The 56,277-nt window shown below is 68.1% G+C and carries 49 protein-coding genes and 1 pseudogene (2 of these 50 only partly in view); 24 read left to right on the top strand and 26 right to left on the bottom strand.

The features are described 5' to 3' along the window. A protein-coding gene (locus AC5P7I_RS15420) for a CDP-diacylglycerol diphosphatase (RefSeq protein ID WP_262088224.1) crosses the window boundary here: on the top strand, positions 1–258 show its final stretch. 522 nt of this gene lie to the left of the window's left edge; 258 of the gene's 780 nt are visible here — the last part of the coding sequence; the start codon falls outside the window, past its left edge; it ends in the stop codon at positions 256–258. On the opposite strand, the gene AC5P7I_RS15415 is transcribed toward AC5P7I_RS15420, so the two are convergent. After that, positions 255–890, bottom strand: a complete 636-nt coding sequence (locus AC5P7I_RS15415; RefSeq protein WP_241887003.1) for a GNAT family N-acetyltransferase — start codon at positions 888–890, stop codon at positions 255–257. The two genes, AC5P7I_RS15420 and AC5P7I_RS15415, sit on opposite strands and share 4 nt — an antisense overlap. Positions 891–1,069: 179 nt before the next feature. Between AC5P7I_RS15415 and AC5P7I_RS15410 the strand changes: the two genes are divergently transcribed. Continuing rightward, entirely contained in the window at positions 1,070–3,796 is a 2,727-nt protein-coding gene (locus tag AC5P7I_RS15410; protein ID WP_262088223.1) for a TonB-dependent receptor plug domain-containing protein, read from the top strand. Between the two features lie 80 nt (positions 3,797–3,876). On the opposite strand, the gene AC5P7I_RS15405 is transcribed toward AC5P7I_RS15410, so the two are convergent. After that, on the bottom strand, positions 3,877–4,518 hold the full coding sequence (locus tag AC5P7I_RS15405; RefSeq protein WP_049440926.1) for a hypothetical protein: 642 nt from the start codon (positions 4,516–4,518) through the stop codon (positions 3,877–3,879). A 184-nt stretch (positions 4,519–4,702) separates the two neighbouring features. Between AC5P7I_RS15405 and AC5P7I_RS15400 the strand changes: the two genes are divergently transcribed. Beyond that, on the top strand, positions 4,703–5,863 hold the full coding sequence (locus tag AC5P7I_RS15400; RefSeq protein WP_262088222.1) for an amidohydrolase family protein: 1,161 nt from the start codon (positions 4,703–4,705) through the stop codon (positions 5,861–5,863). A 77-nt stretch (positions 5,864–5,940) separates the two neighbouring features. On the opposite strand, the gene AC5P7I_RS15395 is transcribed toward AC5P7I_RS15400, so the two are convergent. Together AC5P7I_RS15395 and AC5P7I_RS15390 are read right to left on the bottom strand one after the other, a co-directional pair. Beyond that, entirely contained in the window at positions 5,941–6,378 is a 438-nt protein-coding gene (locus AC5P7I_RS15395) for a DUF3806 domain-containing protein (RefSeq protein WP_197606803.1), read from the bottom strand. Between the two features lie 193 nt (positions 6,379–6,571). Beyond that, positions 6,572–7,453, bottom strand: coding sequence for a LysR substrate-binding domain-containing protein (locus tag AC5P7I_RS15390; RefSeq protein WP_014647481.1), 882 nt, complete (start codon positions 7,451–7,453; stop codon positions 6,572–6,574). A 122-nt stretch (positions 7,454–7,575) separates the two neighbouring features. Here AC5P7I_RS15390 and AC5P7I_RS15385 point away from each other — a divergent pair, with 122 nt between their 5' ends. Further along, positions 7,576–8,277, top strand: a complete 702-nt coding sequence (locus tag AC5P7I_RS15385; protein ID WP_262088221.1) for an ankyrin repeat domain-containing protein — start codon at positions 7,576–7,578, stop codon at positions 8,275–8,277. A gap of 51 nt (positions 8,278–8,328) precedes the next feature. Continuing rightward, entirely contained in the window at positions 8,329–9,786 is a 1,458-nt protein-coding gene (locus AC5P7I_RS15380) for an amidohydrolase family protein (RefSeq protein WP_262088220.1), read from the top strand. Positions 9,787–9,853: 67 nt separating this feature from the next. On the opposite strand, the gene AC5P7I_RS15375 is transcribed toward AC5P7I_RS15380, so the two are convergent. Beyond that, on the bottom strand, positions 9,854–10,783 hold the full coding sequence (locus tag AC5P7I_RS15375; RefSeq protein ID WP_014647478.1) for a LysR family transcriptional regulator: 930 nt from the start codon (positions 10,781–10,783) through the stop codon (positions 9,854–9,856). Between the two features lie 93 nt (positions 10,784–10,876). On the opposite strand from AC5P7I_RS15375, the gene AC5P7I_RS15370 reads away from it, so the two are divergent. Further along, on the top strand, positions 10,877–12,067 hold the full coding sequence (locus tag AC5P7I_RS15370) for an MFS transporter (protein ID WP_014647477.1): 1,191 nt from the start codon (positions 10,877–10,879) through the stop codon (positions 12,065–12,067). Between the two features lie 425 nt (positions 12,068–12,492). Here AC5P7I_RS15370 and AC5P7I_RS15365 read toward each other — a convergent pair whose 3' ends face one another. Together AC5P7I_RS15365 and AC5P7I_RS15360 are read right to left on the bottom strand one after the other, a co-directional pair. Continuing rightward, positions 12,493–13,146 (bottom strand): response regulator, encoded by a 654-nt coding sequence (locus AC5P7I_RS15365; RefSeq protein WP_262088219.1) that lies wholly within the window; start codon positions 13,144–13,146, stop codon positions 12,493–12,495. Beyond that, on the bottom strand, positions 13,139–16,168 hold the full coding sequence (locus tag AC5P7I_RS15360) for a sensor histidine kinase (RefSeq protein WP_262088218.1): 3,030 nt from the start codon (positions 16,166–16,168) through the stop codon (positions 13,139–13,141). The genes AC5P7I_RS15365 and AC5P7I_RS15360 overlap by 8 nt, the downstream gene beginning before the upstream one ends. A 96-nt stretch (positions 16,169–16,264) precedes the next feature. Here AC5P7I_RS15360 and AC5P7I_RS15355 point away from each other — a divergent pair, with 96 nt between their 5' ends. The 7 genes from AC5P7I_RS15355 to AC5P7I_RS15325 all read left to right on the top strand — a co-directional run bounded on the left by AC5P7I_RS15355 (position 16,265) and on the right by AC5P7I_RS15325 (position 23,041). Then, positions 16,265–16,597, top strand: a complete 333-nt coding sequence (locus AC5P7I_RS15355) for a hypothetical protein (RefSeq protein WP_046431144.1) — start codon at positions 16,265–16,267, stop codon at positions 16,595–16,597. Positions 16,598–16,674: 77 nt separating this feature from the next. Continuing rightward, complete coding sequence (locus AC5P7I_RS15350; protein WP_262088217.1) at positions 16,675–17,091, top strand: helix-turn-helix transcriptional regulator; 417 nt, start codon at positions 16,675–16,677, stop codon at positions 17,089–17,091. Further along, the gene (locus tag AC5P7I_RS15345) at positions 17,088–17,744 is read left to right on the top strand and encodes a hydrolase (protein ID WP_014647472.1); all 657 of its coding nucleotides are present in this window, start codon (positions 17,088–17,090) and stop codon (positions 17,742–17,744) included. Before AC5P7I_RS15350 ends, AC5P7I_RS15345 begins: the two co-directional genes overlap by 4 nt. A gap of 2 nt (positions 17,745–17,746) precedes the next feature. After that, positions 17,747–18,172: a DoxX family protein gene (locus AC5P7I_RS15340; protein WP_262088216.1), complete on the top strand. Its 426-nt coding sequence runs from the start codon at positions 17,747–17,749 to the stop codon at positions 18,170–18,172. 119 nt (positions 18,173–18,291) lie between these two features. Beyond that, positions 18,292–20,139: an amidohydrolase gene (locus AC5P7I_RS15335; protein ID WP_262088240.1), complete on the top strand. Its 1,848-nt coding sequence runs from the start codon at positions 18,292–18,294 to the stop codon at positions 20,137–20,139. Beyond that, entirely contained in the window at positions 20,118–21,401 is a 1,284-nt protein-coding gene (locus AC5P7I_RS15330; RefSeq protein WP_180835386.1) for an alginate export family protein, read from the top strand. The genes AC5P7I_RS15335 and AC5P7I_RS15330 overlap by 22 nt, the downstream gene beginning before the upstream one ends. Further along, a complete protein-coding gene (locus AC5P7I_RS15325; RefSeq protein ID WP_262088215.1) occupies positions 21,395–23,041 on the top strand; it encodes an MFS transporter in 1,647 nt (548 codons plus the stop codon). The genes AC5P7I_RS15330 and AC5P7I_RS15325 overlap by 7 nt, the downstream gene beginning before the upstream one ends. Positions 23,042–23,155: 114 nt before the next feature. Here AC5P7I_RS15325 and AC5P7I_RS15320 read toward each other — a convergent pair whose 3' ends face one another. Then, positions 23,156–23,980 (bottom strand): alpha/beta fold hydrolase, encoded by an 825-nt coding sequence (locus AC5P7I_RS15320; protein WP_014647467.1) that lies wholly within the window; start codon positions 23,978–23,980, stop codon positions 23,156–23,158. Positions 23,981–24,166: 186 nt separating this feature from the next. Here AC5P7I_RS15320 and AC5P7I_RS15315 point away from each other — a divergent pair, with 186 nt between their 5' ends. After that, positions 24,167–24,553, top strand: coding sequence for a hypothetical protein (locus tag AC5P7I_RS15315; protein WP_262088214.1), 387 nt, complete (start codon positions 24,167–24,169; stop codon positions 24,551–24,553). A gap of 75 nt (positions 24,554–24,628) precedes the next feature. On the opposite strand, the gene AC5P7I_RS15310 is transcribed toward AC5P7I_RS15315, so the two are convergent. The 13 genes from AC5P7I_RS15310 to AC5P7I_RS15250 form a co-directional block, all read right to left on the bottom strand. Continuing rightward, a complete protein-coding gene (locus AC5P7I_RS15310; protein ID WP_014647465.1) occupies positions 24,629–25,339 on the bottom strand; it encodes a DUF2968 domain-containing protein in 711 nt (236 codons plus the stop codon). A 105-nt stretch (positions 25,340–25,444) separates the two neighbouring features. Then, complete coding sequence (locus tag AC5P7I_RS15305) at positions 25,445–27,595, bottom strand: TadG family pilus assembly protein (protein WP_262088213.1); 2,151 nt, start codon at positions 27,593–27,595, stop codon at positions 25,445–25,447. Positions 27,596–27,603: 8 nt separating this feature from the next. Next, entirely contained in the window at positions 27,604–28,065 is a 462-nt protein-coding gene (locus tag AC5P7I_RS15300; protein ID WP_262088212.1) for a DUF3613 domain-containing protein, read from the bottom strand. Then, positions 28,062–28,952 carry a tetratricopeptide repeat protein gene (locus AC5P7I_RS15295; RefSeq protein ID WP_032962555.1) on the bottom strand — a complete coding sequence of 297 codons (891 nt, stop codon included), beginning with the start codon at positions 28,950–28,952 and terminating at the stop codon, positions 28,062–28,064. Before AC5P7I_RS15295 ends, AC5P7I_RS15300 begins: the two co-directional genes overlap by 4 nt. Further along, positions 28,952–29,887 carry a type II secretion system F family protein gene (locus AC5P7I_RS15290; RefSeq protein ID WP_014647461.1) on the bottom strand — a complete coding sequence of 312 codons (936 nt, stop codon included), beginning with the start codon at positions 29,885–29,887 and terminating at the stop codon, positions 28,952–28,954. The genes AC5P7I_RS15295 and AC5P7I_RS15290 overlap by 1 nt, the downstream gene beginning before the upstream one ends. A 28-nt stretch (positions 29,888–29,915) precedes the next feature. Continuing rightward, positions 29,916–30,872 (bottom strand): type II secretion system F family protein, encoded by a 957-nt coding sequence (locus AC5P7I_RS15285; RefSeq protein WP_262088211.1) that lies wholly within the window; start codon positions 30,870–30,872, stop codon positions 29,916–29,918. A gap of 2 nt (positions 30,873–30,874) precedes the next feature. Beyond that, the gene (locus AC5P7I_RS15280; RefSeq protein ID WP_014647459.1) at positions 30,875–32,224 is read right to left on the bottom strand and encodes a TadA family conjugal transfer-associated ATPase; all 1,350 of its coding nucleotides are present in this window, start codon (positions 32,222–32,224) and stop codon (positions 30,875–30,877) included. Then, positions 32,209–33,465 (bottom strand): CpaE/TadZ family protein, encoded by a 1,257-nt coding sequence (locus tag AC5P7I_RS15275; protein ID WP_041863560.1) that lies wholly within the window; start codon positions 33,463–33,465, stop codon positions 32,209–32,211. Before AC5P7I_RS15275 ends, AC5P7I_RS15280 begins: the two co-directional genes overlap by 16 nt. A 27-nt stretch (positions 33,466–33,492) precedes the next feature. After that, entirely contained in the window at positions 33,493–34,851 is a 1,359-nt protein-coding gene (locus tag AC5P7I_RS15270; RefSeq protein WP_032962552.1) for a type II and III secretion system protein family protein, read from the bottom strand. A gap of 18 nt (positions 34,852–34,869) precedes the next feature. Then, positions 34,870–35,904: a Flp pilus assembly protein CpaB gene (gene cpaB / locus AC5P7I_RS15265; RefSeq protein ID WP_262088210.1), complete on the bottom strand. Its 1,035-nt coding sequence runs from the start codon at positions 35,902–35,904 to the stop codon at positions 34,870–34,872. Between the two features lie 25 nt (positions 35,905–35,929). Further along, positions 35,930–36,406, bottom strand: a complete 477-nt coding sequence (locus AC5P7I_RS15260; RefSeq protein WP_164077797.1) for a TadE/TadG family type IV pilus assembly protein — start codon at positions 36,404–36,406, stop codon at positions 35,930–35,932. Further along, on the bottom strand, positions 36,403–36,948 hold the full coding sequence (locus AC5P7I_RS15255; RefSeq protein ID WP_046431106.1) for an A24 family peptidase: 546 nt from the start codon (positions 36,946–36,948) through the stop codon (positions 36,403–36,405). Before AC5P7I_RS15255 ends, AC5P7I_RS15260 begins: the two co-directional genes overlap by 4 nt. A gap of 89 nt (positions 36,949–37,037) precedes the next feature. After that, positions 37,038–37,226 (bottom strand): Flp family type IVb pilin, encoded by a 189-nt coding sequence (locus tag AC5P7I_RS15250; RefSeq protein ID WP_005416979.1) that lies wholly within the window; start codon positions 37,224–37,226, stop codon positions 37,038–37,040. A gap of 693 nt (positions 37,227–37,919) precedes the next feature. Between AC5P7I_RS15250 and AC5P7I_RS15245 the strand changes: the two genes are divergently transcribed. From AC5P7I_RS15245 to AC5P7I_RS15230, 4 genes are all read left to right on the top strand, one after another. After that, on the top strand, positions 37,920–38,900 hold the full coding sequence (locus tag AC5P7I_RS15245; RefSeq protein ID WP_032962548.1) for an AraC family transcriptional regulator: 981 nt from the start codon (positions 37,920–37,922) through the stop codon (positions 38,898–38,900). A 235-nt stretch (positions 38,901–39,135) separates the two neighbouring features. After that, entirely contained in the window at positions 39,136–44,958 is a 5,823-nt protein-coding gene (locus tag AC5P7I_RS15240) for an ESPR-type extended signal peptide-containing protein (RefSeq protein ID WP_495222167.1), read from the top strand. Between the two features lie 61 nt (positions 44,959–45,019). After that, positions 45,020–45,862, top strand: coding sequence for an OmpA family protein (locus tag AC5P7I_RS15235; RefSeq protein ID WP_032962546.1), 843 nt, complete (start codon positions 45,020–45,022; stop codon positions 45,860–45,862). A gap of 148 nt (positions 45,863–46,010) precedes the next feature. Continuing rightward, positions 46,011–46,274, top strand: coding sequence for a DUF6959 family protein (locus AC5P7I_RS15230; RefSeq protein WP_223224455.1), 264 nt, complete (start codon positions 46,011–46,013; stop codon positions 46,272–46,274). A gap of 80 nt (positions 46,275–46,354) precedes the next feature. Here AC5P7I_RS15230 and AC5P7I_RS15225 read toward each other — a convergent pair whose 3' ends face one another. After that, positions 46,355–47,182 carry a methyltransferase domain-containing protein gene (locus tag AC5P7I_RS15225; RefSeq protein WP_164077801.1) on the bottom strand — a complete coding sequence of 276 codons (828 nt, stop codon included), beginning with the start codon at positions 47,180–47,182 and terminating at the stop codon, positions 46,355–46,357. 63 nt (positions 47,183–47,245) lie between these two features. On the opposite strand from AC5P7I_RS15225, the gene AC5P7I_RS15220 reads away from it, so the two are divergent. Next, positions 47,246–47,653 (top strand): MerR family transcriptional regulator, encoded by a 408-nt coding sequence (locus AC5P7I_RS15220; RefSeq protein WP_069116465.1) that lies wholly within the window; start codon positions 47,246–47,248, stop codon positions 47,651–47,653. 73 nt (positions 47,654–47,726) lie between these two features. Here the strand turns inward: AC5P7I_RS15220 and AC5P7I_RS15215 are convergent, their stop codons facing one another. The 3 genes and pseudogenes from AC5P7I_RS15215 to AC5P7I_RS15205 form a co-directional block, all read right to left on the bottom strand. Then, positions 47,727–48,443: an MgtC/SapB family protein gene (locus AC5P7I_RS15215; protein WP_014647448.1), complete on the bottom strand. Its 717-nt coding sequence runs from the start codon at positions 48,441–48,443 to the stop codon at positions 47,727–47,729. A gap of 101 nt (positions 48,444–48,544) precedes the next feature. Beyond that, a pseudogene (locus tag AC5P7I_RS15210) lies at positions 48,545–50,316 on the bottom strand (chloride channel protein). 62 nt (positions 50,317–50,378) lie between these two features. Beyond that, a complete protein-coding gene (locus AC5P7I_RS15205) occupies positions 50,379–52,460 on the bottom strand; it encodes a TonB-dependent receptor family protein (protein ID WP_262088208.1) in 2,082 nt (693 codons plus the stop codon). A 131-nt stretch (positions 52,461–52,591) separates the two neighbouring features. Here AC5P7I_RS15205 and AC5P7I_RS15200 point away from each other — a divergent pair, with 131 nt between their 5' ends. After that, positions 52,592–53,512: a M14 family metallopeptidase gene (locus AC5P7I_RS15200; protein WP_014647445.1), complete on the top strand. Its 921-nt coding sequence runs from the start codon at positions 52,592–52,594 to the stop codon at positions 53,510–53,512. An 87-nt stretch (positions 53,513–53,599) separates the two neighbouring features. Here AC5P7I_RS15200 and AC5P7I_RS15195 read toward each other — a convergent pair whose 3' ends face one another. After that, a complete protein-coding gene (locus AC5P7I_RS15195; RefSeq protein ID WP_014647444.1) occupies positions 53,600–54,451 on the bottom strand; it encodes a LysR family transcriptional regulator in 852 nt (283 codons plus the stop codon). A 162-nt stretch (positions 54,452–54,613) separates the two neighbouring features. Between AC5P7I_RS15195 and AC5P7I_RS15190 the strand changes: the two genes are divergently transcribed. The 4 genes from AC5P7I_RS15190 to betT form a co-directional block, all read left to right on the top strand. Next, on the top strand, positions 54,614–54,967 hold the full coding sequence (locus AC5P7I_RS15190; RefSeq protein WP_010485170.1) for an SMR family transporter: 354 nt from the start codon (positions 54,614–54,616) through the stop codon (positions 54,965–54,967). Beyond that, positions 54,967–55,290 carry a DMT family transporter gene (locus tag AC5P7I_RS15185; protein ID WP_014647443.1) on the top strand — a complete coding sequence of 108 codons (324 nt, stop codon included), beginning with the start codon at positions 54,967–54,969 and terminating at the stop codon, positions 55,288–55,290. The genes AC5P7I_RS15190 and AC5P7I_RS15185 overlap by 1 nt, the downstream gene beginning before the upstream one ends. 97 nt (positions 55,291–55,387) lie before the next feature. Continuing rightward, entirely contained in the window at positions 55,388–55,768 is a 381-nt protein-coding gene (locus AC5P7I_RS15180) for a VOC family protein (RefSeq protein ID WP_046431075.1), read from the top strand. A 183-nt stretch (positions 55,769–55,951) separates the two neighbouring features. Beyond that, positions 55,952–56,277, top strand: partial view of a choline BCCT transporter BetT gene (betT, locus tag AC5P7I_RS15175; protein ID WP_014647441.1) — the 5' end (the start) only. The gene runs 1,654 nt beyond the window's last position; only the first 326 of its 1,980 coding nucleotides appear in the window; it begins with the start codon at positions 55,952–55,954; its stop codon lies off the right edge, out of view.

Here is a 56,277-nt window from a genome sequence, read left to right as displayed (position 1 = left end):
GCCTATCTGCTGCCCGGTGCAGAACTGACCGCCAATCCGCTCAATCTGCTGGCCTATGGCCTGAGCGGCGTGGGCGATGTGGGCCAGTGGAGCCTGGTGGTGGCCGGGCGCGGCGAGGTGCAGGGCGGCCCCGGCTTCATCCTGCTGGCTACCCGCGTGGATGCCGCCAGCGGCAACGATGCCAGCGGCGAGGAACTACAGGACCATGCCTGCACGGTCTTGACCGGTGCCGGTGCGGCACTGGAGCGGGTGCGCTAGCCGATCGGCTGCTGGCAGCTGCGCCAGGCCGACGCGGTCAGCGCCAGCAGCTGACGGTCATGCCATCCCTGCGCGTCCAGATGGTAGTCGCGCAGGATCCCTTCGCGGACGAACCCATGGGCCTGCAGCGCCTGGGCAAACGGGCTGGTGCAGCCTGGCGGCAGCAGCACGAAGAGGCGGTGCAGGCCGACATCGTCGAACAGGAACGGGCACAGTGCCCGCAGTGCCGCCTGCGGATGGGGGTGCCGGTGCTGCAGCGATTGCAGCTCGGCGCAGCGCGAGTGCAGCGACTGCAGGCGGATATGCAGCTGGTCGTGCAGTACGCCCTGCACGTCGTCGAACACACCCAGCACCAGCAGGTCGTTGTCTTCCTGCAGGCGTGAACGATAGACGCTGGCGAGGAACCGCGCCTCTTCATCAATGCCGTAGGACGGCCGTTGGCCGCGCTGGCGACGGTCGTCGAAGGCACGCCAGCGTGGCAGGTCGGTGCGCTGGAACGAACGCAGGGTGATGGGCGTGGCCTGGAGGTGGAGCAAGTGGCGGCGCAGGACGGGTCGTAGTGGGGCGAAGTGGGTGGAAGGGGCGCTGTTGGTCATCCCGGCACGATGCGCATCACTGACGCGCCAGGCCATGCAATTCATTGCAAAAGTGGGGTGGTGCCGTAAACGCGTCTGATTCGGTTCAGGCATAAGCCCATCAGGGCTGGTCATTTCCGTTGAAACCACCCATTCAGGACACTTTCGTTACGGGATCGTTATGTGTCGTACCGGCTGCGGCTCCCGTACCACCCGCCCACTCCCCCAGGAAGCCCATGTCCGCCTCCCACAAGGCGATGCGCCCGCGTCCGCCGGTGCTCGCGCTGTCGTCCCTGATGCTGGCCTCGCTGCCGGCCTTCGCGCAGGAAAGCGCGCCCACCACATTGCAGGAAGTGAAGGTCACCGGCTCGCGCATTCCACGTGCCAGTGTCGAGGGACCCTCGCCGGTGACGGTGATCAGCCGCGAGCAGATCGACGCACAGGGCTACCGCAATGCCTTCGACGCCCTCAGCGCGCTGACCGAGAACACCGGCAACGTGCAGGGCGAGGATTTCGGCAATACGTTCACGCCGGCCGCCAACACCATCAATCTGCGCGGGCTGGGTCCGAACCGCACGCTGGTGCTGGTCAACGGCCGTCGCCAGGCCGACTACCCGCTGGCCTACGAAGGCTCGGTGAACGTTGTCAACCTGGCCAACATTCCCAGCGCCCTGATCGAACGCATCGAAGTGCTGGCTGCCGGTGCGTCGGCGGTGTACGGATCCGACGCCATTGCCGGTGTGGTCAACATCATCCTCAAGGACCGCTTTGAAGGCGTGGACGTGAACGTGCGCGCCGGCGGCACCCAGCAGGGCGGCGGTGACAACCAGCGCGTGCAGGTGGTGGGCGGCAGTTCCGGCGAGCGCTGGGACGGCCTGTTCGGTTTCGAGTTCGACGTGCGCAAGGCGATCCACGCGCGCCAGCGCGACTTCATGGATTCGCTGGACGATGACCCGGCCGGCAAGGCGCCGCAGGCGACCGCGATCGCCTATCGGCGCAATGCTGCCACCGGCCGCAACATCGATCCGGGCGTCAACGGCTGCGACGCCGCGTCGGACGTCTATGGCGGCAGCGTGTTCCGTGCCAACAACCCGCGCCAGGGCTGGTACTGCGGCAGCAACGAGGCCGCCGCCAGCTACTGGACCGTGCAGACCCAGAAGCGCAATCTCAACGGCTACGGTCTGCTGACCTTCCACGTCAACGAGACCACCGACCTGTTTGCCGATGTCGCCGTGGGCAGCGCGCGGATCTACAACAACACGCGTGCACCGACCTGGACCTCGGCCCGCAACTACTTCTACAACCAGACCACCGGCAACCTGGAAAGCTGGTACCGCCGCTTCGCGCCGGAGGAAATCGGCGGCCTGCCGCGCAATGCCAACCGCTTCCTGGAAAACTCGTGGTCGTTCAATGTCGGCGCACGTGGCCAGATCGGCGACAGCGGTTGGGATTACGAAGCGGTCTACAGCCGCTCGCGTTACGAGAACCGTACCCGCCGACCGGTGCTGCTGGCCGGCATCAACGAATACCTGCTCGGTCCGAAGCTGGGCGTACGCAATGGCGTTGAGGTCTATGCGCCCGACCCGGCACGCCTGTTCAAACCATTGACCCCGAACGAATACGAGGGCCTGTCCGGCTACCAGGAAAGCCGCAATGCGGCGTGGCTGCAGACCTTCAGCGCCAGCGTCAACGGCCGTTTGTTCGCGCTGCCCGGTGGCGACGCTGCATTGGCGGCGGTGGTCGAGGCCGGCAGCCAGGGCTACCGCAACCGGCCGGACCCGCGACTGGGCACGGGCGAGTTCTGGAACACCAGCGCCGGTATCGGTGCCGGCGGTGATCGTGACCGCTATGCGGCCGGCGTGGAGCTGCAGTTGCCGTTGCTGAAATCGCTGACCACGACGCTGGCCGGTCGCTATGACCAGTATCGCGCCGGTGGCGAGCACATCGGCAAGGCGACCTGGAGCTTCGGCGTCGAGTTCCGCCCGATCGAGAGCCTGTTGATCCGCGGCTCTGCTGCGACCAGCTTCCGTGCGCCGGACATGAACTACGTGTTCGCGACCGAGACCCGCGGCTACAACCCGGGCATGACCGACTACTGGCGCTGCCGCACCGCAGGCCAGTCGTACGACAACTGCGACTACGACGGCCTGTCGATCGACTACAGCAACCGCGCCAACGCGCAGCTGCAGCCGGAAACCGCTAAATCCTATGGTTTCGGCGTGGTCTGGTCGCCGCTGTCCGGCCTGGATTTCAGTGCCGACTACTACGACATCCGCATCGACAACGAGGTCACCAGCCTCGATACCAGCCGCATCCTGCGCGACGAAGCCGATTGCCGCCTGGGCCGCACGCTGGGTGGCGAAGCGCGCGATATCGGTTCACCGCTGTGCCAGGACGCGCTGTCGCGGGTGATCCGCAACCCGTCCACTGCAACCGTGCAGCCGGACCAGGTGACCCGCGTGCTGATCAATCCGATCAACGCGGCCTCCGAATCGGTGCGTGGCCTGGACCTGAAGGGTAACTGGCGTTTCGATGCCGGCCGCTATGGCCGCTTCACTACGCGCCTGGCCTATACCGTGGTGCTGGAGCACACGTACCGGCAGTTCTCCGATGATCCGGAGCGTGACATCCGCAATTCGCTGGATGACTACCAGTGGCGCAGCAAGGCCAATGGCAGCATCACCTGGAACCAGGGTGACTGGACCACCACGCTGTACGGCAACCGTTTCGGTTCACTGCCGAAGACCGATGGCAGTGGCCGCATCGCGCCGTACATGACCTACAACGCCAGCGTGTTCCGCCAGTTCGGCGAGAACCTGTCGGTGGGCGTGATCGTCAACAACCTGCGTGACAGCCGCCCGCCGGCGGACAGGAACGGTGGCGGCTGGCCGTTCTATCCGGTTGGCAACTACGACCCGTATGGCCGCCAGTACTGGCTGCAGCTGGACTACCGGTTCCGCTGATCCGGCTGGCAAACAGAAGGCCCGGCAATGCCGGGCCTTCTGCTGTGTCGATGTCCGCTGTGATGGCGGGCGCCGGTGGCCTAGGGCAGTGCCTGCTGCAGGTACGACTCGATGACGTAGCTGAAGGGCTGCTGCTGGCGATCGCGCAGCAGGGCGCGCACTTCCAGGATCACGCTGCGGTCGCCTTCGCCACGCGGTGGCCAGAAGGTCTGGTCAGCCAGTGTCTGGCGCTGGAAGCCGAGCGGGCCAACCACGCGGCCAAAGGGTTCGTCGGTGCTGTCCAGCACCTGGTTCATGGCGGGACTGAGGTGGTCCGGCAGGTACCAGTTGTCGGCCTCGGAGAGTACGCGGCTGCCACAGACCAGCTGCACACGGCGGTAGCGAAGGGCGGTGCCGGGTTTCGCACCCAGTGCCTGCAGCACGTCGGCCGGTGCTGTCTTGTCCTGGCCGTGTACACGCACCGCGCGCACCCGCGCCTGTTCGGCCAGGCCGTGTTCGGCGCACCAGTGTTCCAGGGTGGCGGTGGCGCTCTGCCCGGAAAGCACACGCTGGTGCAGCCGCTCGACCAGCGCCGCCGGGGCGATGCGCTGTTGGCCAGGCGGCGCCTGCAGCGGCGCGGTGGCGGCCGCATCAGTGGCGGACAGGCTGGCCATCGGGGCAGCAGCCAGCAGGGACGCGGCCTGCCAGCGGCGGAGACGATCGTGGCGGTCGGACGGGCCCATGCGGCATCACAGCGGAAACAGGTGCCTATGGTACCCGTTCAGGCGTGTGCACGGCGTGGCTGCGAGCCGCCGTCGCGGCGGCATTCATCGTTCTGATGAATGTGTGGCATCCAGATATTTCGTTGGCCGATGGCAGTGCCAGCGCGCAGGATGGCGCCATGACTTGGCTTTCCGGGAGTTTCCGATGACGCTTCAGTTCGTCCATGGCGCGGTTGATCGCGAGGGCGCGCCGCTGCATTTCCACATCCACAACGGTCGTATCAGTGGTCTCAACGGTGATGCTGCGCCGCGCGAGGGTGCGGAACCCGTCGACTTGCAGGGCTGTGCCGTCCTGCCGGGCCTGGTCGACGGCCATATTCATCTGGACAAGAGCTTCGTCGGCGACCGCTGGCACCCGCATCAGCCGGTGAACAGCCTGCGAGAGCGGCTGGCGGTGGAGAAGGCCGCGGTGGCGGGCGCGGCGCCAATGGTGGACCGTGCCGAGGCCTTGATCCGCCAGTGCAGCCGCTTCGGCACGGTGGCGATGCGCTGTCACGTCGATGTCGACGGCAGCACCGGCCTGCGTCATCTCGAAGCAGTGCGCGAGGCCGCGCTGCGCTGCGCCGACATCATGCGGATCCAGCTAGTGGCGTTCCCGCAGGCCGGGGTGATGTCCTGTCCCGGCACCGCCGCCGTACTGGAGCAGGCCCTTGCCGCAGGGGTGGAGGTGCTGGGCGGCATAGATCCGACCACGCTCGACGGCGATGCCGAAGGCCAGCTGGCCCTGCTGTTCGGCCTGGCCGAACGCTATGGCGTGCAGCTGGACATCCACCTGCACGAGCCCGGCGAAACCGGACTGGCCCAGTTGCTGCGCATTGCCGCGCGCACCCGTGCCGCTGGCCTGCAGGGGCGGGTGGCGGTCAGCCATGCCTACTCGCTGGGCGACGTGCCGCTGGCGCGCGCGCTGCAGGTGGGTGAAACACTGGCCACGGCGGGCGTTGCGATCATGAGCAACACGCCGGGCGACCATCCGTTCCCGCCGCTGCGTGCATTGCACGACGCCGGCGTGCGCATGTTCGCCGGCAATGACAACATCCGCGACTGCTGGTGGCCGTATGGCAATGGGGACCTGCTGCAGCGCGCGATGCTGCTGGGCTACCGCTCGGGCTTCTACACCGATGGCGACCTGATGCTGGCGCTGGACATGGTCACCACCCATGCCGCGCAGGTGATCGGGCTGCCGCAGCACGGCATCGCCGAAGGCCGGCCGGCGACGTTCGTGGCCGTGCGTGCGGACCATGGCCCGGCGGCCGTGGCCGGGGTGCCGGTGGAGCGCCGGGTGGTGGTTGACGGCCGCTGGTTGTAGATCCACGCCGTGCGTGGAGGGAGCCATCGCGTGGTCTCATTCATCCACGCATGGCATGGATCCACCTCGATGTGTCGTCAGGCGTAATCGTCGGCGCGGGTAGCGACGAACGCTTCCAGCCACGCAAGCAGGTGGGCGATGTCGATGACTTCGCCCTGTTCGACGCGCTTGAGCAGCAGTGTGCTGGCGCCGATCTGCAGGCTGCTGTCGGCATAGCGCAGCACTGCATCGATGCCCCAGGCGTCGGTGACCTGCATCCAGGCCAGCCCCGGCACGCGTTGGGCCAGGGTATCGCCGAACGCCACGCCCAGCGCTTCCCAGCCATCGCAGTCGTCAGGCTCGATCAGCTCGGCATCGATCACGCGCTGCAGCGTGCTGGCCGCCAGCGGCCATTGCACCGGCAGCGTCGGGAAGCCGGCGGCGACGCGCGCGGCGATCAGCGAGCGCTGGTGCTGCAGGTGCGTCTGCAGCGCCGCAGGCAGCGGATCGAAGCGGGTGGGGATTTCGTCGGACATGACACGATGCCGTGGAGCACGGAAACAGGAGGCACTCTAGCGGCAGAGCCGTGACTTCCGCGCGACAAGCGTGATCAGCTTTCGATGGTCAATGCGCGGATTTCGCTTCGGGGTCAGATCCGTTTCGGAAAACGGATCTGACCCCACGCGGGACGATGTTGCCGTCGCGGCTGCCGGCCAGCGGCCCACGCGGTCAATCCGGTTCGCGTTGCACCTGCCGCCACAGCTCGCTGGCCAGCGCACGCACCGCATCGTCGGCGTCCGCACGATGCAGCAGGCCGATTTCGTAGTTGTCGATCACCGGCAGGTCGCGCTCACCATCGATGATGCGATGATCGCGGCTCACCGCGCGGCGCGGCAGCAGGCTGATGCCGATGCCGTCGGCGACAGCGCCCTGGATGCCATTGAGCGATGAGCTGGTGAAAGCGATGCGCCAGCGCAGGCCCAGCGCTTCCACGGCGTGAATCATCTCGTCGCGGTACAGCCCGCGCGGCGGGAAGGTGACCAGCGGCAGCGGGTCCTGCTGCAGGCAGCTGCTGCGCAGGCTGTCGATCCAGTGCATCGGCTCGCGGCGGCAGTGCACCGCCTGGCGGCTGTTGCGCCGCTGCTTGACCAGCACAAGATCCAGTTCACCGTGGTCGAAGCCGTGCGCCAGGTCGCGGCTGAGGCCGCTGCTGATTTCCAGTTTCACCTGTGGGTGACGGCGGCTGAAGGCGGCCAGCATGCGTGTGGTCTGCGCGTTGACGAAGTCCTCGGGGACACCGATGCGCACCGCGGTTTCCACGGTGGCGCCGGCCAGCGCCTGCGCCATTTCCTCGTTCAGGTCGAGCATGCGCCGCGCATAGCCGAGCAGGGTGTGGCCGGCGTCGGTGGGGTGCACGTCGCGGTGGCCGCGCTCGAGCAGGCGATGCCCCGCCAGCTCTTCCAGGCGGCGCACCTTCTGGCTGACCGTGGACTGGGTCGAATGCAGGCGGGTGGCGGCCGTGGTGAAGCTGCCGCAGTCGGCCACCATCACCAGCGCCCGCAGCAGGTCCAGTTCGAACAGGGTTCTATTCGATTTGGCACTGTCTTGCATTTGAACATTTCACTTCTGGATACCCAGACCGACTTCTACCATGCAGGGCAGGGGCCGGCAATGCCCGGCTGTTGCTACCGTCGCACGGCGTTCCGTGGCGACGGACATGAGGAGACACCGTCATGCGCGTCCATCATTCCGCTGGCTGGCCTGCGCCGTTCACGCGCGTGCTGCTGTTGTGCCTGCTGGCCATGGTCACCCCCGCCTGCACCGCCACGTCCCGGGCCGACGCAGACGCGCGCCTGCGGGATGCTGCCAGCCGCGGCGACGCCGATGCGGTGCGGCAGGCGATAGAGGATGGCGCCACGCTGGAGGCGCGCGATGGCCAGGGTCGCACGGCGTTGCTGCTGGCCACGCAGGGCAACAACGTGGATGCCGCGCGCGAGCTGATCGAAGCCGGTGCCGACGTCAATGCCAAGGATGTGTTGCAGGACAGCGCCTACCTGTATGCCGGCGCGCGCGGCCTGGATGAGATCCTGGCGATGACGCTGGCGCATGGCGCCGATCTGCGCAGTACCAATCGCTACGGCGGCACCGCACTGATTCCGGCCGCCGAGCGCGGCCATGTCGCCACCGTGCGCACGCTGCTGCGTGCCGGTGTGGCGGTCGATCATGTCAACCGCCTGCACTGGACCGCGCTGCTGGAAGCAATCCTGCTCGGCGATGGCGGTGCGCGCCACCTGCAGATCGTGCAGTTGCTGCTGGAGTCCGGCGCCGACCCGGAGCTGGCCGACGGCGACGGCGTGACGCCGCTGGCGCATGCGCGCCAGCGCGGCTATACCGGAATTGAGACCCTGCTGCGCCAGCACGGCGCGGTGCGCTGAATGCAAACCCCTTCCACCCGCACGCTGGGCGTGCCCATCAGGATGCTGTCCATGTTCCGTTCCCGTCCGTTGTCCCTTGCCATCCTCCTTGCGGTGGCACCGCTGTCGGCGTCTGCCGCCGAGCGCGCCGACCTGCTGATCCGCAATGCCACCGTGGTCGATGTCGAGCACGCCAGCACGCTGACCGGGCAGAGCGTGGTGATCCGTGGCGAGGACATCGTCGCGGTCGGTCCGGATGCGCAGCTGCGCAGCCAGTGGAGCGCGGCCCGCCAGATCGATGCCAAGGGCAAGTACCTGATCCCGGGCCTGTGGGACATGCATGTGCACTTTGGTGGTGGCCCGGCGCTGGTCGAAGAGAACAAGGCACTGCTGCCGCTGTACATCGCGCACGGCATCACCACGGTGCGTGACTGTTCCGGCGACCTGCCCGAGCAGGTGCTGCAGTGGCGCGGGGAAATTGCCAAGGGCACGCTGTTCGGTCCGCGGCTGCTCAGCTCGGGCGCGAAGATCGAAGGCCTCAAGCCGGTCTGGAAGGGCACGATCGAAGTGGGCAGCAAGGCCGACGTCGACAAGGCGATCACCCGCCTGCAGCACGACAAGGTCGATTTCGTGAAGATCACCGACAGCACGCTGAAGCCGGAACTGTTCCTGTACTCGGCCAGTGCCGCGCGCAATGCCGGATTCAAGGCGTCGGGGCACATCCCGATGGCGCTGACCGTGGAGCAGGCAATCGATGCCGGGCTGGCCTCGATCGAGCATCTGGACTACGCATTCAAGGCCGGGAGCAAGGACGAGGCGCAGATTGCCGGCGACTTCGGTGCCGGCCGCATCGACCGCGCCGAAGCCAACCGCCGCCTCGACGCCAGCTTCGACCGCGATACGGCGATGCATGCCTACCGCGATTTCGCCAGGCGCGGCGTGTTCGTGACCCCGACCCTCAACGGTGGCCGCATCCTCGATTTCCTTGACCAGGATGACCACGCGAACGATCCGTACCTGGCTTACATCGGCCCGGGCCTGCGCGCGACCTACCAGTGGCGCGTTGAACGTGCCGCCAAGGCAACGCCAGCGCAGATCGAAGCGCGCCATGCGCAGTACCACCAGGTGGCCGCCGTGCTGCCGATGCTGCAGGAAGCCGGCGTGACGATCATCGCCGGCACCGATGCGGGCTTCCTCAACTCGTTCAACTTCCCGGGCATCGCCCTGCACCAGGAGCTGCAGCTGTTCGTGAAGGAAGGCCTGAGCGCGCCGCAGGCGCTGTCGGCGGCGACCCGTTCCGGCCCGGCCTGGTTCGGCCAGATGAATCGTTACGGGGGTGTTGCTCAAGGCAAGGCCGCCGATCTGGTGCTGCTGACCGCCAACCCGCTGCAGGACATTGCCGCCACCGAAAAGATCGACAGCGTGATCCTGCGTGGCAACGTGTATGACCGCGCCGCGCTGGACAAGATGTTGGCTGATACCAGGGCCAAGGTGGCGGCGTGGAATGCCGAGGCGGCGAAGACGCAGTGATCGACAGGGTCAGAGCCCTTCCCCGTGGGAAGGGATCCGACCCTGTGGCTTCGATGCGGTCGGTGACCTAACGCGGTGCCGGCCGCATTCCGTGCAGCTGCGGCAGTGCGGCCTTCATCGCATCGATGAAGGCGCGCAGCCGTGGCGGCTGCTGGCGCGCGGCGGGAAATACCACGTGTACCGGCAGCGCCGGCGCCTGCCAGTCCGGCAGCAGCTGCACCAGCCGCCCTTGTGCGAGGTCTCCGGCCACCAGCCAGGCCGAGACCACCGCTGCACCCAGCCCAGCACATGCGGCCTGTTGCACCACGAACAGGTTGTCGCTGAGCAGGCGCGGGCTGATCGAAAGGGTATGCGCACGCCCCTGTGCGTCATGCAGCAGCAGGCGTTCGCGGTAGTAGGTGACCAGTGAAATCCACGGCAGTGCCTGCGCCTGTTCTGGTGTGCTGATCGCGGTGGCCTGCACCAGCGAGGGCGCTGCCACGACGATGCGCGGCACTTCGGCGAGCGGCAGTGCGACCATGCGCGGTTCGTCGACCGGTCCCACCCGCACCGCGCAGTCGATGCCTTCGGCGATGAAATCCGGGCGACGATCTTCCAGGATCCACTCCAGGCTCAGCTGTGGGTGCTGGGCGAGGAACGCGAGCATGGTCGGCAGCAGCTGCGCCTGGCCGAAGGCATGCGGCACCATCACCCGCAGGCGTCCGCGCAGCGTTTCCGGTTCGCCGTGCAGTTCGGCCTGCAGCGACTCCCATTCGTCGACCACGCGTTGCGCATGGCGCTGGCAGCGCAGGCCATCTTCGGTCAGCTGCAGGCCATGGGTGGAGCGCTGCAGCAGGCGCAGGCCGAGCTGCCGCTCCAGTGCCTGAAGGCGCCGGCTGACCGTCGGCTGGGTGGTGCCCAGCTGCACGGCGGCGGCAGACAGGCTGCCGGCATCGACGATGCGCAGGAAGGTGCGCAGCAGATCCAGGCGATCGGCGCCGGTGGCGAGGTCATTCATGCGTGTAACGTATGAAGTATATGTGCAGGAGCCTACTACAGACGCATGGCGAATACGGGCAGGATACGCCCACTTCCTCCACCGGACTCCCCCATGTCTACCCCTTCGCTGTCCGTCGTCGCACCCGCGAACGCGCCTTCCACCCCGCTGGTGCTGGCGATGGCGGCCGGCGCCGGCTTTTCGGTCGCCTCGCTGTACTACAGCCAGCCGATGCTGGGCCTGATCGCGCAGGACCTTGGCGCAGGTGAGCGCGCCGCCGGGCTGGTGCCGACCCTGACCCAGCTCGGCTACGCGCTGGGCATCCTGCTGCTGGCACCGTTGGGCGACCGCTTCGACCGCCGCCACCTGATCCTGTTGAAGTCCGCGCTGCTGGCGTTGGCACTGGGCGCCGCAGCGATGGCCGGGCACCTGCCGGGCCTGCTGATGGCCAGCCTGCTGGTCGGGTTGATGGCCACGCTGGCGCAGGACATCGTGCCGGCCGCTGCGGTCCTGGCGCCGGATGCACAGCGCGGCCAGATCGTCGGCCGGGTAATGACCGGCCTGCTGCTCGGCATCCTGCTGTCGCGCGTGGTCAGTGGCGTGGTGGCCGAGGCATGGGGTTGGCGCACGCAGTTCGTGCTGGCCGCGGTATCGGTGGCGGCGATGGGCGCAGTGATGGCGCGTGCGCTGCCGCGTTTCGCACCGACCAGCACGCTGCGCTATCCGGCGTTGCTGGGCTCGTTGCTGGCGTTGTGGCGCGAGCAGCCGCAGCTGCGCCGCGCGGTGGCGAGCCAGTCGTTGCTGGCGGTCGGCTTCAGCGCATTCTGGTCGACGTTGGCGCTGATGCTGCATGCCCGCCTGGGCCTGGGCAGTGCGGCGGCGGGTGCGTTCGGTATTGCGGGTGCGGCCGGTGCGCTGGCCGCACCGTTCGCAGGACGTTTCGCTGATCGCCTGGGTTGCCATGCCGTGGCGCGGTTGGCGATCGCGGTGGCGCTGCTGGGCTTCGGCCTGCTGCTGGCCGAAGCCTGGCTGCCGGCCGCCGCGCTGCTGCCGCTGCTGGTGGTGAGTGCGCTGCTGTTCGACTTCGGTTTCCAGTCGGCGCTGGTGGCGCACCAGACGCTGGTCTATGGCCTGGTGCCGCCGGCACGCAGCCGGCTCAACGCGCTGCTGTTCACCGGCATGTTCATCGGCATGGCCGCTGGCGGTGCGCTGGGCAGCCTGGCGCTGGCGCAGTGGGGGTGGCACGGCGTGGCCTGGCTGGCGGTGATGTGCGCGGGCGGCAGTCTGCTGCTGCGTTTGAAGTAGGGGTGGTGTTCGGCAGGGCTTGCAGCCCTGCACCTGCGGTAGTGCCGGCCGCTGGCCGGCAACAGCGCAAACAGCGGATTTTCAGTAGCCTTCGACAGGTTCCTGCGGTCTGTTGGAACGGCTCTTGGGGTCAGATCCGTTTTCCGAAGGAAAACGGATCTGACCCCTGATTGATTTCGATATCTGACAGAAGTGTCGACCAAGGTCGACACCTACCAAACGCCATCGGAATCCGTCAGAGGTGGGGCGGTGTCGGAGTGCGGGGTGTCAGCCGCATGGATGCGGCTGCCAAGCTTGCAGGGACGTACTTGCAGCGTCCCCGCAGTCCGACACCGCCCCGCCATCCCATGGAATCCATGCTGTTGCTGTTGCTGTTGCTCCAGCGCGTAGCGGGTGCAGGGCTGCAAGCCCTGCCGAACAACCCCCTAATCGTGACCGCTGTCGTCCAGGCTGATGATGCCGCGCCGCAGCGCCTGGGTCACCGCGTGCGTGCGATCGCCCACGCCCAGCTTGTCCATCAGGCTCTTCATGTGCGCCTTCACCGTCTGCTCGGAAATCTGCATGCGCTCGCCGATGCGCTTGTTCGACCGGCCACCGGCCACATGCCGCAGCACCTCGGTCTCGCGCGGCGACAACCGGTCCTCCACCACATGTGCGGCAATGCTCGCAGCGACTGCCGGTGGTATCGGTGCGCGCCGGCCGCCAGCGACCATGCGGATCGTATCGACCAGCTCGTGGCGCAGCATGTCCTTCAACAGGTACGCACTGGCGCCGGCCTGCAGCGCCCGTACCGCACGCACGTCACCGCGATAGGTGGTCAGCACGATGATGCGCGCACGCGGGTCCATCGCGCGGATCCGCACGATGGCTTCCACACCATCCAGGCGTGGCATCTGCAGGTCCATCAGCACCACGTCCGGCTGCAGCTGCTGATAGCGCTCGATGGCTTCCTCGCCATCGGCGGCCTCGCCGAGCAGGCGCAGGTCGGAATGGGCGCCCAGCAGCGCGGCCAGGCCGTCACGCAGCAGCGGGTGGTCGTCGACCACCAGCACGCCGATCGGGGCAGGGGACTCAGTCATGGTGGCTTCTACTCCAGGGCCAGCGCCAACGCGATGGGCGGCGGTGATACAGGCGACGGGCGGGAACCGCCAGCGCGACTTCAGTGCCCAGCCCGGGGCGGGTCCACAGCCGCAGCTCCGCGCCGAGGCGCTGCGCGCGCTCACGCATGCCCTGCAGGCCCCAATGGCCATGCCCGGCATTTTCGTCGGCGATGCCGACGCCATCGTCGCGCACGTGCAGCAGGAAGCACCGCGCGCCGTAGGACAGCTCTACCTCGATGGCGCTTGCATTGGCGTGGCGCAGTGCATTGCGGATGGCCTCGCGGCCGATCAGGAACACTTCCTCGGCGGCATCGGCCTGCAGCGGTGGTGTTGCGCCTTCCACAGTCAGGCGCAGCGGATTGGTGCCGTGCCCGGCGTATTCGGCGTGAACATCGGCCAGCGCCGAAGCGAGGTCGCGGCCCGCGAAAGGACCGTCGCGCAGTGCGTTGACCCGCTCCCGGCCCTCGGCCAGGTTGCGTTCGGCCAGCTGCATCGCCGATTCCAGCTGGCCGCGCACCCTGTCCGGGGTCTGCGGCGACTGGCTGATCGCGTGCAGCCGCAGGATCAGGCCCTGGCTGCCCTGCAGCAGCGTGTCGTGCAGGTCGCGGGCAATGCGTTCGCGTTCGCCATGGCGTTCCTGCAGGCGCGCACGGAACAGTGCAGCCAGCTGCCCGCTGCGGATGCGCACCGCCAGGACCAGCAGCGCAAGCACCGCGGCGGCGCACAGCAGCTTGAACCACAGGGTCTGCATGAAGGTAGGGGCGATGCGGAAGGTGCGGCTGGCGGGTGCAGTGCTCCAGATGCCGTCTTCGTTGGCGGCTTCCACCTCGAACCGGTAATTGCCCGGTGCGAGGTTGGTGTAATACGCGCGCGTGCTGCTGCCGGCATCCTGCCAGCCGTCGTCGACCCCGGACAGGCGATAGCGGTAGCGGTTGCGCTCCGGGCGCGCCAACGACAGCGCCACGTAATCGATCTGCAATTGGCTGGTGCCGGCCGGAAGGCGCAGGCCGTCGCGCAGTGGCTGGTGTTCACTGCCGTACAGCACGTCGCCGATGCGCACGCTGGGCGCCATGGTGTTGACGTGCGAGCGGGTGGTGTCCAGCCAGGCCAGGCCCTGGTTGGTGGCCAGCCACAACAGGCCATCGCTGGCCAGCGCGGTGGTGGCGATCGGTCCGCTCTGCAGGGCGATGCCCGGCATGCCATCCACCGCATCGAACAGGCGGGGCGTCACCGGCTGCCGGCTGCGCAGTGCGCGCCGCAGCTGATCGCTCCCGAGCCGGACCAGGCCACGACTGCCATTGAGCCAGAGGTAGCCATTCGCATCGGCCACCATGCCGGTGATGCCTTCCATGACGCCGGCCATGTCGGTGCTCACCTGAACGAACCGGCCATTGCCCGGGCGCACGGCCAATCCGGCCTCGCCGGCTACCAGCAGGAGGTCCTGATGATCGAGTACCGCCGTGATCGGCCCGACCGACAGGCCGTGGCTGGCGTCGAAGGTTTCGATCTGCGTCGCCCCCATGCGGCGCAGCCGGCCGTCTGCATAGCCGAGCAGCAGCTGGCCGTTGGCATCCAGCGCCAGTGACGAGCAGGCCTGTTCGGGCAGGCGGCGTTCGCGTTGCCACTGGCCCTGCTGGTAGTGCAGCACCCCCCGTTCGCCGGTGCAGACCCAGGCCTGTTCGTCGTCGGGGAACAGCAGGGCATGCAGTGGTTGCCCGGTGAACGGCGCAGGCAGCGGAATCCGCGTGGTGCGGCCGGCCACGGTGCGCGCAAGGTTGACCCAGTCGAACTGCCAGATCGGGGCAGCTGCCTGGCGCGCGGCGGCCTGCAGCTGCGTGGCGCTGCCATCGAGCAGGGTGCGCTCGAGGTCGTAGGGCTTGAGGTCTTCGCCATAGCCATACACATGGCCATCGCTGGCCCGCACCAGCGAGCGGTAGGGATCACTGGGACCAACCGCCAGCGTGTGCACGCTGCGCGCGCGGAAGCGGTTGAGGCCGAGATTGGTGCCGACCCAGAGATTGCCTTCGCGATCAACGATGATCGGCACGGCCGAGGTGGCGGTCAGCCCGTGCGGCGAATCGAAGCGCTCCATGCGTATGGCGCGGTCGCCATCGAAGGTGACCCGGGCGACACCGCCATGCGGGCTCATCGTTGCCCACAGCGCGCCATCGGCAGTGAACTGCAGGCGCGCCGCCACCAGCTCCGGCAACCGTCGTGCCTCGCGCTCGCTGTCCGGCAGCAGGCCTCGTGCGTTGGCCAGCGGCGACGTACCGCGCGCGCGGTCGGCCAGCCACACTTCCCCCTGCGGACTTTCGGCCAGCGTCGCCATCTGCGAAACGGCGATGCCGGTGTCCTTGAAGGCCGCCTGGCCGGCCGCGCGCACCCAGATCTTCAGGTCGGCCAGTACCCAGAAGGTGCCGCGGCTGTCGTGCAGCAGCCATTGCACGCGATGTTCCGGCACCCCCATGCCAGCGGGCAGCGGCTGCCAGCGTTGGCCAGTGAATTGGCGTAGTCCACCATTGATCGCGGCCCACAGCCGGCCGTCACGGTCCTGGCTGAAGTGTGGCACCACACCCACCGGCACGCCCTGGTCGCGGCCGTAGTTGTGCAGCTGGCCGCGCGCAAACTGACTGATGCCGGCCTGGAAGTAGCCGATCCACAGTGCATCGTCGCGGCCCCGCGCAAGGGTGACCATGTTGGTGGACGGGAAATGGCTGCCCGCGGGAGCGGCCTGGCGTTCAAAGCGACGACCGTCGAAGCGGTACAGCCCTGAGCCGGTGGCCAGCCACAACAGGCCATCGCGGTCCTGGGTGATGTCCCAGATGTCACCGGGGGCGCCCTGGCCGACGCGCCAGGCCGTGTGCTCGTAATCGGGCAACCCGCCGCTCACCGGCGGGCGCTGCACGGCAAGGGCGGGCAGGGCGGTCAACAGCAGCAGGCAGGTCAGCAGCGTCCGCAGGTGACGTTGCAACGGGAAGGGGCGGCCACGCATGGCGCGCATTCTGGCAGGTGCGGGGCAGTCCGGGGTGACCCGAACGGGGTAGGCAGTGGCCGCCGTGGTCGGCTATCACGCCGGCATGACCCCTGGAGCCCGGCCATGCAGCGCCTGTTCGTGATGTTCCCTGATCGCGGTCCGGGCATCGGCCTGCTGTGGCTGCGGCTGTGCCTGGCCGCCGCGCTGTGCGCGCCTGGCACGCATGCTGGTTGGGGGGCGGTGCTGTGCGGGCTGGCGGCGGCCATGCTCGTGCTGGGCGTGTTGACGCCGCTGGCGACCCTGATGGCAGCCGCGACCATGTTCGCGCAGCAGGCACCGTGGCCGCTGGTGGCGTTGCCTGCGGCGCTGCTGATGCTGGGGCCGGGCGCCTACTCGGTGGATGCGCGCTTGTTCGGGCGCCGCCTGCTCGGCCGCCGGCCTCCCCCATTCGGGTAGGTGCCGGCCTCGACCGACGGGGGTAGGGCATCGTGCGCCGGCCACGCACCATGGGCCACCCCCTCGCGGCGCCCCGCATGGCCACCGTCAGTCCGTCCGATCCGTCCGCCATCCCACTTGCCCCGCAGCAGGCCGCCGCACTGCAGCGCGCCCTGCGCTATGTCGATGAGCACCTGTCGCAGCCGCTGCGGGTGACCGAGCTGGCGCAGGCTGCCTGTGTCAGCCGCTTCCACCTGGTGCGCCTGTTCCGTAGCGGCACCGGTGCCAGCCCGCTGCGCTACGTGCGCCGCCGCCGCATCCAGCGTGCCTGCCAACTGCTGTCCGGCGCGCAGTTGCCGATGGCGTGCCTGGCCCAGCAGCTGGGCTTCTTCGACCAGAGCCATTTCGTCCGCAGCTTCCGCGCCGAGACCGGCTGCAGCCCCGGCCAGTATCGGGCCGGCGATGCGGCCCTGCTGCTTCCCCCTGATCATGTTTCCCACGGAGTCCACCCATGAGCCTTGCCACCGCCACGCCCGCCCCGGCCCTGCTGTCGCCCACCGACCATGCCCTGGTGCTGATCGACTTCCAGTCGCAGATGGCATTTGCTACCCACACGATCGACATCTCCGCGCTGCGCAACAACGTGTCGCTGATCAGCAAGGGGGCCAAGGGGTTCAACGTGCCGGTCGTGTTGACCACGGTGGCCGAGACGTCATTCTCCGGCCCGATGTTCCCGGAACTGCCGCAGATCTTCCCGGGCCAGCCGGTGTTCGACCGCACTTCGATGAATACCTGGGAAGACCAGCCGGTAATCGATGAGATCAACCGCATCGGCAAGCGCCGGCTGGTTCTTGCCGGCCTGTGGACCAGTGTCTGCATCGTGGGTCCGGCGCTGTCGGCGCTGGCGCAGGGCTTCGAGGTCCACGTGATCACCGACGCTTGTGGCGATGTCAGCGAAGAAGCGCACGAGCGTGCGATCACCCGCATGGTGCAGGCCGGCGCGGTGCCGATGACCAGCGTGCAGTACCTGCTTGAACTGCAGCGTGACTGGGCACGCGGTGAAACCTACGACCTGACCACCGGCATCGCCCGCGACCACGCCGGCGGCTATGGCATCGGCATCCAGTACGCCAAGCGCATGTTCGGCGCGCAGGAAGGCGGGCACTGAGCATGCTGGCCGGCCACGGCCTCGACCTGGCCCTGCTGATGCTGCGGGTGGCGGCAGGCGGCTTCCTGCTGCCTCACGCGCTGGGCAAGCTGTTTGGCTGGTTCGGCGGACCGGGGCTGGCCGGCTTCGCCACCGAGCTGCGCGGTTTCGGGCTGCCGGCAGTGGCGCCGTTGCCGCTGCTGTTGTCCCTGCTGCAGGTGCTGTCCGGGCTGGCCGTGCTGCTGGGCTGGCAGACCCGCATCGCCGCGCTTGCCGCCGCTGCCTTCATCGGCTTCACCTTCCTGTTGGCCTTGCCCAGGGGCTGGTTCTGGATGCGCGGCGGCAGTGAGTACCCGCTGATGTGGACCACGGTGCTGCTGGCCATCGCCCTGGCCGGGCCGGGGGCCTGGGCGCTGGACGGTCCACGACTTCCGGGAGCTTTCGCATGAGTCACGATCCCCTCGACCACGGCCGCCGCAACGTGGTGCTGGCCAGCGGTGCCGCGGTTGCGCTCGGCCTGGCCGGTCGCGCCGCTGCCGCACTCGATTCCACTTCCAAGGAGCGTCGCATGAGCACGCTGGTCATCCGCAATGCCCGCATCACCACACTCGACCCGCAGCAGCCGCACGCGCAGGCATTGGCCGTGCAGGAGGGCCGCATCGTCGCTGTCGGCAGCGATGAGGAGATCATGCGCGGCTGGGGCAATGAAGCGACCCTGATCGACGCGCAGGGCCGGCGCCTGCTGCCCGGCCTAAACGACAGCCATACCCATCTGATCCGCGGTGGCCTGAACTACAACCTGGAGCTGCGCTGGGACGGTTTGCGCTCGCTGGGCAACGCGCTGGACATGTTGAAGGCCCAGGTCGACCGCACCCCGGCACCGCAGTGGGTGCGCGTGGTCGGTGGCTTCACCGCCGCACAGTTCAACGAGAAGCGCCTGCCGACGCTGCAGGAGCTCAACGACATTGCGCCGGATACGCCGGTGTTCCTGCTGCACCTGTATGACCGCGCGCTGCTCAACCGCGCCGCGCTGCGCGCCTGCGGCTACAGCAAGGACACGCCGGATCCACCGGGCGGGCAGATCGTGCGTGACTCGCTGGGCAACCCGACCGGGCTGCTGCTGGCCAAGCCCAACGCGCTGATCCTGTATGCGACGCTGGCCAAGGGGCCACGCCTGCCGATCGAGTACCAGGCCAACTCGACGCGCCACTTCATGCGCGAACTGAACCGGCTCGGCATCACCTCGGTGATCGACGCTGGCGGTGGTTTCCAGAACTACCCCGAGGACTACCAGGTGATCGAGCAGCTGCATCGCGATGACCAGCTGACGGTGCGCATCGCCTACAACCTGTTCACCCAGAACAAGGGCAAGGAAGTGGACGACTTCCGCGGCTGGAGCGAGATACTGCAGCCGCGCCAGGGCGATGACCTGCTGCGCCACAACGGCGCTGGCGAAATGCTGGTGTTCTCCGCGGCCGACTTCGAGCTGTTCAACGAGCCGCGCCCTGAACTGCCGCCTGAGCTGGAACCGGAACTGCACGATGTGGTGAAACTGCTGGTCGAGAAGCGTTGGCCGTTCCGCATCCACGCCACCTATGACGAGAGCATCACCCGCATCCTCGATGTGTACGAACAGGTCAACCGCGAGGTGCCGTTCGATGGCCTGCACTGGTTCATCGACCACGCCGAGACCATCACCCCGCGCAACATCGAACGCATCCGCGCGCTGGGCGGCGGCATCGCCGTGCAGCACCGCATGGCCTACCAGGGCGAAGCCTTCGTCGAGCGCTACGGCGTGCAGGCGGCGCGGCACACGCCGCCGGTCAAGCGCATGCTGGCCGAAGGCGTGCCGGTCGGTGCCGGTACCGATGCCACCCGCGTGGCCAGCTACAACCCGTGGGTGGCGTTGTCCTGGCTGGTGACCGGGCGCACCGTGGGCGGGCTGGCCCTGTATGGCGATGAGAACCTGCTCGAGCGCGAACAGGCGCTGCGCCTGTGGACCCAGGGCAGCGCCTGGTTCTCCGGCGACGAAGCGGTGAAGGGCACGCTGAAGGTGGGCCAGCTGGCCGACTTCATCCTGCTCTCGGCCGACTTCTTCCGCGTTGATGACGCGCAGATCGCTGACATCACCAGCGTGCTGACCGTGGTCGGCGGGCGCATCGTGCATGCCGACGCCGACTATGCAGGGCTTGCGCCGCAGCTGCCGCCGGCGATGCCGGACTGGTCGCCGGTCAACCGCTTCGGTGGCTACCACGTCGGCGGTGCTGCCACCGGATTGGCCGCCGCGCATCGCCACCATCACGGCGTGGCCTGTAGTACGCATGGTGCCCACGGCCATGCCGCGCAGCACGCGGCGCCCACCGACGACCTGAGCGCCTTCTGGGGTGCGATGGGATGCTCGTGCTTCGCGTTCTGAGCCTGGCGCTGCTGGCCATGCCGTGGATGGCGCTGGCCTGTGACACCGGCCGCTGCACCGACATGGGCGCCGGGCAACTGCAGTGGGACGCCTCGCTGCGCTTCAGGGGGATGTACTACGACCCGGCCCGATTCGGTATCGGCGGCAGTGAAGACGGCTACGGTCTGCTGCGTGCACTGGCGTCGGCCACGTATGTCGAGGACAACTGGCAGGCACGGGTGCAGCTGGGCGTGCATGCCGAGAATGGCAAGGCAGGTGGACCCGGCCGCACCGACCGCAGCGCGCTGGACGTGCAGCAGGCGTACTGGCGCTGGCAGCGCGGTGGCTTCCATCTGCAACTCGGCCGGCAGGAAGCCGGCTATGGCAGCTCGCGGCTGTTGTCGGTGCGCGATGGGCCGAACATCCGCCTGGCGTTCGACGGTGCGCGCGTGGGTTGGAAGGGTAGATCCGGCACGCTTGAACTGATGGCGCTGCGTCCGCTGGAGAACCGACCGGGTGCCCTCGATGATCGCGGCGAACACGGCGCCCACCTGTGGGGTGCCTATGCCACCACGGCACGCGGGCGGGGCGCGGGACAGTGGGATCTGTACCTGCTTGACTACCGTCGCGACGGCGCGCGCTTTGCCGCCGGCAGCGGCACCGAACGTCGGCAGACCCTGGGCGCGCGCTGGTTCGGCCAGGCTGGTGCACTGGACTGGAACAGCGAGCTGGTGGCGCAGGGCGGTGAACTGCGAACGACCGCCGGCACGCTCGCTATCCACGCCTGGACGCTGGCCACCGATACGGGGTGGCGCTGGACGGACCTGCCGCTGCAGCCGCGTCTGGGGCTGAAGGCCGACATCGCCAGTGGCGATGGCAATCTGCACGACGGCCGCCTGGGCACCTTCAATGCCTTGTTCCCGAAGTCGGCCTATTTCAGCGAGGCCAGCCTGCTGGCCCCGGCCAACCTGATGGACGTCCAGCCGACCCTGACACTGCGCCTGCACGACGCGGTGACCACGGAACTGGGCGTACAGATGGCCTGGAAGCATCGTCGCGCTGATGCGGTCTACACCACGCCGGCACCGCTGGTGGCGTTGCCGGGCAGCGCCGGCGGCGCGCGCCGCATCGGCACGCAGTACAAATCCGAAACCCGCTGGCAGGCCAGCGAACACTGGCAATGGCAGCTGCAGCTGGCCTGGGTCGATGCCGGGCCTGCACTGAAGCAGGCCGGCGGCCGGGACACGCTGTTCGCCTCGATCGTTGGAGCATGGCAATGGTGAACGCAACCGCGTCGCAACCCCCCGCACAGGCCGCAGGCGCCTGGTCCCCACTGAAGATCCAGATGTTCCGCTCGATCTGGCTGGCGATCCTGGCCAGCAACATCGGCACCTGGGTCAACGACGTGGCCGCCGCCTGGGTGATGGCCGAACGTACCGGCTCGCCGTTGATGGTGGCCCTGGTGCAGTCGGCCACCACCTTGCCGATCGTGCTGCTGGCACTGGCCGCCGGAACCCTGGCCGACATCGTTGATCGCCGCAGGTACCTGCTGGCCACCCAGGGCTGGATGCTGCTGGTCGCCGCCGTGATGGCTGCGCTGACCGCGATGGACATGCTGACCCCGCAGCTGCTGGTGCTGCTGACCTTCTGCATGGGCTGCGGTGCGGCGATGGCGATGCCGGCGCAGGCCGCTATCGTGTCCGAACTGGTGCCGCAGCCGATGCTGGCCTCGGCGGTGGCGCTGAACTCGATCGGCATCAACATCGCGCGCTCGATCGGCCCGGCCATCGGCGGCGTGATCGTCGCCCAGCTCGGTGCGGTCTGGGCCTTCGGCTTCAACGCCATCACCTTCGCCGCGATGCTGTTCGTGGTGTGGGGCTGGAAGCGCGACCCGAAGCAGTCCAGCCTGCCGCCGGAAGGCTTCGGTGCGGGCCTGAAAGCGGGCCTGCGCTATGCCAGCCGCGCCGGGCGGTTGCAGGCGGTGTTGATCAAGTCGGTCGGCTTCTTCTTCTTCGCCGCAGCGATGAATGCGTTGCTGCCGGTGGTGGTGCGTGGGCAGATGCAGGGCGGGGCGGGCCAGTACGGCATGCTGCTCGGCTGCATCGGCATCGGTGCGGTGGGTGGTGCGCTGCTGCTGCCGAAGCTGCGCGCGCAGCTGGATCGCGACCTGCTGGTGCTGCTGGCGACCCTGTCGCTGGCCATGAGCCTGGTCGGGCTGGCGCTGACCCGAAGCTGGTACGTGCTGCCGCTGGTGATGCTGGTCAATGGCTTTGCCTGGATCACCGTGCTGTCGTCGCTGCAGATCGCGGCGCAGACCGCAGTGCCGGCGTGGGTGCGTGCGCGTGCGCTGGCGCTGTACATCATGGTGTTCTCTGCCGGCATGGCCGCCGGCGGCCTGAGCTGGGGCGCACTGGCTCAGCGCACCTCGCCGGAGCTGGCCCTGCTGGTGGCTGCCGCGGGTGCGGTCATCGGCGGGTTGCTGGTGTGGCGCGTGCGCATCGCCGGCACCGAAGACCTGAACCTGCGTCCGGCGGGGCACTGGCCAGCCCCCGAACTGTCGGTACCGGTATCCAATGATCGAGGCCCGGTGCTGGTGACCATCGAGTACCGCATTGACGATGCTGATCGCGCCGCGTTCCAGGCGCAGATGCGCGCACTGGGCACCATCCGCCGCCGCGATGGCGCCGTGGTCTGGGGCGTGGTCGAGGACGTGGCCAGTCCAGGCATCCACCTGGAGTATTTCGTGACCCCGTCGTGGCTGGAGCACCTGCGCCAGCACGAACGCATCACCGCCGACGACAGGGCGATCCAGGAAGTGCTGCGCGGATTGCATCGCGGTGAGCGTGCGCCGGTGGTGCGCCACTTCGTTGGTGGGCATGACCCGCTGCCTGCCGCTGTGCCGCATCACCACAACGACATCTGACAAAAAAAGGGGACGGAGGGGATTAAGTCGTTTGTGCACAAACGACTTAATCCCCTCCGTCCCCTTTTTGCGATCGAAGGGGCGGCGGCACCGTTACAGTGCCGCCGCGGCGCATCAACTGCGCGCGAACGCCAACAGGTCGGCGTTGAACTGCTCGGCGTGGGTGATGGTCAGGCCGTGCGGGGCACCGGCGTATACCTTCAGTTCGGCATTCTTGATGATCTGCGAGGAGAGCTTGGCCGAGGCATCGAACGGGACGATCTGGTCGTCATCACCGTGCACGACCAGTGCCGGCACGTCGATCTTCTTCAGGTCTTCGGTGTAATCCACTTCCGAGAATTCGTGCACGCAGTCGTACTGGCCCTTGACGCCACCGAGCATGCCCTGCAGCCAGAACGCATCACGCATGCCCTGGGTGACCGTGTTGCCATCGCGGTTGGCGCCGAAGAACGGGGTGGTCAGGTCCTTGAAGAACTGCGAACGGTCGCCGCCGGTGCCCTTGCGGATGCCGTCGAAGACCTCCAGCGGGGTGCCGGCCGGGTTGCCGGCGGTCTTGAGCATCAGCGGCGGCACGGCGCCGACCAGCACCACCTTGGCCACGCGCGTGCTGCCGTGGCGGCCGATGTAGTGGGCCACTTCGCCGCCGCCGGTGGAATGGCCGACCAGGATCGCGTCCTTCAGGTCCAGCGCCTCGATCACTGCAGCCAGATCGTCGGCGTAGGTGTCCATGTTGTTGCCGTCCCAGGTCTGGCTGGAACGGCCGTGGCTGCGGCGGTCGTGGGCGATCACGCGGTAACCGTTCTGGCCCATGAACAGCATCTGCGGGTCCCAGGCATCGGACGACAGCGGCCAGCCGTGGGCGAACACGATCGGCTGGCCGTTGCCCCAATCCTTGTAGAAGATGCGGGCGCCGTCGGCGACGGTGACGAAGTTGCTCATTGCAGGTTCCTTGGCGGAAGGGAGGGAAGGCACCGGCAGGCTGCCGGTGCCTTCGGCAGTACAGCGCAGGTGCCGGCGACGGACTTGCACCGCTGTGCTGGATTGCAGAGGATGTGACGCATATCGCTCTGGCGGGACCCGAGTCGCGCGCCGAGGATGTCCGCAGCCCGCCTGTGGAATGCCCGGATGCCCGCCACGCGATGGTCCCTGCTGTTGTGCCTGCTGTTGCCGATGGCCGCGCCGGCTCAGACCAATGTCTACAAATGCGTGGATGGACCGCATCCGGTCTACCAGCAGACACCCTGCCAGGGCCGGGCGGCGTGGCGCTGGGATGTCCCGGCGGAGCAGTCATTGTCCCGTGGGGCGGTGGTTCCCGCAGTCACGCCATCGAAGCCGTCGCGTCGCCCGCGTCGTGCCGTCCGGGCGCAGGGCGCATTGATCACGATCAGTACGGATGCGGCGGCCTGCGAGCGTGTGCGCCGCCAGCGCGGACAGGCGCTGCTCAAACGTCGGCGGTTGGATTTCGTGAAGCGCCGGCAGCTGGATGACGCGGTCTACGACGCCTGCCAGTGAAGTGGTGCACTGAAGCGCCGAAAACAACAACGGCGCCCTGGGGCGCCGTCGTGTGCAATGCCGTGAGTGCAGCTCTCAGCGGCCGTCGCTGGTGGCGGCCGGTGCCGGCGAGGGCACGCTGTCCGGCTTGGGCAGGCTCAACTCCGGGTTGCCCTGTTCGGCCTGCAGGATCTGGATGCGGCGCTGCAGGGCGTCCAGCTGGCTGTTGGTGCTCTGCACATCGGTGCTGAGGCTGACTGCCTGCTGCTGGGCCTGCTGCAGGGCGGCGCTGACCTGCGCCGACTGTGCCTGCTGCTGTTCCATTTCCTGCTGCAGGGTGCGCAGGCGTTCTTCGTTGTAGGCCACCAGGCGCTCGGTGTAGCGCTTGCCGGCTTCCAGGCGGGTGGTGTCGATGTAGACCTGGGCCAGCTGCTCGGACTGCTGCGCGAAGGTGCGGTAGACACGTTCGGCGTTGTCCACCGCATCGGTCTTGATCACCCGCCAGAAGTTCTTCTCCTGGAACAGGGCGACGTAGTAGGTCAGGGTATTGGCGTTGAACAGCAGGCTGGCGCCGTAGTTGCCGTTGTAGGTGGTGCGCAGCTCGGTCAGCTGGCGCGAATCCATCAACTGCTTGAGCTCGTCCACGGTATTGCGCACCACCGGCGCGCTGCGCGCCGGTTCGGCTGCAGCCTCGCGGTCGCCACGCGCGGCCATCGCCGCCGGTGCCACCAGCATCATGGCCACGGCCAGCACTGCTGCGTTGCGCGCGTGCCGGGCGAAGACCGCGCCCCCTGAAGTTTCTCGCATGTCTAGACCATCCACGGATGAGTGTGGGTTGAGATGAAGGTGGTTCCCCGCCGGGAGTCTAGCATGGGCGCGGGCGCCGCCAAGGGCGGCGGTCACGGCGCGATTTCAATAGACCAGCTGTGCCGCGCTGCACTGGATCGACTGCACGTTGACGTCGGTCCGGCCCAGTTCCAGGCCCAGCACGCTGGCCAGCAGGTTGGTCAGCAGAGTGCCGACACTGTTGAGCACCGGTCGCAGTGCTGCCAGGATCGGCTTCAGCACGGTGCACAGCAGGCCGCTGCAGCTGACGCTTCCGTCCGGGTTGGCGACGCCGCTGCCACTGGCGCCATCGAGGAAACCCGCCGGCGCGGTCTGGATGTACGACGCCAGGTTGTTGCGCACGCAGCCGTTGTAGTCGATCAGGTTGCCGAGCAGGCTGTCGCAGCGGTTGATCAGCAGGCCGCCGACCAGCGAGCCGAGCAGGCCATCGAGCAGGCCCAGGCCCTGGCCGGTGACGGTCGTCCTGTAACCGGTCCACACCGAACCGTCTTCCCAGCAGGTGGTCAGGCCCAGCAGGCAGGGCTTGGGGACGCCATTCTTCACCGTCCAGTTGCCCAGCGGGGCGAGGTTGCGTGCCGGATCGCCATCGCGCAGCAGCGGGATGACCTGGTCGACGTTGTAGCGTCCGCCAGTGGGAAAGGCCGCCTGCAGGTAACGATCGGCCAGCGCCTTGGCCGTGTCGTTGGCACTCATGCCCTGCTTGGGCGAGCTGAGCATGCCCGACAGCACCCGCAGCAGCTCGTTGACCAGGCTCGACACTGCGTCACCGATCGCGAGCGGATTGATCCGGGTCGAGCCGGTCTCGCCCGCAGCCAGGGTCAGGTTCTGTGAGCCGGTGAGGGCGGGCAGGGTGATCCTGTCGTTGATCAGCGGCTGGCCCAGCAGCTTCAACAGCTGTTCGTTCTGCAGCGTGGCGTCGCAGACATTGGCCTTGGAGAATCGCTGTGCGGGGTCGACGTTGCCGACGCAGGCACGCAGCACCGATGAATCGACCTGGATGGTGGCCTTGGGGGGACTGCCGCCGCACTGGATGCCGGTCAGGGTACCCATGCCGTTGGCCACGTCGACGTGCAGCGGCAGGTGCAGGCGCGTGCCGAGCAGGTTCAGCAGCGGCCCAAGCGCGAACAGGTTGTTGCTGTCCACGTCCACCATCAGCCGCACCTGCGCATTGTAGGCGCGGGTGCCGACGCCGCCGATGGCGATCGACGGCGGCTCGACCACGCCGCCCTGGATGTTGATGCCCAGCAGGTCCAGCCCCTTGATCGTCACGCCGTTGCCATCGTTGGCGATGGAGATGGCGGTGCTGATCAGGTTGAGCACGTTGATCTTCGATTCCAGTGCGCTGCCGACGGTGCCGTCGGGTGAGACAACTTCCGCGAACAGCCCGCCGCCGCCGGCCTGGCTGCCGAGCACGATGTTGAGCTTGTTGATGTCCAGCTGGGTGGCGACCAGGTCGGACAGGGCGCGCAGCTGCACGCCCACCGTCGAGTCACGGCCGACCACGGTGGCGGTGGCATCGACCAGTTGCGCCAGCGAGATCTTGTTGACCGACAGCAGGCGGTTGAAATCGGCCACGCTGAGGTTGGCGCTCACCGGGATGTTGAGTGCCTTCAGCAGGCCGGATGGGGTGACGTTGGCCTGCGCCAGACCGTCATAGGACAGCACCGTGGCATTGCTGACATCCAGGCCGACCAGGCGCAGGGTCGACAGCAGTACGGAATCGCCATTGGTGCGCAGCAGCTGCGAGCCCACCGCGAACACCGCCGTGGGCTCCGAGCGGCGGGCGACCGCCTGCACGCTGACGGTCGGCAGGCTGGTGTTCTGGCCGAAGAAGGGCAGCACGCTGCGCTCGGCGATCACCTGCACCGCATTGCGCGGGTTGCTGGCATCAACGCTGGTGACGAAACGGTTGCTGGTACCGCGGCTGGCACTCCAGTTGCCGCAGCGGACCTGCAAGGTGCCTGCGAACCTGTTCTGGGCCAGTGCGCTTTGCCGGGCGGCGCTGTTGTCGCTGTTGTCCGCGCTGCACAACTCCAGTCGCTGCGCGCCGGCCAGTGCGGCCAGATCGGCAACCTTCTGCGCATCGCGCTTGGCCCAGAACAGATAGCCGATCTCGATCAGGCCCAGCATCGCCAGCAAAGCCAGCATGACCAGCATCATGGTGACCGACATGCCGCCGCGTGTGCGGCCGAAACTGAACTGGCGTGGGCGTTTCATGGCCTACCTCAGCGTCCGGAGGAGGAGGCATCCTTGGACCGGGCAACATCGGTCTCAAAGAAGTCCGGGATCTCGTGTTCAAAGCTCTTCAGGTAACGCGCATAACTCAGGGTGGCCTGGTCACCCAGGATCGGCAGGCGCTGGCCGGCCTGCTGTCCCGACGCCTGCAGGCGGAACAGGTTGCGGGTGGCTTCGCCGCTCTGCAGGCGCGCACGCGGTGTTGCCGGCGGGGCACCGTCGGTTGCGGGGAGTGCCGGTGGCACCGCTGCCACCGCCGCGGATGCGGCGGGTGCGGCCAGCTCCACGGTGGGAAGCGGCTCGGCCTGCATCGGTGCTGCGGCCGGTGCCGACGGCAAGGGGCCACCTAGCATCTGTCCGGTCAATGGCTGTTGCTGGGCCTGCACGGCACCGGCAGCAAGCAGGCAGGACAGCACGGGCAACAGGCGTCGGGTCAGGTGCATCGCAGTCATGGTGTGCTTCCGGTCGGGTGTTCGGTGGTGCTGAAGCGTTCCAGCATCGACGGTGGCAGGCGCTGCGGATCGCGCTCGTCACGTGCTTCGCGGCGTGGTTCGGCTGCCAGCCGGGTGCTGCCCGACGCACGGGCGCCGTGTTCGCTGCTGGCCGCGGACGCAGGCGCAGGGGCGTTGACGGCGGCCGCCGCCTGCCGCTGCTGCAGGCGCGTGCGGATCTGCTGGGCCTGCTGCTGGATGCTGCGGCGCGTTTCGTCGTTGAGGTTGGCCTGTGCCGCCAGGCGCTCCGCGGTGGCCTGGTCGCCGCGCAGGAGCGCCCACAGTGCGAGATTGGCCGTGGCCTTGGCGTTGCCTGGCGACAGTTCCAGGGCCTTGGCCAGCGGCTCGCGCGCCTGGTCGAACTGGCCGGCGCGCAGCCGCGCATAACCCAGGTCGCCCAGGTAGTCGGTGTTCAAGGGCTGCAGTTGCGTGGCGCGCGCCAGCGCCTGTTCGCTGCCGGCGTCGTCATCGCGGCGTGCAGCGATCAGGCCCAGGCCGTGGGCGGCCGCAGCGGCCTGCGGCCCGCTGGACAGCTCGCGATACAGCGCTACCGCTGCGTCGCTCTGGCCAGTCTCGCGCAGGGCGTCGGCCTGCAGCAGGCGCAGGGCGGGGCGATCACCATAGCGTTGGCGGAAGGCCTCCACGTGGGCGAGCGAGGCATACCAGGCGCCCTGCTGCTGCATGCGCTCGATCAGCTCCAGATAGGTGTTGCGGCTGTCCTGCGGATCGGGCTCCGGCGGCGCAAGGCTGGGCGCCCGCACGTACTTCGGCGTGGTCGATGCGCAGCCACTGGCCAGGGTGGCGAGGGCGACGGCAAGCAGCAGGCAGGGGGTGCGCAGGGCAGGCATCAGGGCGATCCCATCTTGGACATGGTGGTGGCCAGCGCGACCAGCGCTGGACCGGCAAGCACCAGCATCAGTGCCGGCAACAGGGTCAGCATCATCACCACGGTCATCTTCACCGAGAGCTTGCCGACCTTTTCCTTCAACGTGTTGCGGCGCTGCTCGCGCAGGCGGATGCTGAACTGGCGCAGCGGTTCCTGCACGGCGCCGCCGTGCGCATGCACCTGCAGGATCAGCTGCATCAGGCTGGCCAGGTCGTCATCGGCGTAGACCTCGCTCAAGCGCCGCAGTGACTGCGCGCGGGTGCGGCCGTGGGTGTAGGCCACGTTGGCTTCCTGCAGTTCGCCGCCCAGTACCGGCAACGCATCGCGCAGCTTGTCGCCCAGCGTCTGCAGGCTCTGGTCCATGCTGAAGCCCACGCCCTGCAGCAGGCGCAGCAGGTCGATCAGCAAGGGCAGTTCGTTCTCGACCGCGCGGCGGCGGCGCTTGACCCACGACGACAGCACGAACTTGGGCAGCAGCAGCCCGGCCGCCAGCGCACCGATCACCACCATCACCCTGGCCAGACCGTGCGCGCTGCTGAACGCCAGCGCCAGCGCCAGCACCAGCAGCGCAAGCAACAGGCGCAGGCCGAGATAGATGGCGGTGCCGCGGCGCGTGTTCCAGCCGGCCAGGTCCAGCAGCAGCCTGTCCTCGTTGGCCAGCAGCGCGGCCTCCAGGCGGCCACCACTGAGCGAGCGCCCGAAGCGCTCGAGCCAGCCCAGCGAGTCGCGGCGCGTGGCCTCGGTGTCGCGGGCTTCCTCGCGCGGCTGCAGGGCGGTCTTCAGCGCGGCCGAGGTGCGGTGCTCGCGATGGCTGCGCACCCAGCCGGCAATGCCGAGCAGGGCGACGCCCGCTGCCAGCACCAGCAGCGAAAGGGCGAACCAGGCGCTGGCGCTCATCGGGCACCTCCCGGGTAGCTGCGGGCGGTCATAGCGATTTGGCCAGGCGGTACAGCAGCAACGCCCCGAGCAGTTCCAGGCCCAGTGCGATCAGCAGGATCCTGTGGCCGAGCGGGTCATGCAGCACCGGCTGGAAGAACGACGGGCTGGAGATCGCCATCAGCACCGCACTGGCCGGAGGCAGCAGCCCCAATACCCAGGCCGACATGCGGGTTTCCGAGGTGGTGGCGGCCAGCTCCTGCTGGGCCTGCTCCAGGTCGCGCATGAAATCACCCATGCGCTGCAGGATCTGGTCGGCGCGCCCGCCGATGCGCACGCTCACCCCGATCACCACCGCCAGCACCTTCAGCACGTCCATCCGGTACGGCTGTGCGGCCAGGCTCAATGCACGATCCAGCTCCATGCCGCTGCGCGCATAGCGCACCGTGGTGTCCAGCAGGCCGCGGAGTGGCGCGCTGGTCTGCATCGAAGACACCTGGAACGCGGCCTGCAGGCTGTTGCCCAGCGCGGTGAGGCGGACCAGGTTGTCGAGGAAGTCCGGCATCTGGTGCAGCAGCTGCGCGCGCAGTCTGGTGATCCGGCGCATCACCCACAACCAGCAGCCCAGCAGGTACAGCAGCAGGGTCAGCGGGAACATCCAGGCCGTGCCCAGACGCATCGCCGCCACGACCGCAAGCACCAGTCCCGGTACCAGCAGCATCAGTGGCAGCTTCCAGCCCGGCTGCAGGCCGGCGCGCTGCAGGACGCCATCCCAGGGTAATGCGCGGCTCCCACTGCTGGCGGGGCGGGCCGAATCGTTCGCCGCCGCAACGGCAGGCCCGGCCGGCACCGCACCGGCCGTGCTGCCGCGTGCCAGCTGCTGCTCGGTGTGCTGCAGCGAGACCTGGCGCTGTTCACGGCTGCTGGCGGTACCCCACAGCCAGACGGCCAGCGCCAGCAGCACCGAGATGATGCTCAACACGCCCAGCAGCAGGCCGGTGCCCATGTTCAGAAGTCCCCGTAGAGTGATTCGCGCAGCTGCTGGCGGAACGGCTCCAGCTTGTGCGAATGCGGATGGAAGCCCAGGCCGATCCAGCGGTCGGTCTCGCGGCCGGTGCCATCGATCTGCACCTCGTGGCGGAACATCTCCTGGGTGGTGATCAGGTTGTCGCTGACCCCGGTGATCTCGGTGATCGAGACCAGCACCCGGCGCCCGCTGCCCAGTCGCGAGATCTGCACGATGAAATCAATGGCGCTGGCGATCTGCCGGCGCAGGCTGTCTTCGCTGCCCTGGAAGCCGGCAAACCCGGCCAGCATCTCGATGCGGTACAGGCAGTCGCGCGGCGTGTTGGCGTGGATGGTGGCCATCGATCCGTCGTGGCCGGTGTTCATCGCCTGCAGCATTTCCAGCACTTCAGCGCCGCGCACTTCGCCGACCACGATGCGGTCCGGGCGCATGCGCAGGCTGTTGCGCACCAGGTCGCGGATGCTGACCGCGCCCTGGCCCTCGGCGCCGCCGATGCGGCTCTCCAGGCGCACCACGTGCGGATGGTTCAGCGAAAGCTCGGCGGTGTCCTCCACGGTGATGACGCGCTCATCGGCCGGCACGTAGCTGGCCAGGGCATTGAGCAGCGAGGTCTTGCCCGAGCTGGTGCCGCCGGAGACCAGGATGTTGCAGCGCCCCAGCACCATCGCCTTCAGCAGTGCCTGCATCGGTGCGTCGAAGGTGCCCTTGGCGAGCAGTTCGTCGGGGGTGAACGGGTCCTTGCGGAACTTGCGGATGGACACCATCGGTCCGTCCACCGCCAGCGGCGAGATGATCGCGTTGAGGCGGCCACCGTTGGGCAGGCGCGCGTCGACCATCGGATTGGAATCATCCAGCCGGCGGCCGAGCGGGGCGAGGATGCGGCGCAGGATGCGCAGCAGGTGGGTATCATCGGTGAAGCGCTGGGTGGCGCGCTTGAGCTGTCCGCCCTGCGAAACGTGCACGTCCTTGAAGCCGTTGATCAGGATGTCTTCGATGGAGGGGTCGTGGAGCAGGTCGTCCAGCGGGCCGAAACCGGTCAGCTCCTTGACCAGTCCCTCGGCGACCACCTGCATCTCTTCTTCGTTGATCGGGATGCGCCATTCCTGGATGAAGCCCACGGTCTGCACCTGCACCCAGCGGGCGATGGTGTCCGGGGCCCAGGAATCGATGTCGATGCGCTCGTCCTCGATGCTGTTGAGCAGATGCTCATGCGCGGCCGACAGCACCTTCTGGTACTGCTCGGTCTGCGCGAACGGCAGGTGGCCCGGGGCAGATTCGGGCAGTACCGGGCGGGCAACGGCATGCGGGAACGGGGTTACCTTGTCTTCCATTGCGATCCACCCAGGGCAAGGGAGAGTCTTTCCCGCAGGCCATGCGGCTGGACCGGGCAGGCGGCCGGATCCAGGCGCGACACGAGCGGGGCGAGGGCACGCAGATAGGGGTCGCGCGGGGCATCCTGCAGCAGCAGGTGTCCCTGGCTGGCGGCCAGGCGCACGCGCGGTCGTTCGGGCAGCGTCGCCAGCAGCGGTACTTCGAAGCGGCGTGCGATCTGTTCCGGGCTCATGCCGCTGCTGTCATCGTGGCGGTTGATCACCAGTTGCAGGCGCTTCTCGCGCTCACGCTGGCCCGCCAGGTGCTTCAGGGCCTGGTCCAGAGAAACCAGCGTGGCGATCGAGGCATCGGTGACCAGCCAGATCTCGTCGGCCTGGTCCAGCAACAAGGGCGGAAGCTGCCGCAACGGGCAGCCGCCGGCATCGCACAGCACGCTGGCGAACACGCCGCGCAGGCGCTGCAGCAGCGCGCCAGGATCCGAGGGCGGAACGGCATCGCTGCCACTGGCACGATCCAGCAGCACCAGCCCGGAGTCATGGCGCGCCATGGCCGTGCGGGCGAGGGTGGCATCGATGCGGCTGGCATTGCGCAGCGCGTCTTCGTAGTGGAAGCGGCTGTCGAGATTGAGGTACAGCGCGAGGTCGCCGGAGGGCTGCGCCAGCTCCATCAGCAGGCCGTCCTGCTGCACGGCTTCGCCCTGGGCCAGGGCGCGCGTCTGCTGCGCCAGCACCGAAAGATGTGCGGCCAGGGTGCTGGTGCCGACGCCGGCGCGCACACCCAGCAGCACGATCAGGCGTGCCTTGTGTGCGTGCTGGGCAACCGCTGCCGGGCGCGGAGACAGGGCGCGCCGCAAGGCCGCCTCGATGCCTGCGTCGTCACTGTCCAGGTCCAGTACATCGCGCAGGCCGGCGCGCAGCGCGATCACCACGCCTTCGACCTGGCCGGCGCTGGTGGCGCCCACGGCCACCAGCGGCAGGTCCGGTTGGGTCTGCTGCAGCTGCTGCGCCAGCACGCTCGAGGCGGCCGCATGCTCGGGCCGGAAGTCGAGCAGCACCAGGCTCTGCGGGCCGCGTTGCAGGTCCTGGGCGGAGGTGGGGGCGTTGCTGTCCTGCCAATGCAGGGCGGTGCTCGGCGGCAGCTTGGCGGCCAGCCGGGGCAGCAGTTCGCGGTCGATGCCGTACAGGACCAGGTTCATTGGCGGTCCTTGCGGATGCAGCGGCTGGGCGGTGGCGTAGGGCATGGGCGTGGTATCGCAGGCATCATGGAGTCAGCGCGAGAATCCGGGCACCGGGTCCTGGCTGACCGGACCCAGCAACCAGGAACCCCACTCGGGGAGATGCGGCCTGGCTTCGCGCTCGCCGGGCAGCGGCAGTTCGGTGTTGCGCGCCAGTGGCTGCACCAGGCGCGGGGTGACGATGATCACCAGCTCCTTGTCCTGGCGCTTGTAATCGAAGTTGCGGAAGAACGAGCCGATGATCGGCAGGTCGCCCAGCAGCGGAATCTTGCTGACGTTGGAGACGATGTTGGAGCTGACCAGGCCCCCGATGACGAAACTCTCGCCATCACCCAGCTCGACGGTGGTGTCGGCGCGGCGGGTGGTGATCGAGGGAATCTGCACGTTGTTGAGCACAATGGCATTGCTGTAGTCCAGGTCGCTCGCTTCGGGCGCTACCTTCAGCGCGATGCGGTTCGCTGCCAGCACGGTCGGGGTCACGGTCAGGCCGATGCCGAACGGCTTGTAGGTGATGGTGGTGGTGCCAAGCCCCTGCGGTTCCAGGATCGGCAGTTCGCCACCGGCCAGGAAACTGGCGCTCTGCCCGGACAGCGCCACCAGCGTCGGCTCGGCCAGTACGCGGGCCATGCCATTGGCCTGCAGCAGTTCGACATCGGCGTTCCACAGCCCCTTGGTCGAGCCGAAAACAAGGCGGAATGCCGAGGAAATCGGCGAGACGGCCTCGTTGCTGCTGTTGCCTTCCTTCATGCCGGGCAGCAGGCCGGTGTTGCCCGGCAACCCGGTGCCGGGCCGCGCGAAGCCGTAGGCGAAGCCGCCGTTGCGGTTCTGGAAGTTGATGCCGATCTGCTTCATCGCGGTCTTGTTGAACTCGACCACCTTGACCTCGACCTGGACCACACCGCCGCTGCTGATGGTGGACGTATCGGCAAGCGCACCCTCCTTGCCCAGTGCCATCGCCGCCGTGCGTTGTTCCTGCATGTGCGAGAGCACGCTGTCAGTGCTTCCCTGCAAAAGGCCCTGCTGGTCCTGCTGGGTGAACACCAGATCGTTGCCGCCGGTGCTGGCCGCACCCTGTACGGCGCTCTGCACCCGTACTGTCACCCGTTGCGGCTCGGCCTGCTTGCGGTGCCACAGCAGCAGGGTGGTGGTGCCGGGCATCCTGCCCACCAGCAGCGCCTGGCGCTGGCCGCGCAGCATCACGATGTCGGCAACGCCGGGGTCGGCAATGGCCACCCGTTCCAGGTCGGCCGGCAGGTTCCAGGGACGCTGCTCACGGGCCTGCAGCACCAGGTCATCGGCGGCCACGCTCGTTGCCGGTGCCAGCAGCACCAGCAGCAGGGCCAGCCACCGCTGGCGGGGAGAAAGGCGTGGACGGCGGCGACGTTCGGTCATGGATGCGCTCGATGCAGGTCAAAGGGAGCCACGGGGGGCGGAACTGTCGCCACGGATGATCTCGATACCCGAAGCGCGCGGGGCGCTGCGACGGGGCGTCGGCGCACGCGCGGGTGCATCCGCGTTGCTGCGTGGCGGGGCACTGCCGCGGCCGGCCAGCGCGTCGCCGTCGATACCGGCGAAGGCATGGTTCTCCGGGCGCTGCAGTGCCAGCTGCTGCTCTGCGTCGAGCCCACGCAGCGGATCGATCACGCCGCGCGACTGAGGGAACAGTGCGAGGTCGGGCAGGCCCGTATCAGCGGGATTGCGCAGCGCCAGGAACAGCTTGCCCTGCTGCGCACCCAGCAGCAGTCGATTGGCGTCGGCCACCGGTACCGCCAGCACCGCGCTGCGCGCGGGTTGCGGGGCTTCATTGCTGCTGTGGCTGCTGCCACTGCCGGTGATGTCGGCCGCGCGCGGGTCGTTGCGGGTGTCGGCCTCGCTATTGGAGGTGGCTTCCGAGGCGACCGGCGCGATGTCCTGCTGCCCATAGCTCAGCACGCGCAGGCGCGACAGCAGCAGGCGCGTCTGCGCGGCTTCGGCGGGGCTGTTGATGCTGGGCTGGGCATTGCGCAGGTTGAGGAAGACGTCGACGAAGTCACCGGGAAGGATGCGGTTGCCGGCACCAACCAGTTCGTCCACGGGCACGGCCAGTGCGCGCTCGCCCGGCCGCAGCTGCAGCGAGAAGCCCTGTGCCAATGCGCTGCTGCTGATCGGGCTGCCTTCGGCGATGTCCTGCACCGGCACCTTGCCGACCACGGCGGCGATGCTGGTGGCGGCACCGGCGACGGGGGAGGTGCGCTGGGCCAGGCGCAGGTCGTTGGCGCTGATCGGCTCGCCCGCGGGCAGGCGCGCCACGGCTTCCACCACCGTGATGGCCTGCACTTCGTTGTGCGCGATCGGCGCGGCCGTGACCGGTGCGGCCGGTTTGCGCCCGATCATGAAGGCGATCAGCGCCAGCAGCACGGCCAGGCCGATCAGGGCGACGGCAGCGATGCGGGTCAACTTGAGCATGGAACCGTCTCCAAAATACCGGTCATCAGTTGCCGCTGCCGAGATCGAGCTGGGCGACCGCGACGCTGCGGATGGGAGCCTGCATCACCCACTTGTAGAGCGTGGCGGTGCCGGGCAGGAAGGGATGGCTGGCGTAGTCGTAGCTGACTGTCACGGTCATGCACTGGGCCGTGGCCAGGCCGGCGCAGGGCGCCTGCGCGGACACCACGATGGCATTGCTGCCCCCCGCGCTGCAGTCCACGTTCTGCTTGGAGAACTGCAGCAGCCATTGCATCGAGGTGCGTGCGGCGACGCAGGCGGCGGTGCGCCGTTCGCCGGCCGTGCCGTAGCGCAGCGAGGCGCGCGCGCCTTCGGCCGAGGCGGTGGCCAGGGTCTGCTGTGCTGCCATGATCATCACCCCGGAGAAGGTGAACAGCAGCAGCGGCAACAGGCCGAGCATCAGCATCAGGGCGAACTCGATGCTGGCGACGCCGCGTTGCTGGCGCGGGCTGCGGATGTTCATGGTGCACCTCCGTAGATGCTTGCCAGCACCCAGCCGATGGCGGCGAGTGCGAGGTAGGCGGCATAGGGAATGCCACGTCGTCCCTGGCGTGCGGCCTGCATGTCGCGCAGGGCCGGATGCGCGTGCCATTGCGTGCTGGTGCGATTCACCTGCATCTGCAGGTGGCCGGGCAGCAACACGCCCAGGCGCCGGCCCGCCAGCACCAGCACGGCGTGCAACCCGGCGGCGAGGCTGGCGACCAGCCAGACCGGCAGCAGCGCCTGCCAGCCCAGCATCAGCCCCAGCACGGCAAAGAACTTCACGTCGCCGGCGCCCATCCAGCGCAGGGCATAGAACGGCAGCAGCGCCAACAGGCCGAGCGCCGCGCCGGCAACGTGGGGCAGCCACGGCTGGCGCGGCGCACTGAACTGGCCGAAGACGATCACCACGGTGGCGATCACGCAAGCGGCGATCAGCCAGGCGTTGGGCACCCGACGGGCATACAGATCACTGATCGCGATCCGCAGGCATACGCCGATGGCCAACAATCCCAGCAGTGTCATCGCACACTCCGTCGTCCGTCACTGGACGGTCTTCGCCTGGTTCCATGCGCCCCACCGTCGCGGCTCTGCCGGCCGCGCGCGGTCGCCGCTCAGGTCGTCGAGCCCGACGCCTTGGTGGCCAGTGCGGAGAGGTTCTTGAACAGCGTTTCGAAGAACCCCTTGATCTGGTCGTTGCCGACCGCGATCAGGACACCAGCGATGACGGCAGCCAGCAGCCCGTACTCGAGCGCGGTGACACCGTCTTCTTCCTTCAGGAATTTGCGGATCGATGCGTTCATGACCAATGTCTCCCTCTACCTGTCTGCGGATGCAGTACACCTGCGTTGGGCGGTGGCCCGGCTCCGCCGGGATCGTCCGTGGGCCTCCGCGCGTCCTGGCGGAGGAGGCACGGCGGGATGGGCCCGCTGTGCTCAAGCAGGGTGATCGTCCCCAGGCAGGCCGCCAGCCGCACGGTCGCGACCGCTCGGCCCGGGGCCGGTGGTCGAGGCATCCAATGATGCGTGCGTGGTCATGCTGTCCCCCTGGGTGCGGCCGGATCAGTTGGCCGGATCACCGTGCTATCGACTTTGCCTGAATGGAAGTTGGCTGCAACAGGAACCTATATGCAAATTCGGCAGAAACCCCGCGATGCTGAAACTTTCAGGGCGTTTCTGTGACGAGAATCCGTTCGAAGGCAAAACGATTCATGCTCGTGCAGATTATGTGATTTCCATTTTCCGGCGCATGCGAGGACCATGCCAATGGCGCCGACATTTTCTTCATCTGTGTATCCTTTTTCTTCATTGCAGCCCGCGGGTTTACCTTCGCCGATTATCGGGCATACTCGCATTCAAGCTGTTGCATTTCCATGGTTGGCCGCATCGGAGCCGATGCGGCCTGCACGACAACGGAAGTGGTTTCTGGATCGCTGCGCGCCCTGTCAGGCAGTGGGGGCCGCATCGCATGGCGGATCAACGGGGGACAACACTGTCATGGTCGATGGTGGGGTAGGAGACAGCGGCGACAGCGGCCTGCGGTCGATAGACCTGGCCACGCTGAGCGGCGTGCTTCGTGTCTGTGATGTCGAACTGCTGCTGCTCGATGGCAATGGGCCACGTGCGGCATTCGCTTCGCGCGTGCACGAGGAAGCCCTGTTCTGCAGCATCAGCTGCGGTTTCCACTGCCGCGGCCGTTTCATGCTGCCGCCGGACTGGGCGATGCTCGGGTACCTGCACGCCACCGATGAGACGCTGAGCTGGTGCCATGGCGTACCGCTCACGCCGGGGATGGCGTTGACGATCATGCCGGAAGGCATCAGTGAGTTCACCCTGAGCCCAGGCACGCACATGACCCTGATGCTGCTGCCGGTGGCACGGGTGCAGCGCAAGCTGACCGAACTGAGCCTGCGCAGCACGCCTCCCGCTGGCCAGGCACTGTCACTGTTCAATCTGGCCAGCGAAGGCACGCCGTTGGCACGCCACTACCAGCAGCTGCACCTGCAGCTGGGGCAGGGTGCAGGCCTGCAGCCGGAAGAAACTGAAACCCTGCTGCACGAGCATGTGCAGGCCCTTCTGGGTGCCGGTGCGGCGGATCGCCCGGGTTGCAGCCGTGCACGGCGTACGCATTATCTGATCGCACAGCGGGCAGAGAACTTCATGCGGCTCAACCTGCGCCGCAATATCTACATGAATGAAATCTGCGATGCGGCTGGGGTCAGCGAGCGCGGCCTGCGTTATGCGTTCGAGGACCTGTTTGGAACCTCGCCCAACCGGTATCTCTCCATGCTGCGCCTGTGCGCGGCCTGCCGCAGCCTGTCGATGGCCGATTCCAGCCGTCGCTCGGTGAAAGCCATCGCCCTCAGCTGCGGCCTGTGGGATCTTTCGCGCTTCGCCGACAATTACCGCAAGGTATTCGGCGAACTGCCGCGCGATACCCTGATGCGCGCGCCCGCGCAGATCGGCCAACCGGCCTGAGCCAAGCCCCGCAAGGGTTTTCGCGGCATTCGTGCCGGAATTGCACATCCGCTTGCCGATCATGTTGCCGCTTCTGCATAAACGGCTGCCGATTCCGGCCGTGGATTTGCCGGAATGCGCGATTGCCGTGCCGGATTGAAGTGCGCCGCCACCGTTGCAACCGCTGAAATGTCAGTCACCTGCCTAACGGCAAGTCCACTGACATTCCAGTTGTTCGCCTACGGGGGAAATGCTCATGAACCGCATCTACCGGCGTGTATGGAACCGCCAGCTCAATGCTCTGGTTGTGGCCTCGGAACTGGCCACCGGCGACAGCGGCGGCGGCGCCGCACGCGATCCGCGCGCCTTCCTGCTGATGCCCACCGCGCTGGCCCTGGCACTGCTGTGCGCGCTGGCCAGCGGCCACGCAGGGGCATCGGAAACCAATCAGTCGCTGCGCGACCTGCAAGCGCTTGCGGCGAAGTATGCGCAGCCGATGCCGGTCAAGGTCGACGCGGAAGTGGCCTTGGCTGCCGCCGCGCGACAGGCGCAGAGCAACCCCGCGATCAGTGCGGACGCTCGCCTGGGCCTGCAGTTGAACACCACATCGCTGCCGGTGGTGCGTGACGTATTGCCGGCCGCCGTGCAGGTGAAGCTGGCAGCGAACACCACGCCGAAGCAGGTGGCCGTGCCGGCGCTGGCGGCCGATGTACGCGCCACTGTCGGCCTGGGCAACACTGCGATCAAGGCGGCACAGGTGGATGCATCGCTGGCAGCGCACGTTGCGCCGGGCGCGCAGGCGCCGCTGGGCGTGGCTGCCGATGCGCGCGTCAGGGCCAAGGTCGGCATCGCTGGCCATCAGGTCGCTTCGATCGATTCGGGTGCCCAGGCGGCAGCGGGCCTCAGCGGTTCGTCCCTGAAGGCCTCTGTCGACGGCGACACCGACGCGCATCTGGCGGTGGCTGGCCATCACATCGAGGGGCAGGGCCAGGCACGGGCGACGGCGGCGGTCACGCTGCCGGCCAAGGAGGAACTGCCGGGTGACACGCATGATCGCGCCATCAGTGCCGCGTTCGATGCCGGCGCCGCGGGCAAGGTGCGCGTGCAGGCGCCGGACGGCCAGGAAGTAGTCGCCGATCGCAACCTGAAGCTGGCCGGGCAGGCAACCGTAGCCGCGCAGCACAGCGCGCTGGGCGTCGGCGGTCTGGTGGGCGGAACAGTGGATGCTGTCGGCGGGACGCTTCACGGTGCCGCGGGTGCGGTCGGTAGCACGGTGGGTGGTGCGCTGAACGGCACCGTTGGCACGGTTGGCGGTGCAGTGGGCGGCGCTCTGAACGGTACTGTCGGAACAGTCGGTGGCGCAGTGGGCGGTGCACTCAACGGCACAGTCGGCGCGGTCGGCGGTGCAGTGGGTGGCACGCTCAACAACGCGGTGGGCGCAGTCGGTGGTGCAGTTGGCGGTGCACTGAACGGCACGGTAGGCACGGTCGGTGGCGCAGTGGGCGGCGCTCTGAACGGTACTGTCGGAACAGTCGGTGGCGCAGTGGGCGGTGCACTCAACGGCACAGTCGGCGCGGTCGGCGGTGCAGTGGGCGGCACGCTCAACAACACAGTCGGCGTGGTCGGTGGTGCAGTTGGCGGTGCACTGAACGGCACGGCAGGCACAGTTGGCGGCGCCGTGAGCGGCGCGCTCAACAACACGGTCGGTGCGGTCGGCGGCACCGTGGGTGGCGCTCTGAACGGCACCGTTGGCCAGGTCGGCAGCGCAGTGGGCGGTACGCTCAACAACACGGTCGGCGCAGTCGGTGGTGCAGTTGGCGGTGCTCTGAACGGCACGGTCGGCACAGTTGGCGGCGCACTGAACGGCACCGTCGGTACCGTCGGCGGTGCGGTGGGTGGAGCTCTGAACGGCACCGTTGGCCAGGTCGGCGGCGCAGTGGGTGGCACGCTCAACAACACGGTCGGCGCAGTCGGTGGTGCAGTTGGCGGTGCTCTGAACGGTACTGTCGGCACTGTTGGCAGTGCAGTGGGCGGCGCGCTCAACGGCGCGGTTGGCCAGGTCGGCGGCGCCGTGGGTGGCGCTCTGAACGGGACTGTCGGTACGGTCGGCGGTGCAGTGGGCGGCACGCTCAACAACACGGTAGGCGCAGTCGGTGGCGCTCTGAACGGCACTGTCGGTGCCGTCGGCAGTGCGGTGGGTGGCGCTCTGAACGGCACCGTTGGCCAGGTCGGCAGCGCAGTGGGCGGTACGCTCAACAACACGGTGGGCGCAGTCGGTGGCGCATTGAACGGTACTGTCGGTACCGTCGGCAGTGCGGTGGGTGGCGCACTGAACGGCACTGTCGGCCAGGTCGGCGGTGCAGTGGGCGGCACGCTCAACAACACCGTCGGCACGGTCGGTGGTGCAGTGGGCGGCATTCTCAACGGCACCACCGGTAGCCCCGGCACAGGCCTGGGCGGTGTGCTGGGAAGCACGCTGGGCAACGTCGGCAGCGCGGTGGGCAACCTGCTCAACGGCAATCTCAATGGCACTGTCGGCAACCTGGGCAGCGCCGTGGGTGGCCTGGTGGGTGGCACGCTCGGCAGTCTCGGCCTGACCCAGCCGTCGGCGATCCCGCCGACCAGCCCGAAGGCACCGGCGCCGGCCGACCCGAATGCCGGCCTGATCATCGGCACCGGTGGCCTGGTCGGCAATGTCGGCCAGCTGATCGGGCCGACCACCACCAGCCTGTTCGGCGGCAATGGCTACCTGAGCAATGGCAATCTCAAGCTCAGCAATGCCAACGTGATGCAGACCTATTCGACGGTCAATGTGCTGGGCCTGCCGGTGGTGAACCTGTCGCCGGTCGGCAGCACGCTCAACGGTCTGGGCGGCGCGGCCACGGGCGGCAGCTCGCACCTGACCCTGATCGGTGGCGTCACTTCCGACAGCTACATCTACAACATCAACAACGGCAATCCGGGTGGCCTGCTGGGCCTGCTGCTGCCGAAGGATTCCCCGGCGTGGGCGGCCAAGTGTCTGGACATCGCGCTGGCCGACATCTCCTGCTGGGCCGTCAACGCGGCGCAGGACTACCAGGTGCTGATGGGTGACGGCGCCTTCGCCAACGGCTCGAAGGAAGTGGTGATCGGTGCCAACGCACGGCATGAACTGCCGAAGGTCGATGCCAATGTCGCCTTCCCCGGTGATGGCGTGAACGATCCCAGCAACCCGACCGGCGTGCCGACGGCCGACTATGCCGCGCGCATGGGCCATTCGGTGATCGTCGGCGACAGTGCCGTCGGCACCGCCAACGGGCAGACCCTGCTGGGTGCCGAGTCCACCTCCAACCAGGCCAACTCGGTCGCGCTGGGCTACCGCTCGGCCGCACTGCGTGGCGCGCAGGCCAGCTACAGTGCCTACGGCCTCACGGCGCCGCAGGTCTCGGCCGGTGAAGTATCGGTGGGCACCGCCGGTGGGGGCGAGCGCCAGATCACCAACGTGGCTGCGGGCAGCGGCAACACCGACGCGGTCAACGTGGCGCAGTTGAAGGGCGCGATCAGCCTGATCAACGGCGTGGCGGATGCTGCGGTGACCTACGATCTGGACGCCGGCGGCAATCCGAACTATCGACGGGTCACCCTCGGCGCAGGCACCGGCACCACCACCATCGGCAATCTCGCCGCCGGTGCGGTCACCGCGGGCAGCCTCGAGGCCGTCAACGGTGGCCAGCTGGCGGCAACGAACAGCGCGATCGCCAGCTTCTTCGGTGGTCGTGCAGCCTTTGACCCGGCCAGCGGCATCTTCACCGCACCGCTGTTCGAGATCAGCACGATCTCCACCACCGGCGCCATCGCCCAGGGCCTGTACACCAACGCCACCGATGCCTTCGCGGCGGTGGATGGTTCGCTGGTCAACCTCAACACGCAGATCACCGATATCCGCAACGGCGGTACCAAGTACCTGCGGGTGAACTCGACCGGTACCGAGGCCGTGGCCAGCGGCGCCGATTCGATCGCGGTCGGCACCAATGCGCGGGCGACGGCAGCCAACAGCATCGCAGTGGGTGCGGGAAGCCTTGCCGATCGTGCCAACACGGTTTCCATCGGTGCCGCTGGCGCAGAGCGTCAGGTCATCAACGTGGCGGCCGGTACCGCGGCCACCGATGCGGTCAACGTGGGACAGCTGCAGGCCTCGGAGCAGGGGGCACTGCGCTATGACCTCAACGCCGATGGCAGCGTCAACTATGCCAGCGCCACGCTGGGCCAGGCCGGCACCGCCACCACGCTGCGCAATCTCGGCCCGGGCCAGGTCAGCGCCACCAGCAGCGAGGCCATCAACGGGGCCCAGCTGTTCGCCGCCAACCAGGCTGTGGCCACCCACCTCGGCGGTGGTGCTGCGGTCAGCGCCAGCGGCGTCCTGACCGCACCGACGTACTCGATCAACAACGTCGCCACCAACGGCACCGTGACCAAGGGCAGCTACAACGACGTCGGCACCGCCTTCGATGCGGTCAGCAACTCGCTGGCCAACGTTGCCGACCAGACCGGCGAGATCGACAAGCTGGCCGTGAAATACGATGTCGACGGCAGTGGCAACGTGCTCAACAGCGTGACGCTGACGGGCACCGGTACCGGTGCGGTGAAGATCACCAACGTCGCCGCCGGCAGCATCCTGGCCGGCAGCAGCGACGCCATCACCGGCGACCAGCTGTTCAGCACCCACAGCACCATCGCCAACTACTTCGGCGGCACCACTGCCTACAACGGCACCACCAACGCGTGGACCGCGCCGACGTTCAGCATTTCCAGCATCGCCACCGATGGCACCTTCACCAGCGGCGATTACAACAACGTCACCGCCGCCTTCACTGCCGTCGATGGCTCGCTGAAGGTCCTCAACCAGCGCATCACCAACGGTGGCGGTGGCAGTGCCTACCTGGCGGTGAACTCGACGGCGGCCGCAGCCACCGCGGCCGGTGCGGAAGCGGTGGCGGTCGGCCCGCAGGCCAGAGCAGCCGGTGCCAACAGCGTGGCGGTCGGCAACGGTGCCAGCAGCAGTGCCGGCAACAGCGTGGCGCTGGGTGCCGGTTCGGTGGCCAGCGTTGGCGCACAGAGCGGCTATACCGGCGCCTACGGCCAGACCGGTGCCAGCAACTCGGCCGGTGAGGTCTCGGTCGGCAGCAGCGGCAGCGAGCGCAAGATCACCCACGTTGCCGACGGCTCGGACACCTACGACGCAACCAATGTCGGCCAGCTGAAGAACGGCGTGAATTACGCCATCGACGAGTCGAAGAAGTACACCGACCAGAAGATCCAGAACATCACCAACGTGGCGGGCAGCTTCCGCGCCAACAACACCAACAACCTGGCCGATCCGTCCGCCAGCGGCGCCAACTCCGCCGCCGGTGGTGCAGGCTCCACTGCCGCCGGTGCCAACTCGACCGCGCTCGGCAATGGTTCACAGGCGCAGGCCGACAACTCGGTGGCATTGGGTGCAGGTTCGGTGGCGAACCGGGCCAACACGGTCTCGGTGGGTGCCAGCGGCGCCGAACGCCAGGTGGTCAACGTGGCCGACGGCTCGCAGGCCACCGACGCGGTCAACGTGCGCCAGCTGCAGGCGTCGCAGCAGGGCACCATCCGCTACGACACCACGGTGAACGGTGCGACCAACTACAACAGCGTCACCCTGGGCAGCACCAGCAGCGGCCCGACCACGGTGCGCAACGTTGCCGCTGGCACCGCCGGTACCGACGCGGTCAACGTGGATCAGCTGAAGTCGGGCATGGCGCAGACCCTGGACTGGTCCAAGGCCTACACCGACGAGCGTATGGGTGGCTTCGAGCGCGACCTGCGCAAGACCGACAACCGTGCTTCGGCCGGTATCGCCTCGGCGATGGCCACCGCAGCGCTGCCGCAGCCCAGCGAGGCGGGCCGCAGCATGGCCTCGATCGCGGCTGGCAGCTACAACGGCGAATCGGGCGTGGCGCTGGGCATCTCCGGTGTCTCCGAAGGCGGGCGCTGGATCTACAAGTTCAGCGGTTCGACCAACAGCCGTGGCGAGGCCGGCGTGGCCGTCGGTGCCGGCATCCAGTGGTGATCCCCGCCGCCGGGCCGCGCCCGCGGCCCGGCATCGCGGAAACGTCTACAGGGGGAATGACATGAAACAGCATCGCATCGCCCGCGCCGGCCAACATGCCGCTACGCTGGGCCTGATCCTGGGGATGGGCCTGCTGGCCGCCTGCCGCAGCCATGCGCCGGCCACCGACGGTCCCGTCGAAGCCACCGCCGTGCAGTTCCCGGAGGCCTCCAGGGCCTCGTTGAAGGAAGGCATCTATCCGGACGTCGCCGACCTGCGCCGCTTCGCGCCGGGCATGAGCAAGCGGCAGTTGTACACGCTGCTGGGCACGCCGCATTTCAATGAAGGCATGTGGGGCGTGCGCGAGTGGAACTACCTGTTCAACTTCCGCACCGCGCAAGGTGCGGAGTATTTCACCTGCCAGTTCCAGGTCCGCTTTGACAGCAAGGGCATCGCCCAGGCGGGTTACTGGAAGCCGGAATCGTGCGCGGCCGTGCTGGAGCCGCCGCGGCCACCGGTCCCGCCGGCACCGGCACCGGCACCACTGCCGGAACAGCCGCTGCGGCTGTCGGCCGACGCGTTGTTCGGCTTCGACAGCGCGGTGCTGAGCGCGGAAGGGCAGCAGGCGGTGCAGGGCATCCTGGCGCAGGTACGCGAAGCCGCACAGGTGCAGTCGATCAGGGTGACCGGCTATACCGACCGTATCGGCAGCGCCAGCTACAACCAGGCGCTGTCGCAGCGCCGCGCCGAGGCCGTGCGCAGCGCGCTGGTGCAGGGCGGCGTGCCTGCGGCCAGCATCAGCGCCGAAGGACGCGGCGCGGCTGAGCCGATCGTGCAGTGCGGGCAGCGCAACCGGCGCGAGCTGATTGCCTGCCTGGCGCCGAACCGGCGCGTGCAGATCGCCGGGATGGCACAGCCACGTTGACCCTCCTGCGCCGGGGCTGTGCCCCGGCATCCCGAGTCCCCCCTGACCGCCGGCAGGCGTGGCAACGTCTCCCCCGTCGTCCACGCCTGCCTGCGGCTCAGGTCTACAAACGGTGCACGCGATGAATGCCCAATTCCTGCCACTCTCCATGAAGACGGAAGCTACGCTCAGCGTGTACGGCCAGCTCGGCAACCATGCCGTGGTGCGCATCCCGGGCCGGCGCCTGCCCGGCCTGATCCTGCAGGCCGATACCGTGGCAGGGTTCCTGGCCCAGCTGCAGGAAGCCCAGGCCTGCCTACGCAGCGGCCGCGCACAGCGCACCGACGCCGAGCTGGACATGCTGATCGACGTGCTGCAGCAGTGGTACGCCTTGATCGAATCGCGCCTGGCCGACGCCGGCGAGGCGCTGTAAAGAAAAAGGGGACGGAGGGGATTAAGTCGTTTCCTGCACACGCGGGGCAAGAACGACTTAATCCCCTCCGTCCCCTTTTCCTACGCGCGGGCGCGGACCAGCCAGCAGGCGGCATCCACGCGTACGCGGTCGCCTTCGATGAACGGCGCGAATGCAGCCAGCGCCTGGTGGCGAAGCACTGCGGCACGGGCTTCCGGCATTGAGCGCAGGGCCAGCCCCAACGGGCCCAGCTGGCCGACATAGGTGGGCAGGTCTTCGCGGGCGATCGAGCAGGGCAGGTCTACCGCAACCACCTCCACATCCTTCCAACCGGCGGCCTGCACAAGCCGCTGTACCCGCCCGCCATCGGCGAAGGCGAACTGTCCCGGCGCGCCGGGTACCCGGGGCGGCAGATCCAGTGCATCGCCGATGGCGCGCTCGGCCGTGGTCATGAATGGATTTTCGTCGGCACTGCGCCAGGCGATGAAGCGCAGCCCAGCGCGGGGTGTCGCGGCACGATGCAGGTTGGCGAACGCGGCCTGGCTGTCCTCGAAGAACATCACGCCCAGCCGCGACTGGATCCAGTCGAAGTGCGCGGACGGCAGAGGATGGCGCTGCGCGTCTGCCACGATGAAGTCCGCGTCCAGTCCCGCAGCCTCGGCGCGCTGGCGGGCCAGCGCCAGCATCGGCGCGGAGATGTCCAGGCCGGTGCTGTGTGTCGCTGGGCGTGCGGCGGCTGATGCCAGCAGGCTGGCACCGGTACCGCAGCCTACATCCAGCAGTTGCATGACGGTCTCCGGAAGTTCGGCCACCAGCAGGTCGGCCATGGGCTGGAACAGGCCATCGAGAATGGCCTGCTGCGCAACCCAGACCTGGCCGCCAGGACCGTTCCACAGGGCGCTCTGATCAACGGGGGATGTACGGGTCATGGTCTTGCCTTGCAGGGAAGTCGCCCATAGGTTGGCGCTTGAAGGTCACTTGAGGTCAAGCCCGTGCGTGAACTGGATATCGGCGAAGTGGTCAAGCGCAGTGGCGTGCCGGCCTCGACCCTGCGTTACTACGAACAGCTTGGGCTGCTGCAGGCACTGGGCCGTCGCGGCCTGCGCCGGCAGTACGACGAGCAGGTGCTGGAGCGGCTGGCACTGATCGGCCTGGGCCAGGCGGCCGGGCTGTCGCTGCAGCAGATCGGCGCATCGCTGCCGCCGCAGCGCGGATGCCTTACGCTGGATCGTGAGGCCCTGCTGGCGCAGGCTGATGTGCTGCAGCGGCAGATCATCCAGCTGCAACGGGTACGCCGGCACCTGCAACGTGCGGCGGCCTGCCCGCAGGCAGAGGATGCCCGGAAGTGCGGCTCGTTCCGGAAGCTGCTGCGGGCACAGCAGCGCATGGCGGGTGGGTGAGAGAAGCGTATCCACGCATGGCGTGAATCCACTGCAGCACGACCTCGGCAGATCCACGCCCTGCGTGGATGATTCAGTCGCGGGTGCTGACTTCCCACGTGGCATGCAGCACCCCCGGCACGTGCTCCATCCGTGCCAGCACCAGATCCAGCTCGTCGGCACTGACCGCGGTACTGACCAGCACCGCGATCACGTCGGTAGGCGCGTCGGCATGCTCGACCACCTGCACATCGCCCACCGGATACTGCGCGGCCTCCAGCGCATCGACCAGTCGCTCGCGCACCCGCGGTACGGCTTCGGCATCCACGCTCAGGCGCACTTCGTAGGTGGCTTCGGTCGCCGCCTCGTTGATCGGGATGCGGTTGATCGCATTCACCAGCGGCCGCAGCAGCGTGTTGCCGGCGATGATCAGCACGGTCAGCAGCACGCCCTCGGCCAGCATGTCCGCGCCGGTGCAGCTGCCGACCGCCGCCGAGCACCACAGGGTGGCGGCGGTGTTCAGGCCGCGCACGTTCATGCCTTCCTTCATGATCACGCCGGCGCCGAGGAAGCCGACACCGGAGACCACGTAGGAGATCACCCGTACTGCCTCGGCGCTGCCGGCGATGCGCATGCCCAGGTCGACGAAGGCGGCGGCGCCCACTGCCACCAGCACGTTGGTGCGCAGGCCGGCGGTGCGTTGCCGGTACTGGCGCTCGGCGCCGATCAGCGTGCCCAGCACGAAGGCGGCCAGCAGGCTGACCACGGTGTCGGCGAAGGGACCGGCCTGGAAGGTCTCAATGAAGCGCATGGCCGGAGTCTACCCGGTCGAGGTGACAGTAGATCCACGCCATGCGCGGATTTCGAAAGTGTCAGAAACGACTTAATCCCCTCCGTCCCCTTTTTGCGGGGTCAGTCGGTGTCGTCGACGCGCTCGCCCATCAGTTCGCGCTGGCGCTTGTCCAGTTCCTCGGCGTAGCGCTTGCGGACGAAGGCTTCAGAGACCACGCCAGGACCTGGCCGTTGGCGGCGACCACGGCCAGTTCATCGGCCTGGGTCTGGTCGAAGCGCTGCATCACGCTGACCACGTCCGCGGCCGGTGACAGTGACACGTCCCGGTTCTCGGCCAGCTCGCCGATCATGGTCTCCGGCTTCACGCCGTCGCCGTAGACGCGCGGAATCTGCACGATGCCTGCGTAATGGCCTTCGCTGTCGATCAGGATCACCCGGCTGCCCGAACCCAGCGGGAAGCGCTGGCGGAACGTGGCGGCATCGAGATCGGCCGGCGCGGTAGCCACGCCCTTGCGCATCAGCCGGCCGGCGTTGAGGTTCTGCACCCAGCCCACGTCGCGTGCGCTCTTGATGGTCTCGCCGCGCAGGTGCATGCGCCAGGTCGAGAACGAATAACCGAACCACTGCCGTACCAGCGTGCTGGAGACCAGCACCGCACTCATCACCACGCTGGTCAGCAGGAAGTCGTGGGTGCCTTCCAGCACCAGCATGGCCATGGTCATCGGTGCGCCGACCACGGCGGCGGCCAACGCTGCCATGCCAGCCAGCGCGGCGGACGTGGCATCGATCACCGGCACACCAGTGGCCATCGCCAGCAGGCCGGCGAACAGGGCGCCGACCAGGGTGCCCATGAACAACGAGGCGAAGAACAGGCCGCCGCGGAAACCAAACCCGAGCGAGATGCCCGAGGCCAGGCACTTCAGGGTCAGCAGGCCGCCGATCCAGATCAGCGGCAGGTGCGTGGTCAGGTCCAGGTGCAGCGCGCCATGGCCGGACGACAGCACCTGCGGGCTGGCCAGGGCCAGCGGAATCAGCAGCAGGCCGCCCACCACCGGCCGACCCCACAGCGGCAACGGGCTGCGCTTGACCGTGCCTTCGATCGAGGCGATCAGCCGCATCACCGCGATGCCGACCATCGCGCAGCAGCAGCCAAGCAGGCCGTAAATGGCGTAGTCGGCGGCGCGGACATCAATCGTCGAGGCAGCCGGCAGCAGGTAGGGCTCGATGCCGGCCTGGTCGGCCACGAATGCACCTGCCAGCGCGGCCACCGCCACTGGCGCCAGTGCGGCCGGGGTGTAGGCGCCGATGACGATCTCGAAGGCGTAGAACGCGCCGGCCAGTGGCGCCCCGAAGGCGGCCGCGATGGCACCGGCGGCACCGGCGCCGACCAGGATGCGCACGTCGTTGCGGCGCAGGCGCATCACCCTGCCCAGCTGCGAGCCGCTGCCCGCTCCCATCTGCGTATACGAAGCCTCCAGCCCGACCGAGGCGCCGCAGCCATTGGACAGCAGGGTCTGGGTCAGCACGATGAGGTTGTCGCGCATCGACATGCGCCCGCCATGCAGGGCATTGGCTTCGACCGCATCGAGCAGGGGCCGCTTGAGCCGGGTCGCGGCCAGGCTGACCAGGCCGACCAGCAGGCCACCCAGCGGCAGCACCAGCAGTGCGGTCCAGGTCAGCGCGGGCAGGGAGCTCAGGCGCATGCCGTCGTCCAGCCCGTACAGGGTGCCCTGCAGCCAGCGTGCGATGCCGGACTGCAGCAGGGTCAGGTAGCCGGCGATCAGGCCGACCAGCAGGGCAAGCGCGATGAACCACAGGTCGCTGCCGCGCAGGCGCAGGCGCAGGCCCTGGAAGGCCAGATGCAGGCGCGATGGCGAAACAGGCAGTGACATGGTGGCGGCATGATACGCCGCCACCGTGGTCGCCGCCGTCACTGCATCGGGCGGTTACCGCGTCAGAAGCGGTAGCGGCCCTGCACGTAGAAGGTGCGTGGCGCGGCCACCATGCGGCCGGCGTTGCCATCGACGTTGCGGGTGTACCAGCGCTTGTCGGTCAGGTTGTTCACGCCCAGCGCGATCTCGCTGTCGTCCAGCCCCGGCACCTGCCAGGCCACCTGCGCGTTCCACAGGCGCACGCCCGGCACGCGGCCCACGCGCGCGTCAGCGGTTTCTTCCCAGGTGTTGGCGGCATCGGAGAACTGGCCGCTCTGGTGGGTGCTGGAGACATTGAAGGTCCAGCCGGCCAGTGCGTAGCGGGCGCCGACGCTGTCGGTGTCGCGCGAGTAGAAGGGCACGTCCAGGCCGCGGTTGTCACCGGACTGCTGGATCGCCTGGGTCCAGGTGTAGTTGGCGTACAGCTCCAGCCCGGCCAGCGCACTGTCCTCGGCGAAGTGGTACTCCAGCGCGCTCTCCACGCCCTTGTGGTCGGTGGCGCCGATGTTCTGGAAGGTCGGTGGGGTGATCCCCGGCACCTGCAGGATCTGGTTGTCGAAGCGCATCTTGAACACGGTCACTTCCGCGCGCAGTGCGCCGTCCTGCCAGCGCGCGCCCAGTTCGGCGGTCTTTGCCACTTCCGGTTTGAGCGGATTGCTGGCGGTCTGGGAATTCAGCTGGATGTTCTGCACCGGCCCGAACGAGGTGGTGTAGTTGCCGAACACAGTCAGCCGCGGCGTCAGCAGGTAGGCGATGTTGAGCGAGGGCAGGGCCTTGTCGTTGAGGCTGCTGAAGGTCGCCGTGCCACCGGCCTGGCGGCGGTCCATGTCGATCCATTCCATGCGCACGCCCGGGGTGATCCGCCACTGGCCGATCGCGATGCGGTCGTCGATGTAGAACGCATGGGCATCGGTCGCGTTGTCGAAACGGGTGGTGGCACTGGCCACGCCGGTGCGGCGGCTGACGGTGTAGCTGCGGTCGTTGCCCCGTTCGCGCAGGAAGCGGTAGCCGGCGGTGATGTCGTGCACCGTGCTGCCCCAATGCAGGCGCTGGGTATAGCGCGGCTCGATGCCAAGCACGCGGTAATCGCGCGGCTGCACGGTCAACTGGGTATTGGCCGCGTTGATCAGCGAGCTGGCGCGGCTGCTTTCGTTGTAATAGGCCAGCACCTCGAATTCGCTGTTGGCCGACAGCGTGTTGGTGTAGCCCAGGTCGATGCCGGTGCGGTGGCCCTTCCAGAAATCGGTGGAGCGGGTGTTCTGGAACGGGTCGGCCTCGTACTGGGCGCGGGTCAGGCCGCCCGGGGTCAGCGAGCGCACATCGTAGTACGACAGCTTGGCACGCAGTTCCTGCTGCGCGTCGATGGCATAGGCGAACTTCAGCGCCAGGTCGTTGAAGCGGTCATCGCTGCCCTGGCGCCAGCCACGCCCGTCCTGGCCGGAGTACAGCAGGGCCGCGCCCAGGCCGTTGTCGCCGGTACCGCCGAGGAAGGCGTTGTACTGGGTGCTGTCACCGCCGCCATGGTCGTAGGCGGTGTAGCGCACGCCCGCTTCGCCGTGCAGGCCTGCCTCGGTGGGAATGGCGCGGGTGCTGAAGTTGATGATGCCGCCCACGTTCTGCGGGCCGTAGCGCACCGCGCCGCCGCCGCGCACCACGTCGATCGATTCGATGTTGGACAGGCTGGTCGGCGCGAACGACAGCTGCGGCTGACCATACGGCGCCACCGCCAGCGGTACGCCGTCCAGCAGTACGGTCGAGCGCGGCGAGTAGCGCCCGGTCAGGCCGCGCACGCCGATGTTCAGCGAGACCGAGCTGCCGGCCGTACCGGAGTTGTCGGTGACCTGCACGCCGGGGATGCGGCGCATGGCATCGCCGATGCTGGCCGCGCCGCTGGCCTCGATGCGCTGGCGGTCGACCACCGTGCGCGCGCCGGCGAAGCGCTTCACGCTGTCATGCAGGCCGGTACCCAGCCAGCTGCCAGAGACCTGGATGCTGTCGAGCGTGGTAGCGCCGTCCTGGGCGAAGACGCTGGCGGCCGGAAGCAGGCACAGGGTGAGGGCGGCGGCCAGGGGCAGGCGGGCCGGTTGCAGGGCGTGGATGGGCATCGGTGCAGGCTGTGGAAGGTCGTAAATGAGAATTATTGCTGATTCCATTCGCCAATGGAATGCGCGTCGGGTTCATGCCGTTGCCCCGGTGGTAAAATGGGCGATTGCTTCCTGACTCGCCGAGATCCGCCATGTCCCAAGCCGCCTTCTACCCCGTCGGAACCCCTGGCCAGCCGTGGGGAGCGGCGGAACGGGAGCTGTGGCGTGGTCGCCAGCAGCGCCTGCGTCGCTATGACCAGGAGGTGCTGCCGCGCATCGAGGCGCTGGCCTCGCGTTTCGACAAGGTGGCCTATGGCCGGCTCGACTACGCTGGCGAGACCTATACGTTGTTCGCCCTGCGCAGCCGCGACTGGAACCCGGCGCTGCCCGCCGCGCTGGTTACCGGTGGCGTGCACGGCTATGAGACCAGTGGCGTGATGGGCGCGCTGGAGTTCCTCGAAAAGCACGCCGCCGACTATGCCGGCAAGGCCAACCTGCTGGTGGCGCCGTGCGTGAATCCGTGGGGCTTCGAGCGCATCAACCGCTGGAACTTCGATGCGATCGACCCGAACCGCAACTTCCGCGCCGATGGCCCGGCCCGCGAGTCGACCGCGCTGATCGAGCTGGTTGCACCGATCAAGGGCCAGTTCGTGCTGCACATCGACCTGCACGAGACCACCGACAGTGATGAAAGCGAGTTCCGCCCGGCGCTGGCCGCGCGTGATGGCAAGCCGTTCGAGCCGGGCCTGATTCCGGATGGCTTCTACCTGGTGGATGACAGCGAGGCCCCGCAGCCGGCCTTCCAGCAGGCGGTCATTGCCGCCGTGGAGAAGGTCACCCATATCGCCCCCGCCGACGACAAAGGCGAGATCATCGGTTCGCCGGTGATCGCCCACGGCGTGATCGAGTATCCGCTGGTAAAGCTGGGCCTGTGCGCCGGCATTACCGGCGCGAAGTACACCACCACCACCGAGGTCTACCCGGACAGCCCGCGGGCAACCCCGCAGCAGTGCAACGACGCACAGGTGGCAGCGGTGTGCGCGGCACTGGATTACGCGCTCGCCCATCGCTGACAGATAAAAAGGGGACGGAGGGGATTAAGTCGTTTGTGCCCCAGTACCGCCGGGGCACAAACGACTTAATCCCCTCCGTCCCCTTTTTCACCCCAACGCGTCGGCCCACCAGAGTGCGGCTGGGCCTGGCGGCGTGTCGCGTCGCCACAGCAGGTCGCTGTGGATGCGCCGCGGCCAGCCCGGCAGCACCAGTTCCACCAGCCGCCCACGGTCATAGCGCTGCACCAGCGCCCGCGGCAGTTCGGCCCAGCCGATGCCGTCCTCGGCCATCTCCATCACCATCAGGTAATCGGTGGCGGTCCACGCGAGGCCGGTGACCAAGCGGGTCTGATCGACTTCCGCGCTCAGGCGCACCTGCCGATGCCGTGCCAGTTGTGCGGCGGCGCGGCGCCCGGCGCTGGCCAGCGGGTGTCCGCGCGCCACGTACACCGACAACTCGCTGTGGTGCGCCAGCGGCCGCGCCACCAGCCCATCGGGATAGCGCTCCTGCCTGGGCAGCAGGCCCAGCGCGGCGCGGCCGCCGCTCACCCGTTCCAGCACGTCCTCGCCTTCGGCATCCAGCCACTCCAGCTCGATCTCCGGGAACGCTTCGGCGAAGCGCTGCAGGATCCGCTGCTCCGGATCCAGCTGGTAGACATCGGAAAACACCACGGTCAGGCGCGGCTCGACCGGCGCGGACAGGCGCACGCTCAACTGCTGCAGGCGCGCATCGGCGGCCAGGATCTCCTGTGCGTGGCCCAGCACCTGGCGCCCGGCCTCGGTCAGCCGCGGGTAGCGCCCGCTGCGGTCGAACAGGCTCACGCCGAGGTCGGCTTCCAGGTGGGCAATGGCGGTGCTGACCGTCGACTGGGTCTTGCCCAGCCGGCGTGCCGCGGCCGAGAACGAGCCCAGCGCGGCGGCTTCCACGAAGGCCTGTAGGGATTCAGGGGAATAGGGCATTGATCCATCGCTCCTGTCGATGGAATCCATTTTGATACCACCGTAAAAGGCGATGATACTAACCCCCGTCGCCCCTGTCTGCGAGGGGCGTTCCGGACCCTCCACGCGCGGCGTGGATCCATTGATGAGGCGGCGCGGTCCCCGTCCTGCAAGGAGTTTCACATGTCCCGTACTGTTCCCGCCCGTGGCGCGCTGGTCGCCTGGGCCTGCCTGACCGTGGCGATCGTCGCCGAAGTGGTCGGCACCTCGTTCATGGCCCACGCCGCCCGCGATGGCGGCTGGACCGGTTATCTGATCATGGCCGGTGCGCTGGCGCTGTCCTACTTCTTCCTGGCGCAGTCGGTGCGTCGCATCGCGGTGGGCGTGGCCTACGCGGTGTGGGAAGGCCTGGGCCTGACCCTGCTGACCGTGGTCGGCCTCACCGTGTTCGGCGAGAGCCTGTCACTGCAGCAGCTGGCCGGCCTGGTGCTGGCGGTGGTGGGCATCGTCTGCGTCACCCTCGGGGAGGCACACTGATGAATACCCTGGCTCTGTTTTTCGTGATCTGTTCGGCGCTGATCGATGTCGCCGCGAACATGATGGTGGCCAAGTCGGAAGGCTTCCGCCGCTGGCGCTGGGGTGTCGCTGCGATCGTCATGGTCTGGATCGCCTTCGCCCTGCTGGGCCAGGCGGTGCGTTACATGGACCTGGCCACCGCCTATGCGATGTGGGGTGCGATCGGCGTGATCGGAACCGCCACCTGCGGACGCCTGTTGTTCGGCAACCGCCTGCGTCCGATCGGTTGGATCGGCATCGGTCTGGTCACTGCGGCGGTGCTGCTGCTCAGCACCGCCAAGTAGCAACGGGTCTTTTCGCGGGCGTGGCGGCACCGGTGCGGGCGATTTGCGAAGTCGCCCGCGCTCGCCGACACTGCGGCTTTCCACAAGGAGTGCCCGCATGTTCAGCCACATCACCGTTGGAACGAACGACATGGACGTCGCGCATCGCTTCTACGATGCCCTGTTCGCCGCGATGGGGGCACGTCCGGGTGTGTTCGACGAAAAGGGTCGGCTGCTGTACTTCAAGGATGGGCGGATGTTCGGCGTGACCGCGCCGATCGATGGGCAGCCAGCGTGCCATGCCAACGGCGGCACCATCGGTTTCAGTCTGGGCAGTGCAGAGGCCGTGCGTGCCTGGCAGGAAGCTGGCGTGGCTCACGGTGGTACCGCAATCGAAGATCCGCCCGGCGTCCGCAACATGTCCGGTCGGCAGGTGTTTCTGGCCTATCTGCGTGACCCGGATGGCAACAAGCTGTGTGCGGTGCATGTAATGTCGTGATCGGACAGGATGCGCGTGGCCGCGCCGCGGCCCGCGCGGGCAAGGTTGCGCTCCGGCGCGCGCGTGATAACACGGAATGGTGGGCCGGGCCTGTGACCACAGGCCGCAACTTCATGCTCTGTCCACTGCGGTTCAGCCAGAATTGGGCGGCTAACCCTTTGATCTACCGGAGAACGCCGCCCCATGGATGTACTGGAGCCGCAACAATCCCCGGTGCGCACCCTTCGGCCTGTGTTCGCCTTCGCGGCGATCGTTGTCGTGGCGTTCGCGCTGTTCGTCAGCCTGTTTCCGCTCGGTGCGGGCCGCCTGCTGGTCAAGGCGCAGGACTGGGCCGCACTCAATGTCGGCTGGTACTACCTGCTGGCGATGACCCTGTACCTGGTGTTCGTGGTCGGTGTGGCGCTGTCCAAGTATGGCGGCATCAAGCTCGGCGCCGACCATGATGAGCCGGAGTTCAGCTATCTTTCCTGGGCCGGCATGCTGTTCGCCGCCGGCATCAGCATCACCCT

This window comes from Stenotrophomonas sp. YJH_SMC_138 (genome assembly GCF_059369855.1).
The sequence above is the reverse complement of the archived record's forward strand: the minus strand, read 5'-3'. Positions and strand labels throughout refer to the sequence as shown.

Bases quoted from the DNA above. Each gene is read 5' to 3' on its own strand.
- AC5P7I_RS15415 (WP_241887003.1), bottom strand. From the start codon at position 890: ATGGCCTGGCGCGTCAGTGATGCGCATCGTGCCGGGATGACCAACAGC.
- AC5P7I_RS15410 (WP_262088223.1), top strand. From the start codon at position 1,070: ATGTCCGCCTCCCACAAGGCGATGCGCCCGCGTCCGCCGGTGCTCGCG.
- AC5P7I_RS15405 (WP_049440926.1), bottom strand. From the start codon at position 4,518: ATGGGCCCGTCCGACCGCCACGATCGTCTCCGCCGCTGGCAGGCCGCG.
- AC5P7I_RS15400 (WP_262088222.1), top strand. From the start codon at position 4,703: ATGACGCTTCAGTTCGTCCATGGCGCGGTTGATCGCGAGGGCGCGCCG.
- AC5P7I_RS15395 (WP_197606803.1), bottom strand. From the start codon at position 6,378: ATGTCCGACGAAATCCCCACCCGCTTCGATCCGCTGCCTGCGGCGCTG.
- AC5P7I_RS15390 (WP_014647481.1), bottom strand. From the start codon at position 7,453: ATGCAAGACAGTGCCAAATCGAATAGAACCCTGTTCGAACTGGACCTG.
- AC5P7I_RS15385 (WP_262088221.1), top strand. From the start codon at position 7,576: ATGCGCGTCCATCATTCCGCTGGCTGGCCTGCGCCGTTCACGCGCGTG.
- AC5P7I_RS15380 (WP_262088220.1), top strand. From the start codon at position 8,329: ATGTTCCGTTCCCGTCCGTTGTCCCTTGCCATCCTCCTTGCGGTGGCA.
- AC5P7I_RS15375 (WP_014647478.1), bottom strand. From the start codon at position 10,783: ATGAATGACCTCGCCACCGGCGCCGATCGCCTGGATCTGCTGCGCACC.
- AC5P7I_RS15370 (WP_014647477.1), top strand. From the start codon at position 10,877: ATGTCTACCCCTTCGCTGTCCGTCGTCGCACCCGCGAACGCGCCTTCC.
- AC5P7I_RS15365 (WP_262088219.1), bottom strand. From the start codon at position 13,146: ATGACTGAGTCCCCTGCCCCGATCGGCGTGCTGGTGGTCGACGACCAC.
- AC5P7I_RS15360 (WP_262088218.1), bottom strand. From the start codon at position 16,168: ATGCGCGCCATGCGTGGCCGCCCCTTCCCGTTGCAACGTCACCTGCGG.
- AC5P7I_RS15355 (WP_046431144.1), top strand. From the start codon at position 16,265: ATGCAGCGCCTGTTCGTGATGTTCCCTGATCGCGGTCCGGGCATCGGC.
- AC5P7I_RS15350 (WP_262088217.1), top strand. From the start codon at position 16,675: ATGGCCACCGTCAGTCCGTCCGATCCGTCCGCCATCCCACTTGCCCCG.
- AC5P7I_RS15345 (WP_014647472.1), top strand. From the start codon at position 17,088: ATGAGCCTTGCCACCGCCACGCCCGCCCCGGCCCTGCTGTCGCCCACC.
- AC5P7I_RS15340 (WP_262088216.1), top strand. From the start codon at position 17,747: ATGCTGGCCGGCCACGGCCTCGACCTGGCCCTGCTGATGCTGCGGGTG.
- AC5P7I_RS15335 (WP_262088240.1), top strand. From the start codon at position 18,292: ATGAGCACGCTGGTCATCCGCAATGCCCGCATCACCACACTCGACCCG.
- AC5P7I_RS15330 (WP_180835386.1), top strand. From the start codon at position 20,118: ATGCTCGTGCTTCGCGTTCTGAGCCTGGCGCTGCTGGCCATGCCGTGG.
- AC5P7I_RS15325 (WP_262088215.1), top strand. From the start codon at position 21,395: ATGGTGAACGCAACCGCGTCGCAACCCCCCGCACAGGCCGCAGGCGCC.
- AC5P7I_RS15320 (WP_014647467.1), bottom strand. From the start codon at position 23,980: ATGAGCAACTTCGTCACCGTCGCCGACGGCGCCCGCATCTTCTACAAG.
- AC5P7I_RS15315 (WP_262088214.1), top strand. From the start codon at position 24,167: ATGCCCGCCACGCGATGGTCCCTGCTGTTGTGCCTGCTGTTGCCGATG.
- AC5P7I_RS15310 (WP_014647465.1), bottom strand. From the start codon at position 25,339: ATGCGAGAAACTTCAGGGGGCGCGGTCTTCGCCCGGCACGCGCGCAAC.
- AC5P7I_RS15305 (WP_262088213.1), bottom strand. From the start codon at position 27,595: ATGAAACGCCCACGCCAGTTCAGTTTCGGCCGCACACGCGGCGGCATG.
- AC5P7I_RS15300 (WP_262088212.1), bottom strand. From the start codon at position 28,065: ATGACTGCGATGCACCTGACCCGACGCCTGTTGCCCGTGCTGTCCTGC.
- AC5P7I_RS15295 (WP_032962555.1), bottom strand. From the start codon at position 28,952: ATGCCTGCCCTGCGCACCCCCTGCCTGCTGCTTGCCGTCGCCCTCGCC.
- AC5P7I_RS15290 (WP_014647461.1), bottom strand. From the start codon at position 29,887: ATGAGCGCCAGCGCCTGGTTCGCCCTTTCGCTGCTGGTGCTGGCAGCG.
- AC5P7I_RS15285 (WP_262088211.1), bottom strand. From the start codon at position 30,872: ATGGGCACCGGCCTGCTGCTGGGCGTGTTGAGCATCATCTCGGTGCTG.
- AC5P7I_RS15280 (WP_014647459.1), bottom strand. From the start codon at position 32,224: ATGGAAGACAAGGTAACCCCGTTCCCGCATGCCGTTGCCCGCCCGGTA.
- AC5P7I_RS15275 (WP_041863560.1), bottom strand. From the start codon at position 33,465: ATGCCCTACGCCACCGCCCAGCCGCTGCATCCGCAAGGACCGCCAATG.
- AC5P7I_RS15270 (WP_032962552.1), bottom strand. From the start codon at position 34,851: ATGACCGAACGTCGCCGCCGTCCACGCCTTTCTCCCCGCCAGCGGTGG.
- cpaB (WP_262088210.1), bottom strand. From the start codon at position 35,904: ATGCTCAAGTTGACCCGCATCGCTGCCGTCGCCCTGATCGGCCTGGCC.
- AC5P7I_RS15260 (WP_164077797.1), bottom strand. From the start codon at position 36,406: ATGAACATCCGCAGCCCGCGCCAGCAACGCGGCGTCGCCAGCATCGAG.
- AC5P7I_RS15255 (WP_046431106.1), bottom strand. From the start codon at position 36,948: ATGACACTGCTGGGATTGTTGGCCATCGGCGTATGCCTGCGGATCGCG.
- AC5P7I_RS15250 (WP_005416979.1), bottom strand. From the start codon at position 37,226: ATGAACGCATCGATCCGCAAATTCCTGAAGGAAGAAGACGGTGTCACC.
- AC5P7I_RS15245 (WP_032962548.1), top strand. From the start codon at position 37,920: ATGGTCGATGGTGGGGTAGGAGACAGCGGCGACAGCGGCCTGCGGTCG.
- AC5P7I_RS15240 (WP_495222167.1), top strand. From the start codon at position 39,136: ATGAACCGCATCTACCGGCGTGTATGGAACCGCCAGCTCAATGCTCTG.
- AC5P7I_RS15235 (WP_032962546.1), top strand. From the start codon at position 45,020: ATGAAACAGCATCGCATCGCCCGCGCCGGCCAACATGCCGCTACGCTG.
- AC5P7I_RS15230 (WP_223224455.1), top strand. From the start codon at position 46,011: ATGAAGACGGAAGCTACGCTCAGCGTGTACGGCCAGCTCGGCAACCAT.
- AC5P7I_RS15225 (WP_164077801.1), bottom strand. From the start codon at position 47,182: ATGACCCGTACATCCCCCGTTGATCAGAGCGCCCTGTGGAACGGTCCT.
- AC5P7I_RS15215 (WP_014647448.1), bottom strand. From the start codon at position 48,443: ATGCGCTTCATTGAGACCTTCCAGGCCGGTCCCTTCGCCGACACCGTG.
- AC5P7I_RS15205 (WP_262088208.1), bottom strand. From the start codon at position 52,460: ATGCCCATCCACGCCCTGCAACCGGCCCGCCTGCCCCTGGCCGCCGCC.
- AC5P7I_RS15200 (WP_014647445.1), top strand. From the start codon at position 52,592: ATGTCCCAAGCCGCCTTCTACCCCGTCGGAACCCCTGGCCAGCCGTGG.
- AC5P7I_RS15195 (WP_014647444.1), bottom strand. From the start codon at position 54,451: ATGCCCTATTCCCCTGAATCCCTACAGGCCTTCGTGGAAGCCGCCGCG.
- AC5P7I_RS15190 (WP_010485170.1), top strand. From the start codon at position 54,614: ATGTCCCGTACTGTTCCCGCCCGTGGCGCGCTGGTCGCCTGGGCCTGC.
- AC5P7I_RS15185 (WP_014647443.1), top strand. From the start codon at position 54,967: ATGAATACCCTGGCTCTGTTTTTCGTGATCTGTTCGGCGCTGATCGAT.
- AC5P7I_RS15180 (WP_046431075.1), top strand. From the start codon at position 55,388: ATGTTCAGCCACATCACCGTTGGAACGAACGACATGGACGTCGCGCAT.